The 56,280-nt window shown below is 67.2% G+C and carries 50 protein-coding genes and 2 riboswitches (2 of these 52 running past the window's edge); of the genes, 28 read left to right on the top strand and 22 right to left on the bottom strand.

The window, feature by feature from the left end:
* On the top strand, positions 1-2,116 hold the 3' portion of the coding sequence (locus ACWV8V_RS13730) for a primosomal protein N' (protein ID WP_455899991.1). Its footprint begins 65 nt before the window's first position; 2,116 of the gene's 2,181 nt are visible here — the last part of the coding sequence; its start codon lies beyond the left edge, outside the window; the stop codon is at positions 2,114-2,116.
* Between the two features lie 35 nt (positions 2,117-2,151).
* Here ACWV8V_RS13730 and ACWV8V_RS13725 read toward each other — a convergent pair whose 3' ends face one another.
* On the bottom strand, positions 2,152-2,772 hold the full coding sequence (locus ACWV8V_RS13725; RefSeq protein WP_259258943.1) for a glutathione S-transferase family protein: 621 nt from the start codon (positions 2,770-2,772) through the stop codon (positions 2,152-2,154).
* Positions 2,773-2,873: 101 nt separating this feature from the next.
* Here ACWV8V_RS13725 and ACWV8V_RS13720 point away from each other — a divergent pair, with 101 nt between their 5' ends.
* Positions 2,874-3,077 (top strand): hypothetical protein, encoded by a 204-nt coding sequence (locus ACWV8V_RS13720; protein ID WP_259258942.1) that lies wholly within the window; start codon positions 2,874-2,876, stop codon positions 3,075-3,077.
* Between the two features lie 9 nt (positions 3,078-3,086).
* Here the strand turns inward: ACWV8V_RS13720 and ACWV8V_RS13715 are convergent, their stop codons facing one another.
* Positions 3,087-3,848, bottom strand: coding sequence for an NYN domain-containing protein (locus ACWV8V_RS13715; protein ID WP_455899990.1), 762 nt, complete (start codon positions 3,846-3,848; stop codon positions 3,087-3,089).
* Positions 3,849-4,010: 162 nt separating this feature from the next.
* Between ACWV8V_RS13715 and ACWV8V_RS13710 the strand changes: the two genes are divergently transcribed.
* On the top strand, positions 4,011-5,303 hold the full coding sequence (locus tag ACWV8V_RS13710; protein ID WP_259258941.1) for an NAD(P)/FAD-dependent oxidoreductase: 1,293 nt from the start codon (positions 4,011-4,013) through the stop codon (positions 5,301-5,303).
* Here ACWV8V_RS13710 and ACWV8V_RS13705 read toward each other — a convergent pair whose 3' ends face one another.
* Together ACWV8V_RS13705 and ACWV8V_RS13700 are read right to left on the bottom strand one after the other, a co-directional pair.
* Positions 5,304-5,648 carry a ribonuclease E inhibitor RraB gene (locus tag ACWV8V_RS13705; RefSeq protein WP_152151013.1) on the bottom strand — a complete coding sequence of 115 codons (345 nt, stop codon included), beginning with the start codon at positions 5,646-5,648 and terminating at the stop codon, positions 5,304-5,306.
* Positions 5,649-5,734: 86 nt separating this feature from the next.
* Positions 5,735-6,004, bottom strand: coding sequence for a GIY-YIG nuclease family protein (locus ACWV8V_RS13700; RefSeq protein WP_121040315.1), 270 nt, complete (start codon positions 6,002-6,004; stop codon positions 5,735-5,737).
* Between the two features lie 44 nt (positions 6,005-6,048).
* Positions 6,049-6,142: riboswitch (glycine riboswitch) on the top strand.
* A gap of 8 nt (positions 6,143-6,150) precedes the next feature.
* A riboswitch (glycine riboswitch) is annotated at positions 6,151-6,242 on the top strand.
* Between the two features lie 92 nt (positions 6,243-6,334).
* On the opposite strand from ACWV8V_RS13700, the gene ACWV8V_RS13695 reads away from it, so the two are divergent.
* From ACWV8V_RS13695 to ACWV8V_RS13680, 4 genes are all read left to right on the top strand, one after another.
* Positions 6,335-6,952, top strand: a complete 618-nt coding sequence (locus ACWV8V_RS13695) for a trimeric intracellular cation channel family protein (RefSeq protein ID WP_019183564.1) — start codon at positions 6,335-6,337, stop codon at positions 6,950-6,952.
* 254 nt (positions 6,953-7,206) lie between these two features.
* Positions 7,207-8,322: an MdtA/MuxA family multidrug efflux RND transporter periplasmic adaptor subunit gene (locus tag ACWV8V_RS13690; RefSeq protein ID WP_455899989.1), complete on the top strand. Its 1,116-nt coding sequence runs from the start codon at positions 7,207-7,209 to the stop codon at positions 8,320-8,322.
* The gene (locus ACWV8V_RS13685; protein ID WP_455899988.1) at positions 8,319-11,426 is read left to right on the top strand and encodes an MdtB/MuxB family multidrug efflux RND transporter permease subunit; all 3,108 of its coding nucleotides are present in this window, start codon (positions 8,319-8,321) and stop codon (positions 11,424-11,426) included. Before ACWV8V_RS13690 ends, ACWV8V_RS13685 begins: the two co-directional genes overlap by 4 nt.
* Positions 11,423-14,488, top strand: a complete 3,066-nt coding sequence (locus tag ACWV8V_RS13680; protein ID WP_455899987.1) for an efflux RND transporter permease subunit — start codon at positions 11,423-11,425, stop codon at positions 14,486-14,488. Before ACWV8V_RS13685 ends, ACWV8V_RS13680 begins: the two co-directional genes overlap by 4 nt.
* 139 nt (positions 14,489-14,627) lie before the next feature.
* Here the strand turns inward: ACWV8V_RS13680 and aroG are convergent, their stop codons facing one another.
* From aroG to ACWV8V_RS13660, 4 genes are all read right to left on the bottom strand, one after another.
* A complete protein-coding gene (gene aroG / locus ACWV8V_RS13675) occupies positions 14,628-15,701 on the bottom strand; it encodes a 3-deoxy-7-phosphoheptulonate synthase AroG (RefSeq protein ID WP_259258934.1) in 1,074 nt (357 codons plus the stop codon).
* Between the two features lie 271 nt (positions 15,702-15,972).
* Positions 15,973-16,320, bottom strand: coding sequence for a DUF6616 family protein (locus tag ACWV8V_RS13670; protein ID WP_455899986.1), 348 nt, complete (start codon positions 16,318-16,320; stop codon positions 15,973-15,975).
* 14 nt (positions 16,321-16,334) lie between these two features.
* On the bottom strand, positions 16,335-17,075 hold the full coding sequence (locus ACWV8V_RS13665) for a DNA alkylation repair protein (RefSeq protein ID WP_455899985.1): 741 nt from the start codon (positions 17,073-17,075) through the stop codon (positions 16,335-16,337).
* Positions 17,072-17,566, bottom strand: a complete 495-nt coding sequence (locus tag ACWV8V_RS13660; protein WP_455899984.1) for a MarR family winged helix-turn-helix transcriptional regulator — start codon at positions 17,564-17,566, stop codon at positions 17,072-17,074. The genes ACWV8V_RS13665 and ACWV8V_RS13660 overlap by 4 nt, the downstream gene beginning before the upstream one ends.
* Positions 17,567-17,696: 130 nt before the next feature.
* On the opposite strand from ACWV8V_RS13660, the gene ACWV8V_RS13655 reads away from it, so the two are divergent.
* Positions 17,697-17,981 (top strand): hypothetical protein, encoded by a 285-nt coding sequence (locus tag ACWV8V_RS13655; RefSeq protein ID WP_455899983.1) that lies wholly within the window; start codon positions 17,697-17,699, stop codon positions 17,979-17,981.
* A 41-nt stretch (positions 17,982-18,022) separates the two neighbouring features.
* Here the strand turns inward: ACWV8V_RS13655 and ACWV8V_RS13650 are convergent, their stop codons facing one another.
* Entirely contained in the window at positions 18,023-19,072 is a 1,050-nt protein-coding gene (locus ACWV8V_RS13650) for an LLM class oxidoreductase (protein ID WP_455899982.1), read from the bottom strand.
* Between the two features lie 16 nt (positions 19,073-19,088).
* The gene (locus ACWV8V_RS13645; RefSeq protein WP_455899981.1) at positions 19,089-19,724 is read right to left on the bottom strand and encodes a glutathione S-transferase family protein; all 636 of its coding nucleotides are present in this window, start codon (positions 19,722-19,724) and stop codon (positions 19,089-19,091) included.
* A 213-nt stretch (positions 19,725-19,937) separates the two neighbouring features.
* Between ACWV8V_RS13645 and ACWV8V_RS13640 the strand changes: the two genes are divergently transcribed.
* Positions 19,938-20,837, top strand: coding sequence for a LysR substrate-binding domain-containing protein (locus ACWV8V_RS13640; RefSeq protein WP_455899980.1), 900 nt, complete (start codon positions 19,938-19,940; stop codon positions 20,835-20,837).
* Between the two features lie 105 nt (positions 20,838-20,942).
* On the opposite strand, the gene groL is transcribed toward ACWV8V_RS13640, so the two are convergent.
* Both groL and ACWV8V_RS13630 read right to left on the bottom strand, forming a co-directional pair.
* Positions 20,943-22,592, bottom strand: coding sequence for a chaperonin GroEL (gene groL / locus ACWV8V_RS13635; protein ID WP_019183552.1), 1,650 nt, complete (start codon positions 22,590-22,592; stop codon positions 20,943-20,945).
* A 91-nt stretch (positions 22,593-22,683) separates the two neighbouring features.
* On the bottom strand, positions 22,684-22,971 hold the full coding sequence (locus ACWV8V_RS13630) for a co-chaperone GroES (protein WP_019183551.1): 288 nt from the start codon (positions 22,969-22,971) through the stop codon (positions 22,684-22,686).
* A gap of 293 nt (positions 22,972-23,264) precedes the next feature.
* On the opposite strand from ACWV8V_RS13630, the gene ACWV8V_RS13625 reads away from it, so the two are divergent.
* From ACWV8V_RS13625 to ACWV8V_RS13605, 5 genes are all read left to right on the top strand, one after another.
* Positions 23,265-25,052: an endonuclease gene (locus ACWV8V_RS13625; RefSeq protein WP_455899979.1), complete on the top strand. Its 1,788-nt coding sequence runs from the start codon at positions 23,265-23,267 to the stop codon at positions 25,050-25,052.
* A gap of 72 nt (positions 25,053-25,124) precedes the next feature.
* A complete protein-coding gene (cutA, locus tag ACWV8V_RS13620) occupies positions 25,125-25,463 on the top strand; it encodes a divalent-cation tolerance protein CutA (RefSeq protein ID WP_019183549.1) in 339 nt (112 codons plus the stop codon).
* Positions 25,463-27,835, top strand: a complete 2,373-nt coding sequence (locus tag ACWV8V_RS13615; RefSeq protein ID WP_455899978.1) for a protein-disulfide reductase DsbD domain-containing protein — start codon at positions 25,463-25,465, stop codon at positions 27,833-27,835. The genes cutA and ACWV8V_RS13615 overlap by 1 nt, the downstream gene beginning before the upstream one ends.
* Positions 27,832-28,392 (top strand): TlpA family protein disulfide reductase, encoded by a 561-nt coding sequence (locus ACWV8V_RS13610; protein ID WP_455899977.1) that lies wholly within the window; start codon positions 27,832-27,834, stop codon positions 28,390-28,392. Before ACWV8V_RS13615 ends, ACWV8V_RS13610 begins: the two co-directional genes overlap by 4 nt.
* Positions 28,393-28,571: 179 nt before the next feature.
* Entirely contained in the window at positions 28,572-31,091 is a 2,520-nt protein-coding gene (locus ACWV8V_RS13605) for a PepSY domain-containing protein (protein WP_455899976.1), read from the top strand.
* Positions 31,092-31,105: 14 nt separating this feature from the next.
* On the opposite strand, the gene ACWV8V_RS13600 is transcribed toward ACWV8V_RS13605, so the two are convergent.
* Positions 31,106-33,730, bottom strand: a complete 2,625-nt coding sequence (locus ACWV8V_RS13600) for an excinuclease ABC subunit A (RefSeq protein WP_455899975.1) — start codon at positions 33,728-33,730, stop codon at positions 31,106-31,108.
* A 198-nt stretch (positions 33,731-33,928) separates the two neighbouring features.
* Between ACWV8V_RS13600 and ACWV8V_RS13595 the strand changes: the two genes are divergently transcribed.
* Both ACWV8V_RS13595 and ACWV8V_RS13590 read left to right on the top strand, forming a co-directional pair.
* Positions 33,929-34,069: a hypothetical protein gene (locus ACWV8V_RS13595; RefSeq protein ID WP_184997194.1), complete on the top strand. Its 141-nt coding sequence runs from the start codon at positions 33,929-33,931 to the stop codon at positions 34,067-34,069.
* A 25-nt stretch (positions 34,070-34,094) separates the two neighbouring features.
* Complete coding sequence (locus ACWV8V_RS13590; protein WP_184997192.1) at positions 34,095-34,268, top strand: hypothetical protein; 174 nt, start codon at positions 34,095-34,097, stop codon at positions 34,266-34,268.
* 213 nt (positions 34,269-34,481) lie between these two features.
* Here the strand turns inward: ACWV8V_RS13590 and ACWV8V_RS13585 are convergent, their stop codons facing one another.
* On the bottom strand, positions 34,482-35,675 hold the full coding sequence (locus ACWV8V_RS13585; protein ID WP_455899974.1) for an MFS transporter: 1,194 nt from the start codon (positions 35,673-35,675) through the stop codon (positions 34,482-34,484).
* A gap of 40 nt (positions 35,676-35,715) precedes the next feature.
* On the bottom strand, positions 35,716-36,927 hold the full coding sequence (locus ACWV8V_RS13580) for an MFS transporter (RefSeq protein ID WP_455899973.1): 1,212 nt from the start codon (positions 36,925-36,927) through the stop codon (positions 35,716-35,718).
* A gap of 111 nt (positions 36,928-37,038) precedes the next feature.
* On the opposite strand from ACWV8V_RS13580, the gene ACWV8V_RS13575 reads away from it, so the two are divergent.
* Together ACWV8V_RS13575 and ACWV8V_RS13570 are read left to right on the top strand one after the other, a co-directional pair.
* Positions 37,039-37,632, top strand: coding sequence for a TetR/AcrR family transcriptional regulator (locus tag ACWV8V_RS13575; RefSeq protein ID WP_455899972.1), 594 nt, complete (start codon positions 37,039-37,041; stop codon positions 37,630-37,632).
* A 115-nt stretch (positions 37,633-37,747) separates the two neighbouring features.
* On the top strand, positions 37,748-39,151 hold the full coding sequence (locus ACWV8V_RS13570; RefSeq protein ID WP_455899971.1) for a serine hydrolase domain-containing protein: 1,404 nt from the start codon (positions 37,748-37,750) through the stop codon (positions 39,149-39,151).
* Here the strand turns inward: ACWV8V_RS13570 and ACWV8V_RS13565 are convergent.
* Genes ACWV8V_RS13565 through ACWV8V_RS13555 form a run of 3 tightly spaced genes read right to left on the bottom strand, consistent with a single transcriptional unit; the run spans position 39,129 to position 41,299 of the window.
* Complete coding sequence (locus ACWV8V_RS13565; protein WP_455899970.1) at positions 39,129-39,833, bottom strand: LytR/AlgR family response regulator transcription factor; 705 nt, start codon at positions 39,831-39,833, stop codon at positions 39,129-39,131. The two genes, ACWV8V_RS13570 and ACWV8V_RS13565, sit on opposite strands and share 23 nt — an antisense overlap.
* Positions 39,830-40,861 carry a sensor histidine kinase gene (locus ACWV8V_RS13560; protein WP_455899969.1) on the bottom strand — a complete coding sequence of 344 codons (1,032 nt, stop codon included), beginning with the start codon at positions 40,859-40,861 and terminating at the stop codon, positions 39,830-39,832. The genes ACWV8V_RS13565 and ACWV8V_RS13560 overlap by 4 nt, the downstream gene beginning before the upstream one ends.
* A gap of 57 nt (positions 40,862-40,918) precedes the next feature.
* Positions 40,919-41,299 carry a winged helix-turn-helix transcriptional regulator gene (locus ACWV8V_RS13555; protein ID WP_259258910.1) on the bottom strand — a complete coding sequence of 127 codons (381 nt, stop codon included), beginning with the start codon at positions 41,297-41,299 and terminating at the stop codon, positions 40,919-40,921.
* Between the two features lie 83 nt (positions 41,300-41,382).
* Here ACWV8V_RS13555 and ACWV8V_RS13550 point away from each other — a divergent pair, with 83 nt between their 5' ends.
* The 4 genes from ACWV8V_RS13550 to ACWV8V_RS13535 all read left to right on the top strand — a co-directional run bounded on the left by ACWV8V_RS13550 (position 41,383) and on the right by ACWV8V_RS13535 (position 47,348).
* A complete protein-coding gene (locus ACWV8V_RS13550; protein ID WP_221180351.1) occupies positions 41,383-42,450 on the top strand; it encodes an SDR family oxidoreductase in 1,068 nt (355 codons plus the stop codon).
* A gap of 87 nt (positions 42,451-42,537) precedes the next feature.
* A complete protein-coding gene (locus tag ACWV8V_RS13545) occupies positions 42,538-43,875 on the top strand; it encodes an acetamidase/formamidase family protein (RefSeq protein ID WP_455899968.1) in 1,338 nt (445 codons plus the stop codon).
* A 122-nt stretch (positions 43,876-43,997) separates the two neighbouring features.
* Positions 43,998-46,793, top strand: a complete 2,796-nt coding sequence (locus tag ACWV8V_RS13540; RefSeq protein WP_259258908.1) for a PAS domain-containing hybrid sensor histidine kinase/response regulator — start codon at positions 43,998-44,000, stop codon at positions 46,791-46,793.
* 105 nt (positions 46,794-46,898) lie between these two features.
* Positions 46,899-47,348: a nuclear transport factor 2 family protein gene (locus tag ACWV8V_RS13535; protein ID WP_455899967.1), complete on the top strand. Its 450-nt coding sequence runs from the start codon at positions 46,899-46,901 to the stop codon at positions 47,346-47,348.
* On the opposite strand, the gene ACWV8V_RS13530 is transcribed toward ACWV8V_RS13535, so the two are convergent.
* Positions 47,343-48,086, bottom strand: coding sequence for a hypothetical protein (locus tag ACWV8V_RS13530; RefSeq protein WP_455899966.1), 744 nt, complete (start codon positions 48,084-48,086; stop codon positions 47,343-47,345). The genes ACWV8V_RS13535 and ACWV8V_RS13530 overlap by 6 nt on opposite strands.
* 68 nt (positions 48,087-48,154) lie before the next feature.
* Between ACWV8V_RS13530 and ACWV8V_RS13525 the strand changes: the two genes are divergently transcribed.
* The 3 genes from ACWV8V_RS13525 (at position 48,155) to ACWV8V_RS13515 (ending at position 50,579) form a co-directional block, all read left to right on the top strand.
* On the top strand, positions 48,155-49,171 hold the full coding sequence (locus ACWV8V_RS13525) for an AraC family transcriptional regulator (protein WP_259258905.1): 1,017 nt from the start codon (positions 48,155-48,157) through the stop codon (positions 49,169-49,171).
* Between the two features lie 90 nt (positions 49,172-49,261).
* Positions 49,262-50,107: a type 1 glutamine amidotransferase domain-containing protein gene (locus ACWV8V_RS13520; RefSeq protein WP_455899965.1), complete on the top strand. Its 846-nt coding sequence runs from the start codon at positions 49,262-49,264 to the stop codon at positions 50,105-50,107.
* Between the two features lie 25 nt (positions 50,108-50,132).
* A complete protein-coding gene (locus ACWV8V_RS13515; RefSeq protein ID WP_346467731.1) occupies positions 50,133-50,579 on the top strand; it encodes a nuclear transport factor 2 family protein in 447 nt (148 codons plus the stop codon).
* Positions 50,580-50,655: 76 nt separating this feature from the next.
* Here the strand turns inward: ACWV8V_RS13515 and ACWV8V_RS13510 are convergent, their stop codons facing one another.
* Positions 50,656-51,690 carry an alpha/beta hydrolase gene (locus ACWV8V_RS13510; RefSeq protein WP_455899964.1) on the bottom strand — a complete coding sequence of 345 codons (1,035 nt, stop codon included), beginning with the start codon at positions 51,688-51,690 and terminating at the stop codon, positions 50,656-50,658.
* 165 nt (positions 51,691-51,855) lie between these two features.
* Here ACWV8V_RS13510 and ACWV8V_RS13505 point away from each other — a divergent pair, with 165 nt between their 5' ends.
* Positions 51,856-52,752: a LysR family transcriptional regulator gene (locus ACWV8V_RS13505; RefSeq protein WP_455899963.1), complete on the top strand. Its 897-nt coding sequence runs from the start codon at positions 51,856-51,858 to the stop codon at positions 52,750-52,752.
* Here the strand turns inward: ACWV8V_RS13505 and ACWV8V_RS13500 are convergent.
* The gene (locus tag ACWV8V_RS13500) at positions 52,747-54,081 is read right to left on the bottom strand and encodes an MFS transporter (RefSeq protein WP_455899962.1); all 1,335 of its coding nucleotides are present in this window, start codon (positions 54,079-54,081) and stop codon (positions 52,747-52,749) included. The genes ACWV8V_RS13505 and ACWV8V_RS13500 overlap by 6 nt on opposite strands.
* A 47-nt stretch (positions 54,082-54,128) precedes the next feature.
* Positions 54,129-55,049, bottom strand: a complete 921-nt coding sequence (locus ACWV8V_RS13495; RefSeq protein ID WP_259259624.1) for a LysR family transcriptional regulator — start codon at positions 55,047-55,049, stop codon at positions 54,129-54,131.
* Between the two features lie 76 nt (positions 55,050-55,125).
* On the opposite strand from ACWV8V_RS13495, the gene ACWV8V_RS13490 reads away from it, so the two are divergent.
* Both ACWV8V_RS13490 and ACWV8V_RS13485 read left to right on the top strand, forming a co-directional pair.
* On the top strand, positions 55,126-55,980 hold the full coding sequence (locus ACWV8V_RS13490) for a carboxymuconolactone decarboxylase family protein (protein ID WP_455899961.1): 855 nt from the start codon (positions 55,126-55,128) through the stop codon (positions 55,978-55,980).
* Positions 55,981-56,000: 20 nt separating this feature from the next.
* On the top strand, positions 56,001-56,280 hold the 5' portion of the coding sequence (locus tag ACWV8V_RS13485) for a putative quinol monooxygenase (RefSeq protein ID WP_455899960.1). It continues 452 nt past the right edge of the window; the window shows 280 of its 732 coding nt (coding positions 1-280); it begins with the start codon at positions 56,001-56,003; its stop codon lies beyond the right edge, outside the window.

Here is a 56,280-nt window from a genome sequence, read left to right as displayed (position 1 = left end):
CGCCCCGCCGCCCGGGCCGGCCCCGGACCCGGGGATGACCGGGCAACGGGTCCGGGTGCCGTTCGGCTCCCGGGAGCTGGTCGGCGTGGTGGCCGGGATCGGCCAGGTCGAAGACCCCGGCAGCCTGCGCGCCGCGATCGAGTGGATCGACACCACGCCCCTGGTGACCGGTGAGCTGTGGCGCTCGCTGCAGTGGCTGGCGCGCTACACCCATGCCCCGCTGGGCGAAGTGATCAGTACGGCCCTGCCCGGTCCGCTGCGGCGGGGTGAGGCCGTGCCGGACACCCATCAGTGGGGCTGGCAGCTGACGGCGGCCGGCCACGACCCGCAGCCCAAGCTGCGCAGCGGTACCCGTCCGCAACGCCTGGCAGCGTGCCTGGCCGAGGGCGTGGTGAACGAAGACCGCCTGGATACCTTGATGGACGACTGGCGCAGCGCTGCCCGGTCGCTGGCCAAGCGGGAGCTGGTCGAACGGATCGCGCTGGCGCACAGCCCGGCCGTCGCGTCGCCGGCCAGCGGCCCCGCGCCCAATGCCGAACAGGCCGAGGCGATCGCCGCGATCACGTCCGCCGACGGCTTTGCCGCCTATCTGCTCGATGGCGTGACCGGCAGTGGCAAGACCGAGGTCTACCTGCAGGCGATCGTGGCGTGCCTTGCGCGCGGCAAGCAGGCGCTGGTGCTGGTGCCGGAGATCGGGCTGACCCCGCAGACGCTGTCGCGCTTCCGCAACCGCCTGGGCATTCCGGTGCATGTGCTGCACTCCGGCTTGAACGACAACGAGCGCGCCCGCGTGTGGGCCGCCGCCGCGCGAGGCGAAGCACAGGTCATCGTCGGCACGCGCTCGGCGGTGTTCACGCCGCTGCCGAATGCGGGCCTGATCGTGATCGACGAAGAGCACGACGGCAGTTACAAACAGCAGGACGGCATCCGCTATCACGCACGCGATTTCGCGCTGGTACGCGCCAAGGCACTGGACGTGGCGGTGGTGCTCGGCAGCGCCACGCCGTCGCTGGAATCGTTGCACAACGCGCATGCCGGCCGTTACACCCACCTGCGCCTGAAGCAGCGCGCGGGCGCCGCGCGTCCGCCGGTGGTGCGCGTGCTTGATGTGCGTAAACGCCCGCTGCGCGATGGGCTCTCGCCGGAAGTACTGGCCGGCATCACCCAGCATCTGCAGGCCGGGCACCAGGTGCTGGTGTTCAAGAACCGCCGCGGCTATGCGCCCGTGCTGCTCTGCCATGACTGCGGCTGGACCGCGCCGTGCCAGCGCTGCGATGCGCCGATGACCGTGCATGCCGGCGGCCGGCGCCTGCAGTGCCACCACTGTGGCGCACGCCAGTCCGCGCCGCTGGCGTGCCCGGACTGCGGCAGCCTGGCGCTGCAGCCGCAGGGCATCGGCACCGAGCGGCTGGAAGAACACCTGGTCGAGGCCTTCCCGGAGTTCCCGGTGATCCGCATCGACCGCGGCACCACCGGCAAGCGGGATGCGTTGGAAACCCAGCTGGCCTCGCTCGGCGATCGCGCGGGGATCCTGGTCGGCACGCAGATCCTCGCCAAAGGTCACGACCTGCCGAAGCTGACCCTGGTGGTGGTGGTCGGCATCGATGAAGGCCTGTTCTCGGCCGACTTCCGCGCCAGTGAAAAACTCGCGCAGCAGCTGATCCAGGTCGCCGGCCGCGCCGGGCGTGCGGTGGATGCCGGCGAGGTCTGGCTGCAGACCCACCACCCGGGGCATCCGCTGCTGGAGACGCTGGTCAACGGTGGGTATCACGCCTTTGCCGAGGCGGAACTGCAGCAGCGCGAAGCGGCCGGTTTCCCGCCGTTCGCGCACCTGGCGCTGCTGCGTGCCGAAGCGCAGCAGGTGGAGCATGCCAACGCGATGCTCAGTGCGGTGCGCGCGTTGATTCCCGACGATGCCGCGGTGGAACGCTACGGCCCGATGCCGGCACCGATGCCCCGCCGCGCCGGCTACCAGCGCACCCAGCTGCTGCTGTCCTCACCCGCGCGACGCCCACTGCATGGCGTGCTGGATCAGGTGACGCCGCAGATCTCCGCGCTGCCGCAGGCACGCAGGGTGCGCTGGTCGCTGGATGTGGATCCGATGGATCTGTACTAGGCCGGCAGGTGCCGACCGTGGGTCGGCACGGCCGCTCAGGTCAGCGCGGTCATGACCCCACGCTGATACGCCGGCCGCTGCTTCAGCCGTTCGTACCACGCGGCCAGATGCGGCAGGTCCGGCCGCTGGATCGGCATCTCGAACCAGGCATAGATGAAGGCACCCAACGGGATATCGCCCATCGCGAACTGCTCACCGGACAGATACGGCTGCCGCGACAAGGCCTCATCGGCCATCGCCAGCAACTCGCCCGAGCGCACCAGTGCGGCAGCGATGCGCGCCTCATCCCGATCAGCGGGCGCGGTCCGCAACGTGCCCCAGAACAGATCGCGGAACACGCCGGCGAAGGTCGAGGTGGTCCAGTCCATCCACTTCTCCGACTGCGCGCGCGCCACCACGTCTTCCGGGTACAGCGTGCCCAGCGCGTAGCGCGCGCAGAGATAGCGCACGATCGTGTTGGATTCCCACAGCGGCAGGCCCTGGTCCTCGATCACCGGCACCAGCCCGTTCGGATTCATCGCCCGGTATTCCGGCGACTGCGTGCCACCGAATGCACCGCCGACCTCGATCGACTCGTACGGCGCGCCGATCTCCTCGGCACACCACAGCACTTTGCGCACGTTGCTGGAATTGCGACGGCCCCAGATGTTCAGCATGATCGGATTCCCGTATCGTTCGATGCGCGGCAGCGGGGTCGCGCGGTGCCGCTACGATACGCCCAACGGCGGGCCCACCGTCATGTCATGGATGAAAAACAATGATCCTCTACGCACTCGAAATCGTGTTGCTCGTTGCCGGCATCGGTGCCCTGGTGGTCGGTTATCGCCGCCACCATCGCAATCTGCTGCTCAGCGCCGCGCTGTTGCTGCTGGCCAGCGGCATGCTGCCTGACGCCGTGCGAGGCTTCTCCGATGGCTTCAACGGCAGCACGGCCCGCCCGCTGGCCGCGCTGCTGCGTTGAGGCCAGCGCTTACTTCGTCGCCTTGGCCGCACTCTTCTTGGGCAGCGCGCGCACATAGGTCGATTTGCCGTCCTTCTTCATCTCGAACAAGCCGGTCGCAGCCAGTAGATCGCTGAGTTTGCCGTACCCGTAATTGCGCGAATCGAACGAGGCCTGGTTGCCGATCTGACTGCCGACCGGGCCCAGGTGTGACCAGCCATCCTCGGCTTCGGCCGAGGTCACCGCGCGGCGCAGCATCTGCGCCAGGCGGGTGTCATTACGCAGCTCCGGGCCGCTCTTGCGCGGGCGGGTTTCCTCGTTGTCCTGCTCCACCTCCTGATCGGCCGCATGCGGCTGCCCCAAGGCTTCGATGTAGGTGAACTTCGAGCACGCGTTGACGAACGGCTCGGGCGTTTTCTTCTCGCCGAAGCCGTACACCTTGACCCCGTCGGTCAGCAGGCGCATCACCAGCGGGGTGAAGTCGGCATCACTGGAGACGATCGCAAAGCCATCCAGATTGCGGGCGTACAGCATGTCCATCGCGTCGATCACCATCGCCATGTCCGAGGCGTTCTTGCCGCGGCTGTAGGCAAACTGCTGGATGGGGCGGATCGCGTACTCGTGCAGCACGGACTCCCACCCTTTCAACCGCGGGCTCTTCCAGTTGCCGTAGGCACGGCGGACATTGGCCACGCCGTAGCGGGCCACTTCGGCCAGCACCGCATCAATCTTGGATGAGGGCGCGTTGTCGGCATCGATCAACAGGGCGATGCGCTTTTCCGGTTCGGACATCTCGGTCTCCTGGGCAGGATCGGATCGGCCATCGGGCAAGCGCGATGGCCCCTGAACCCAGTATCGGCCATCGACGTGAACATCGCGCTTCACGTGCGACCATGGGCCGCATCACGAGACGACCTGCGCCGCCCCCCGCCGGCGCCCGCCAAGGAGTGAAGCATGACCCGCGATCCCACGCCCCACCTGCTCATCATCGGTGGCGGTTTTGCCGGCCTCTGGGCCACCCGTGCCCTCGCCTCGGCGCACGTGCGCATCACCCTGGTGGACCGTCGCAACCATCATCTGTTCCAGCCGCTGCTCTACCAGGTGGCCACCGCAGGCCTGTCCGCGCCGGATATCGCCGCACCGCTGCGCCATATCCTCGGTCACCAGCGCAATGTCGAAGTGCGCCTGGGTGAAGTGACCGACATCGACAAGGCCGCGCGGACCGCGACGCTGGCCGATGGCACGCAGATTACGTACGACACCCTGATGCTGTGCACCGGCGCCACCCACGCGTATTTCGGCCACGACGAATGGGCCGCCGATGCGCCGGGCCTGAAGACGCTGGACGATGCCATCGCGCTGCGCCGCAAGCTGCTGCTCGCCTTCGAGCGTGCCGAGGCCGAACCCGATCCCGCGCGCAAAGCGGCGTGGCTGAGTTTCGCCGTGGTCGGTGGCGGCCCCACCGGCGTGGAACTGGCCGGCACCCTGGCCGAGATCGCGCGGCACACGCTGCGCAATGAGTTCCGCCATATCGATCCCGCCTCGGCCAAGGTCCGCCTGGTCGAAGCCGGCCCGCGCGTGCTGTCCACCTTCCCCGAGGTGCTCTCGCTCAAGGCGCGCCGTCAGCTGGAAAAGCTGGGCGTGGAAGTGCTCACCGGCACGCCGGTCAGCGACATCACTGCCGAAGGCTTCCAGCTCGGCGAGCGCTTCGTCGAGGCCCGCACCGTGGTCTGGGCCGCCGGTGTCGCCGCCTCACCGCTGGCACGTACGTTGGACGTGCCACTGGACCGCGCCGGCCGCGTGCCGGTGCAGCCTGACCTCACCCTGGAGGGCCACCCGGAGATCTTCGTTGCCGGTGACCTGGCGGCACTGACCCAGGCCGACGGCAAGCCGGTGCCCGGCGTCGCGCCGGCGGCCAAGCAGATGGGCAAGCACGTGGCCACCACCGTCCAGGCACGCCTGGCCGGCAAGCCCGCGCCGGGTGCGTTCAAATACCAGGACTTCGGCAACCTGGCGACCATCGGCCGCATGGCGGCGATCGTCCACCTCGGCCGGCTGCAGCTCTCCGGGGTGCTGGCCTGGTGGTTCTGGCTGGCCGCGCACGTGTTCTTCCTGATCGGCTTCCGCAACCGCGTGGTGGTGCTGTTGAACTGGGCGGTGGCGTACTGGAGCTACCAGCGCAGCGCGCGGATCATCTTCGGTGATGCACAGGACGATCGCCGGCCGAAACGACCGCCCACGCCCTGATCAACCCTGCGACAGACATCCCCAGCCATCCACCTGGCCGCTGTAGGAGACCGCCTCGCTGGCCAGCAGACCTTCGAAGCCGGCGATGTTCTGGTGGGTCGGCAGCATCAGCGGATGCACCACCACCTGCCAGGGGTAGTCGTCGTTGCCCTCGTAGGCGGCGAAGGACACCTTCTGGTCGTTCTTGAGCAGGTGCACGGCGAAGGCGATCGCCACATCCTGGGTCGGGAAGATCAGCGCGAAATCCACCTCGCGCGGAATCGTCAGATCATCGCCGTCCTGCAGCATGTTCCAGAGCACATCGCCATTCTCATCTTCCGGGTACAACGACAGATCGCGGGACATGGCACTCCAGGGCTTGGGCAAGCGGATCAACGAACGAGGGTCGATGGTATGCCGCCAACGAAGGCCCGAACAACCCGCACGCGCGGCTACGTGGGATCGGGCAGCGCCAGCCACGCCAGCTTGCGCTCGCGCGGTTGCCGCTTGAGCTGCCACTCGGCCTTCGACGCGGCCGCGCGGTCCGGGTAGGCGCGCATCGCCAGCACCTTCACCGGTGGGTTGGCCCGCGTGTATTTCGCCCCTTTGCCGGCGAGATGGGCCTGGAAGCGTGCGTCCACGTCGTTGCTGATGCCGGCGTAATAGCTGCCGTTGCGGCATTCAAGCAGGTACAGGTACCAGAGGGCGGGTTCAGCGGGCATACCGGGATTATCCCCCGGCACGGGCCCGGCGGCTGCTAGAATCCGCCCCGGATGCAGGAGAGAGGCGCCGCGCTGGCGCCCGCCGAAGGCGCAGGCTCCCATAATCGCTCAGGCCGGTGGCTGCACAGCCACCAACCATGCATCCGACACGCCGATCTGGAGAGAGGTCTTCAATGACCCGCCGAAGGGGCACGTGGCCTTGGCCACCGAACTCTCAGGCAAAAGGACAGCGGGAGCGGCAACGGAATCCCACCCCACGACAGTGCAGCGGCGCTGGCGTGATGCGTGCGCGTTTCCGTCCCCGCCTGACGTGTTTCCCGGAGCCCCCCCATGCTGCTCTCCCTGATCTACCTCATCGCCATCTCGGCCGAAGCCATGACCGGCGCGCTGTCGGCCGGCCGCCGCCGCATGGACCTGTTCGGCGTGGTCATCATCGCCTGCGTCACCGCGCTCGGCGGCGGCTCGCTGCGCGACATCGTGCTCGGCCACTACCCGCTGGGCTGGGTGAAGCACCCGGAGTACCTGGGCTTCACCATCTGCGCAGCACTGATCGCGACCTGGGTGGCGCGCTGGATGCATCACTTCCGGCGCACCTTCCTGGTGCTCGATGGCCTGGGCCTGATCGCGTTCACTCTGATCGGGTGCGCGGTCGCGCGCGAAGGCGGGCACACCGTGCCGATCATCCTGATCGCCGGCATGCTGACCGGTGCGTTCGGCGGCGTGCTGCGCGATGTGTTGTGCAACGAGGTGCCGCTGATCTTCCAGAAAGAACTGTATGCCGTGATCACCCTGCTCACCGGTGCGGCCTACCTGACCCTGCTGGAACTCGGCGTGTCACTCAACGCCGCCACGCTGTGGTGCCTGGGCGGCGGCTTCCTGTTCCGCCTGCTGGCCATCCACTTCAAGTGGGAAATGCCGAAGTTCGTGTACCGCGACGAGGTGCATTGACGCACCCGCGGGCATGACCAAGGTCACGGGAGCTTGAGCGGCCCGGCCCTGTATCATGGCGCTCCCGTTCCATTCGAACGGCATCCAGCCACGCGGCGGTGTACCACCCGCTGCCCCGCCAGACACCCTCTCCCCCGTTGACCTGCCGCCGTCGGCCGGTCCCCATGGACGCACTGCTCCGGTGGAGGGTGCGCAGGATGCGTATGTCCGCTTCAACGCCCCCGTCGTCTCGCCGTCGTTTGGTCACACCGCTGTTGATCGCTGCCGCTGTCGGCCTGGCCGCCATCGCTGCATGGAAACTGCTCGCGCCCGGCCCGGCCGCCGGCCCGTCCGGGGGGCCGCAGCCGACCCCGGTGCGTGTGGCCACTGCGACGCAGGAAGATCTGGTGGTGCGCCTGAAAGCGCTGGGCACGGTGACCCCGCTGCATACGGTGAGCATCCGCAGCCGCGTGGATGGCGAACTGCTTCGGTTGGCATTCTCCGAGGGCCAGCACGTCACCGCCGGCGAGCTGCTGGCCGAGATCGATCCGCGCCCGTTCCAGGTGCAGCTCTCGCGTGCGCTGGGCACCCAGCAGCAGAACCTGGCCGAGCTGGACAATGCCGAAAGCCAGCTCAAGCGCTTCGCCGAACTGCAGAGCAAGCACTTCGTCTCCGCGCAGGACCTCAGTGATCAGCAGAGCAAGGTGCGCCAGCTGCAGGGCCGTCGCCAGACCGACCAGGCGGCGGTGGATGAAGCACGCCTGCAGCTGCAGTACACCCGCATCACCGCACCGGTGGCCGGGCGTATGGGCCTGCGCAACGTCGATGTCGGCAACCTGGTGCGCAGTGGCGATACCGAGCCGCTGGCCACCATCACCCAGACCACCCCGATCAGCGTGCTGTTCACCGTGCCCGAGCCGGACCTGCCGGCGGTGGTGGCTGCCGCACGCGCCAATCCGCAGCTGACCGTGGAAGCCTGGGACCGCGAGGAGCGCACCGCGCTGGGCGATGGCGTGCTCTCCAGCCTGGACAACCGCATCGATACCGCCACCGGCACGCTCAAACTGCGCGCGCAGTTCGCCAACGCGGATGAATCGTTGTTCCCCAACCAGTTCGTCAACGTGCGCCTGCAGGTCAGCAGCAGTGATGCGGTGGTGATTCCCAATGCCGCCGTGCAGTTCGGCAGCAAGGGCAGCTACGTCTACGTGATCGCGGCCGATGACACCTCGTCGCTGCGCACCGTGGTGCTCGGCCCGGCCGATGGCGAACGCGTCTCGGTGCGCGAAGGCCTCAAGGCGGGCGAGCGCGTGGTGGTGGAAGGCATCGACGGCCTGCGCGAAGGCGCCAAGGTCGAGGTGGTGGAGCAGGACCCGCCGCGGACCGGCGCATGAACCTCTCGCGCCCCTTCATCGAGCGCCCGGTCGCGACCACGCTGCTGATGGTGGCGCTGCTGCTGTCCGGCGTGATGGCCTATCGCCTGCTGCCGGTCGCGGCACTGCCGCAGGTCGATTACCCGATCATCCAGATCACCACGCTGTATCCCGGCGCCAGCCCGGACGTCACCACCAGCGCGGTCACCGCGCCGCTGGAACGGCAACTCGGGCAGATTCCCGGCCTGAAGCAGATGTCCTCGACCAGCTCCGGCGGCGCGTCGGTGATCACCCTGCAGTTCTCGCTGGAGGTCGCGCTCGGCGTGGCCGAGCAGGAAGTGCAGGCCGCGATCAACGCCGCCGACAGCTTCCTGCCCGACGATCTGCCGGTGCCGCCGGTGTACCGCAAGGTCAACCCGGCTGACACCCCGATCCTGACCCTGGCAGTGACCTCGCAGGGCCTCTCGCTGCCGCAGGTGCACGATCTGGTCGATACCCGCATGGCGCAGCGGCTCTCGCAGCTGCCTGGGGTCGGGCTGGTCAGCCTCGCTGGTGGGCAGCGCCCGGCGGTCCGCATCCAGGTCAATCCGTCCGCGCTGGCCGCCAACGGGCTGAGCATGGCCAGCATCCGCACCGCGATCGGCACGGCCAACGTCAACATGCCCAAGGGCAGCTTCGACGGGCCGACCCGCGCGATCATGCTCGATGCCAACGATCAGATGCGCTCGGTGGCCGAGTACCGCGCCCTGATCCTGGCCTGGAAGGATGGCGCACCGCTGCGTCTGGGCGATGTCGCCACCATCGAAGATGGCGCCGAGAACCGCCAGCTGGCCGCGTGGTCGGGCACCACCCCGGCGGTGCTGATCAACATCCAGCGCCAGCCCGGCGCGAACGTGATCGCCGTGGTCGACCAGGTGCGTGCGCTGCTGCCGCAGCTGCAATCCTCGCTGCCGGCCGGTGTGGATGTGGCCATCCTCAGCGATCGCACCGAATCGATCCGCGCCTCGATCCGTGGCGTGCAGCACGAGCTGCTGATCGCGATCGCACTGGTGGTGATGGTCACCTTCCTGTTCCTGCGCAACATCCCGGCCACGATCATTCCCAGCATCGCGGTCCCGCTGTCGCTGGTCGGCACGTTCGGGGTGATGCTGCTGGCCGGCTTCTCGCTCAACAACCTCACGCTGATGGCGCTGACCATCGCCACCGGTTTCGTGGTGGACGATGCGATCGTGATGCTGGAGAACATCGCCCGTCATCTGGAGCGCGGTGCCACGCCGATGCAGGCAGCGCTGAAGGGTGCCAGGCAGATCGGCTTCACGCTGATCTCGCTGACCCTGTCGCTGATCGCCGTGTTGATCCCGCTGCTGTTCATGGCCGACGTGGTCGGCAAGCTGTTCCACGAATTCGCGATCACCTTGGCGGTGGCGATCGGCATCTCGCTGCTGGTCTCGCTGACGCTGACGCCGATGATGTGCGCGCGCCTGCTCAAGGCCGGCCATGCGACCCGTCGCGATGCCGATGGGCAGGAATCGGCGCAGCAGGGCGACCCGTTCGACCGCGTCGTGGCGGTCTATGATCGCCAGCTGCATTGGGTGCTGCAGCGCCAGCCGTTGATGCTGGCCGCCACTGTCGCCACGCTGGTGCTGACGGCGCTGCTGTACGTGTGGGTGCCCAAGGGCTTCTTCCCGGTGCAGGATGCCGGGCTGATCCAGGGCATCAGCGAGGCGCCGCAGTCGATCTCCTTCCAGGCGATGGCGCAGCGCCAGCAGGCCTTGTCGGCGGCGCTGCTGGAAGATGAGGACGTGGCCAGCCTGTCCTCGTTCATCGGCGTGGACGGCAACAACGCCACGCTCAACAGTGGGCGTCTTCTGATCGAATTGAAACCGCACGCACAGCGCGCTGCCGATGCACAGGCCATCATCGCGCGGCTGCAGCAGCGCGTGGCGCATGTCCCAGGCATCAAACTGTATCTGCAACCGGTCCAGGAACTGGGCATCGAGGACCGGATCAGCCGCACCCAGTATCAGTTCACTCTGACCAGCCCGGATATCGCGCAGCTGGAGACGTGGACGCCGCGCCTGCTCGAGCATCTGCAGCAGGCACCGGCACAGGCCGACGTCGCCAGCGATCTGCAGAACCAAGGGCTGCAGGCACATGTGGTGATCGACCGGGTCGCCGCGGCGCGCCTGGGCATCAGCGTGGAGACCATCGCCGATGCGCTGTACGACGCGTTCGGGCAGCGCCAGATCTCGACCATCTTCACCCAGGCCAACCAGTACCGCGTGGTGCTGGAAGCGCGCCCGGACGTGGCCTTCGGCCCGGATGCGATCGCACGCCTGCACGTCACCGGCCCGGATGGTCGGCAGGTGCCGCTGGGCGGCATCGCGCGGATCGAACAGCGCCCCGCGCAGCTGCTGATCAACCATGTCGGCCAGTTCCCGGCGGTGACGTTCTCGTTCAACCTCGCCCCGGAGGCATCGCTGGGCGAAGCGGTGGATGCCATCGAAGGCGCCCGCGCCGCGATCGGCCTGCCGGCCAGCGTAGAGCTTCGCCTGCAGGGCGCGGCCGATGCGTTCCGCGCCTCGCTGTCGAGCACCTTGTGGCTGGTGCTGGCCGCGGTGGTGGTGATGTACCTGGTGCTGGGCGTGCTCTACGAGAGCTTCATCCACCCGATCACCATCCTCTCCACCCTGCCCTCGGCCACGGTGGGCGCGTTGCTTGCCCTGCTGGTGAGCGGGCGCAGCCTGGACCTGATCGCGGTGATCGGCATCGTGCTGCTGATCGGGCTGGTCAAGAAGAACGCGATCATGATGATCGACTTCGCGCTGGAGGCCGAGCGCGAGCACGGCATGGCGCCGCGCCAGGCCATCCATCAGGCCGCATTGCTGCGCTTCCGCCCGATCCTGATGACCACGCTGGCCGCGTTGTTCGGCGCGATCCCGCTGATGTTCGCCAGTGGCTCGGGCGCCGAGCTGCGCCAGCCGTTGGGCCTGGTGATGGTCGGTGGGCTGATCGTCAGCCAGGTGCTGACCCTGTTCACCACGCCGGTGATCTACCTGTTCTTCGACCGCTTCCGCCAGCGCCCCGCGCCGGTGACCGACAAGGCTGACGAGGCGCTGGCGTGAGCCCGCTGTCGCGGGCGATCGGCTGGTTCGTGCAGCATCCCGTCGCCACCGTGCTGCTGGCAGTGGCGGTGGTACTGGCCGGCCTGCTCGGGTTGCGCCTGCTGCCGGTCGCGCCGCTGCCGCAGGTCGACTACCCGGCGATCAACGTCAGCGCCAGCCTGCCGGGCGCGAGCCCCGAGTCGATGGCGGCCAACGTCGCCACGCCATTGGAACGTGCGCTGGGCACCATCCCGGGGCTGACCGGGATCGACTCGGCCAGCACCCAGGGCTCGACCCAGGTCGAGCTGACATTCGCGCTCGGCCGCAACGTGGATGATGCCGCGCGCGACGTGCAGGCGGCGATCAATGCCGCGCGCGCGCAGCTGCCCAGCGGCATGCCGGGGATGCCGCAGTACCGCAAGGTGAATCCCTCGCAGGCGCCGATCATGGCGCTGGCGCTGAGTTCGGACAGCCTCGCGCCGGGGCAGATATACGACGTGGCTTCCACCGTGATCGCGCAGAAGCTGGCGCAGATTCCCGGCGTCGGCGAGGTGCAGGTGGGCGGCAGCTCACTGCCCGCGGTGCGCGTTTCGCTCGACCCGAATGCCCTGAACCATCACCGCATCGCGCTGGACGACATCGCCGCGGCGATCCGTAACGCCAACGCGCTCAAGCCGCTGGGCACGGTGGCCAGCCAAGCCCAGCAGTGGCAGCTGGAAGCCACGCTGCAGCTGCGCACCGCCGCCGAGTACCGCCGCCTGATCGTGGCGATGCGCGACGGCCGCCCGGTGTACCTGGAGGATGTGGCCGGGATCCGCGAAGGCGTGGAGGATCGCTACGCCAGCGGCTTCCACAACGAGCGCCCGGCGGTGCTGCTGATCGTCAGCCGCCAGCCGGACGCCAACATCATCGAGACCGTCGACGCCATCCAGGCGCAGATGGACACGCTGCAGGCACTGCTGCCGGCCACCATCGACATGCAGGTGGTGATGGACCGCTCACCGGTGATCCGCGCCACCCTGCGCGAGGCCGAGCTGACGCTGTTGCTGGCGATCGCCCTGGTGGTGCTGGTGGTGCTGGCCTTCCTGGGTCACTGGCGCGCGGCGCTGGTGCCGACCGTGGCGATCCCGGTCTCGCTGCTGGGCGCGCTGGCGATCATCGCCCTGCTCGGGTTCTCATTGAACACACTCTCGCTGATGGCGCTGATCGTGGCGGCGGTGCTGGTGGTCGACGATGCGATCGTGGTGCTGGAGAACATCGCCCGTCATCGCGAAGAAGGCGCCTCGCCGATGACCGCCGCGCTGCGGGGCGCGGGTGAAGTCGGTGCCACGCTGCTGTCGATGAACATCGCGCTGGCCGTTGTGTTCATCTCGATCCTGTTCCTGGATGACTTCGTCGAGAAGCTGTTCCGCGAGTTCTCGCTGACCCTGGTGGCGGCGATGGGCGTCTCACTGCTGGTCTCGCTCAGCCTGACCCCGATGCTGTGCGCGCGCCTGCTCGGGCAGCCGCGCCCCGGTCCCGGCAATGGGCTGCAGCGCGCCGGCACCGCGCTGTTCGAACGCCTGCGCGGTGCCTATGTGGGCAGCCTGCAGACGATGCTGCGCTGGCTCGCGCTGCCGCTGCTGCTGTTCGCCGGCGTGATCGCGCTGAATGTGTGGCTGTTCCAGCAGGTGCCCAAGGGCATCGTGCCCAAACAGGACACCGCGCAGCTGCGTGGCTTCGCGCGCGGCGACGACGGCCTCTCGTTCCAGGTCATGCAGCCCAAGATCGAGGCCTACCGCAAACTGCTGCTGGCGGACCCTGCGATCAGCGACATCATCGGGTACATCGGCGGCCGCAGCGGGGTCAACAACGCCTTCATCATGATCAAGATGAAGCCGCTGGCCGAGCGCAAGGTCTCCAGTCAGCAGGTGATCGACCGCCTGCGCGCCAACATGCCGAAGATTCCCGGTGGCGGCATGTTCCTGTGGGTGGACCAGGACATCAAGCTGGAAGGCAGTGGCGACAGCGGCCAGTACGAATTCCAGCTGCTCTCCGGCGAACTGGAACCGCTGCGGCAATGGACGCCCAAGGTGGCCGATGCACTGCGCGCCCTGCCCGAGCTGGTCGATGTGGAATCCAAGGGCGATGAGGGCATGCGCCAGGTGGTGCTCGACATCGACCGCGATGCCGCCGCCCGCCTGGGCGTGGACATGCGCATGATCGCCTCGGTGCTCAACAACGCCTTCAGCCAACGCCAGGTCGCCACGCTGTACGACACCCTCAACCAGTACCGCGTGGTGATGGAGCTGGACCCGCGCTACACCCAGGATCCCTCCACGCTGGAACAGATCCATGTGATCGGCAAGGACGGCCAGCGCCTGCCGCTGTCGTCGATCGCGCGGTGGGACTACGGCATGGCGCCGGACCGGATCTATCACAGCCAGCAGTTCGCCTCCGTGTGGATCGAGTTCGCGCTGGCACCCGGCGTCACCCTGGACCAGGCGGTGAAGGCGGTGGACCAGGCCATGGCCAGGATCATGCTGCCCACCCATGTGCAGGCGCGGCTCAGTGGCGAGGCCGGTGGCTTCGAAAAGTTGCGCGAGCGCCAGCTGTGGCTGATCCTCGGCGCGATGCTGGCGGTGTATCTGGTGCTGGGCGTGCTGTACGAGAGCTTCGTGCAGCCGCTGGCGATCCTCTCCACGCTGCCCTCGGCGGGCGTTGGCGCATTGCTGGCGCTGATGGCCTTCGGTAATGAGTTGAACCTGATCTCGCTGCTCGGCCTGTTCCTGCTGGTGGGCGTGGTGATGAAGAACACCATCTTGATCATCGACTTCGCGCTGTCGGCCGAACGCGAGCGCGGGCTGTCGTCGTACGACGCGATCTGCGAAGCCGCACGGCTGCGGTTCCGGCCGATCCTGATGACCAGCGTGGCCGCGTTGCTGGGTACGTTGCCGTTGATGCTGGCCACCGGCGAAGGCTGGGAGATGCGCCAGCCGCTGGGCATTGCGATTGTCGGTGGCCTGCTGGTCAGCCAGTGGCTGACCCTGTACACCACCCCGGCGATCTATCTGGCATTGGCGAGGCTGCGGCGCGCCTCATGATCAGCGGGTGCGCGGCGCACTGCGGGTAGAGCCACGCCATGCGTGGCTGCTTCTGCATGATCTGCATGATCTGCATGAGGCGCCGCGGCGCTGCGCGCAGCCACCCATGGGGTGGCTCTACCCCCGGATCAAAGCAGATTCATGCCGCTTCGCTGATCCGCACCGCCCGCCGCGCACGCACCGCCTCGGCCAGGCTTTCCAGTACCGCCAGCGAGCTGTCCCAGCCGATGCAGCCATCGGTGATGCTCTGCCCGTACGTCAACGGCTGGCCCTCCACCAGTTCCTGCCGACCGGCCACCAGATGGCTTTCTACCATGACGCCGACGATGCGCTCTTCGCCATTGGCCAACTGGGCGTTGATGTCGGCGATGACCTTGGGCTGGTTTTCCGGATTCTTGCTGCTGTTGGCGTGGCTGGCGTCGATCATGATGCGCGCGGCCAGGTGCGACTTGGCCAGCGTCTGGCTGGTCGCTTCCACGTGAGTAGCGTCGTAGTTGGGCGTCTTGCCGCCGCGCAGGATGACGTGGCAATCCGGGTTGCCGGCGGTGGCCACGATGGCGGTGCCGCCTTCCTTGGTCACCGACAGGAAGTGATGCGGATTGGAGGCAGCACCAATCGCGTCGGCAGCGATCTTGATGTTGCCGTCGGTACCGTTCTTGAACCCGACCGGGCACGACAACCCCGAGGCCAGTTCGCGGTGCACCTGGCTTTCGGTGGTACGCGCGCCGATCGCGCCCCAGGCGACCAGATCGGCGATGTACTGCGGCGAGATCACGTCGAGGAATTCAACGCCGGCCGGCAGGCCGAGCTTGTTGATGTCGCGCAGCAGACCGCGCGCCACGCGCAGGCCCTTGTTGATGTTGAAGCTGCCATCCAGGTCCGGATCGTTGATCAGGCCTTTCCAGCCCACCGTGGTACGGGGCTTTTCGAAGTACACGCGCATGACGATTTCCAGCTCGTCGGCGTAAGCGTCACGCAGCGGCTTGAGGCGCTGGGCGTATTCGATGGCGGCCACCGGATCATGGATCGAGCACGGGCCGATCACTACCGCCAGGCGGTCATCGCGGCCGTGCAGGATCTCGTGCAGGGCCGCGCGGGAGGCGCTGACCGTATCGGAGGCTTCATCATCGCAGGGCAGCATCGCCAGCAGCTGCGCCGGCGGGGTCAACGGTTCAATCTTGCGGATGCGCAGGTCGTCGGTATGGGGGGGCATGGGGTAACTCCTTGGCAGTGGGGGTCCCCAGCGCGGCGGCAACAAAAAAGCCGCCAGGTGCGCTGGCGGCTTTCGGGAATGCGTCTGAAAATTTCTTCAGGGTGAGCGCATGCCTTCCTCCGCCGGTGGCTTCGGAAAGTAATACCAAAAGTAGGAATTGGCGGGGCGTGCGTTCATTGGGGAGTATTGATAACACAGGGGTTTGGAGGTGCCAACTGTTTCATTCGCAACTGCGATGACCATTCAGCCGCTGCCGACCCGGCCTGCACCATCACTCCCGCGGCAACGCCGCCAGCTCAGCCAGATGCTGCTGCAGGGTGCCCGCTGCACCTACCGCGTGGGTGGTGGTGAAGTACTCATGCCAGCCTGTGGCGCCGATTGCGGCCAGCAAGGCATCGGCATCCAGCCGTTCGGCGCACTGCCACACCGCATAGAACTGCTCGGCCGTGGTGTGCGGTACGTCCTGCTCGATACGGCCCATCGCCACCGGTGTGACGCGCGCGGGGTCCACGTTTTGCATACCCGCGCCGATGCGGGCGAAGAGCGCCCCGCGCGATACCGGGTCCAGCGCAGTCCAGGCAGGGGTGGCGGTGTACAGTTCGATCAACATGTGCGACATGGCATTCCTTGAGGTCAGAGCGAGCGCAGTGCGCGCTTGCGGATATAGGTGTTGGCCGGATCATCGGCGTGGTGCTCCTGCCATTCGCTGCACAGCGCGCGGACCCAATCGGGCTGGCTTTTGCCGGCGTCGTTGAGCCAGTTGCCTACTGAATCCTGCACGTAGCGCGAGGCGTCACAACACAGCGCCTGCAGCAGCGGCAGGGCGTGGTGGGGTTCCTGCTTGAACAGCGTGATGTGCGCGGCCCACACACCCCGCGGACGCAGCGCTTCGCAGGCGAAGCGGCGCACGTTGGGTGAGGCGTCGGTGCTCCAGCCGTGCAGGTGCGTCAGCACGCGCAGCGGTTCGGAGACGATATGCGGACGCACGGCCAGCCACGCCCACTCGCGCACGCCAAAGTGTGCGTCATCGGCCAGCGCGCGCAGCGCATCCAGCTTGTGCTCCAGTGACAACCCAGGGTCACTGCCGATCAGATAGCAGGCCCAACCACGTACCGTGTCGCTGGCATGGCGCGACCACTGCGCAGGATCGCCGTGACCATGCACGCGCAGCAGCGTGGCGGCGCCCTGCATGCGCAGGGTGATGCCGCGCTTGGCGGCGTTGCGCATCGGGGTGATCGCAGAGGCTGGCAAACCGGGTGCGACATTGGCCATCAGCTTGGCGAAATCGACGGCCAGCACTTCGGCCAAGTGCGTGGCTTCGGCTTCACCGCGATCCAGCTGCCCGCGTCGCTCGCGGGTGACCGGCTGCTTCATGCCGCACGCCCTGCGTCGGTGCGCGACCACACGCGTTGCAACAGCGTGCCGAGCGTGCGCCGTTCCCTGGGGCTGATATCGGCGAACAGCGAGGCGATCCAGTCGGTCTGCTGGTCGAACAGTTGCGCAGCGAGTGCCTGACCCGCCGGGGTCAGCCGCACGTGGATGCGGCGTTTGTCGTCCGGATCACTGTGGCGGCTCACCAGGTGCGCGCGCTCCAGGCCATCCAGCAGGCCGGTCACGGTGGCACGGGTGACGCCGGCGCGCTCGGCCAACTGGTGAGGCGACAAGGCCGTGTCCGCACCACGCAGCAGGAACAGCAGTACGAAACGTCCTTCGCTCAGGCCCAGCGGTGCCAGACGACTCGCGCAGTCCTGGTCGATCGCGCTGGCCAGCGACAGCACCTGGAAACACAGCGCCAACTCACCCGTATCCGGCTGGCCACGACGTTCGAGCTCGGTCAGGAAGGCCTGGTGTTTGATTTCCAGCATGCAGGCGGCTTCGACATAATATGGCGGCTAACTATATAGTCGTTGCGACGTATCTGGAACCCCGCCGCACTTTACGTCGCCCCGGTGACAGGCGAAGATCCGGGACAGGATCACCCACAAGGATGCGTCGATGACCCCTTCCCAAGCTGACGCGATTGCCCAGGCCATCCTGCGGCCGGACAACAAGCGCGTGGCCGTCGAGCAACGTCAGCGCGTGCAGGCACAGCATCTGGCGCGGCAACGTGTTGCCGTTGCCGTCAGCCTGGTCGGCATGGCGCTGGGCGCGGCGGCAGCGATATGGCTGCCCATGACGTACGCGCAGGGACTGGTGGTGGGCGGCGTACTGTCGTTCCTGCTTGCGCATCTCGGCCTCGCTTGGCGCGAGCGTCTGCGCGCGGTGCGTTCTCCGGCCTGACGAGTGCTGCGCCGCCCCTTATGGCGGAGCGGAGGGCATGCCTACCAGCGCGTGCCGGCCGGCAGCGGCCCGTCATGCGAAGGAAACAACGGCAGCACGTATTCGGCCAGTTCCTGCAGCACCTCGGCCGCCGGGCGCTGCGAGAACTGGATGCCCAGCGCAGCATGGTTCACGCCGGCACGCTGCCACTCGCCCAGCAGATCGATCAATCCGTTGCGGCCGGTTCTCAGCGTGTAGCCGCCACTGAGCGGCGTGCGGGGATGGTTCGGGTCCCCGACCAGATCCAGCCATTCGTTGGTGACGTGCGGGCGGAAGCCACCGTCGGGGATGAGACGGCGCCATGCCTGGATCTTGTCGGCCAGGCGCTGCGGTCCGCCCGCGTGATGGGTTGCCTCGGGATAGGTCAGCCAACCATCGGCATGCTGCCCAACCCAGTCCAGTGTCTGGCGCGAGGTGCCGGTCACCAGCAGGGGAATCGCCCCGGCCACCGGCTTGGGCAGCAGCTCCACGCCCTGCAGCGCACCCAGGGGTGAATCGATACGCAAGGAACCGTGCTGCATGAGTTGGCGGACATACGCCACCGATGCGGCGAAGCGCTCGCCACGGTCTGCATGCTCCAGGCCATACGCCGGGAACTCCACCGGTCGGTCGCCGGAGGCGATCCCCAGCACCAGCCGACCACCGGACAGCTGGTCGATGGTGGTGGCCGACTTGGCCAGATCGATCGGATGGCGCAGCGAGAAGATCGCACTGCCCGTGGCCAGCGCCAGCCGCTTCGTGCGTGCCGCCAGGAAAGCCAGATAGGTAAACGGGTCGAACACCTGCCCGGCATCGCCGAACAACGGATCAAACAGGGGTACATCGCGTACCCAGGTCGCGGCAAAACCATCGCGGTCCAGCTGGCTCACCAGATCCGCCTGCCCGGCCAGCACCTGCATGTCGCCCTGGTAGAAGCGCAACGGCAGGAACACGCCCAGCGTGAGCGCGCCTTCGCGGAACATGCGCTGGTAGCCGGCATGGCGGGCGAACGTCGGTGCGGATGCGCCGGTCAGTGGCGCCTGCATCGGGGTGATATCAGTCAACAGGGTCATCGTGGTCGTTCCTGGGTCAGGGGCCGGTGGCCGGTTCGGGGAGCAGCACCCCACGCTGCACGGCGGGCCGCTGCGACATGCGCGCGTGCCACGCACTCAGGTGCGGGAAGGCACTGAAGTCGAACTCGATGAGCGTGGCGATGTGGGTCCAGCCGTAGCCGGCGATATCGGCGATGGAGTACGCCTCGCCTGCCAGCCATGGACGGTCCGCGAGTCGCTGATCCAGCGTGGCGAAGAATTCGGCACTCAGGCGCCGGTAGCGTTCGATCGCAGGCGCATGCCGCTCCTTGGCGAACATCTCAACGTGCACACGCTGCCCCAGGATCGGACCGACGCTGGCGGAGTGGAACATCAACCAGGTGATGGCCTCCCAGCGCGCGCGTGGCGCGTCGGGCAACAGCCGTCCGCTCTGCTCGGCCAGGTACAGCAGGATGGCCGCGGATTCGAACACGGTGATACCGGTCGCGTCGTCGACCAGCACCGGAATGCGACCGTGCGGATGCAGCTGCAGGAAATCGGGATGGCGGTGCTCACCTTCGTCGATGCGCACGTGATGCAGTACGTAAGGGATGCCGATCTCTTCCAGCGCGATGGTGATCTTGAAGCCATTGGGCGAGCTGTCGGTGTACAGGTGCAGCGAAGCGGGGGACACAGCGGTCTCCTTGCAGGCGAGGGATGGCGGAGGGGTTCACGTCACGACGCCACGCTGCGACGGCAACGCATGTCGATTGCGGGTGGGCTATCGGGGCTCAAGCAATGCAGCTGGACTAAACCGTGGTGATTCAACATGATCACGATGCTACGCAGGCCAGCGCGCCCTGTAGAACGATTCTTCCTGCACTGCCAAGAGAGAAAATCTAAGGTCATGGGCGCCGTCCTTCCCCTGCTCGCACTGCGCGCCTTCGTCGAAACCGGTCGTCATGGCAGCCTCAAGGCCGCTGCTGCGGTCATGGGGGTCACCCCGGGCGCGATCAGCCAGCAGCTCAAGCTGTTGCAGGCGCGCACCGGCGTTGTGCTGTTCACCCGCACCCCTCATGGGGTCGCGCTTACCCCGGCCGGCGCACAGGTGCACCCGGCCCTGCTGCGCGCGTTCGATCAGATCCAGGACAGCATGGCGACGCTGGAGGCCATCCATGCCCGGCAGACGCTCACCCTCAGCACCGTGCCCAGCTTCGCCGCGTCCTGGCTGGTGCCGCGGCTGGGGCGGTTCACCGAACGCCACCCGGCGATCGAAGTGCGTGTGGAGGCCTCATCGGCGCTGGCGGATCTGCGTCGCGACCGTATCGACATCGCCATCCGCCACGGTCTCGGTGACTACCCCGGCCTGGTCTCACGCCCACTGGCGGCGCCGGTGCTGTTGCCGGTGGCCTGCCCGGCGCTGCTCGCCGAGGGCCCGCCGATCCACTCGGCCGTGGACTGCCTGCAGTACCCGCTGCTGCAGGATTCGGACCGCAGCGACTGGTCGCTGTGGTTCCGCGCGCTGGGCCTGCCACCCGATCCGCGCGTCGAACGTGGCCCGGCATTCGATGACGACGTGTTGCTGATCCGTGCCGCAGAAGCGGGTCAGGGCATCGCGCTGGTGCGTGACCTGTATGTGGAAGCCGAAGTGGCCAGCGGGCGGCTGGCCGTCGTGCTGGATCATCCCTGGCCGACGCGGTTTGCGTACTACGCCGTCACCCTGCCCGGCGCCGAGGAGAACCCGGCCATCGCGGCATTCCTGCGCTGGCTGCAGGATGAGGTCGAGGCGCCGACCAGCGCGCTGTGAGCCCGTGATACGCGCACAAAAAAACCCCGCCTTCCGGCGGGGTTTTTCGTACTGCGTTGGCGCATTACTGCTCCGATGCGTGCCGACCGAAGGCCGGCCTCTACATCAGAAGTCCATGCCGCCCATGCCACCCATACCGCCCATGCCGCCGCCAGCTGCGCCAGCGCCGTCATCCTTCTTCGGGGCTTCGGCAACCATCGCTTCGGTGGTGATCATCAGGCCAGCGATCGAGGCAGCGTTCTGCAGCGCCGAACGGGTCACCTTGGTCGGGTCCAGGATGCCGAATTCCAGCATGTCGCCGAATTCGCCGGTGGCGGCGTTGTAGCCGAAGCTGCCGGTGCCTTCCTTGACCTTGTTGACGATCACGGACGGCTCTTCGCCAGCATTGGCCACGATTTCGCGCAGCGGGGCTTCCATCGCGCGCAGGGCGATCTGGATGCCATGGTTCTGGTCTTCGTTGGCACCCTTCAGGCCGCTCAGCGCGGTGACCGCACGAACCAGGGCAACGCCGCCGCCCGGGACCACGCCTTCTTCAACGGCTGCACGGGTCGCGTGCAGGGCGTCGTCGACGCGATCCTTCTTTTCCTTCATTTCGATTTCGGTCGAGGCACCGACCTTGATCACGGCAACGCCGCCGGCCAGCTTGGCCACGCGTTCCTGCAGCTTCTCGCGGTCGTAATCCGAGGAGGTGTCTTCGATCTGGGTCTTGATCTGGGTGACACGCGCTTCGATGTTGGCCTTCTCGCCGGCGCCATCGATGATCGTGGTGTTTTCCTTGGAGACCTGCACCTTCTTGGCGCGGCCCAGGTCCTTGATCGTCGCCTTTTCCAGCGACAGACCGATTTCCTCGGAGATCACGGTGCCGCCGGTCAGCACGGCCATGTCTTCCAGCATCGCCTTGCGACGATCGCCGAAGCCCGGTGCCTTGACGGCCACGACCTTGACGATGCCACGGATGGTGTTGACCACCAGGGTGGCCAGCGCTTCGCCTTCGATGTCTTCGGCGATGATCAGCAGCGGCTTGCCGGCCTTGGCGACGCCTTCCAGCACGGGCAGCAGATCGCGCACGTTGGAGATCTTCTTGTCGTGCAGCAGCACGTACGGATCGTCCAGGTCAGCGGTCTGCGACTGCTGGTTGTTGATGAAGTACGGGGACAGGTAGCCACGGTCGAACTGCATGCCTTCCACGACGTCCAGCTCGTTGTCCAGGCCCGAGCCTTCTTCAACGGTGATGACGCCTTCCTTGGTCACGCGGCGCATCGCTTCGGCGATGATGTTGCCGATCGACTCGTCCGAGTTGGCCGAGATCGTGCCGACCTGGGCGATCGCCTTGTCGTCAGCGGTCGGCTTGGAGATGTTCTTCAGCTCGGCGACGGCGGCGATCACGGCCTTGTCGATACCGCGCTTGAGGTCCATCGGGTTCATGCCGGCAGCGACGGCCTTGGCGCCTTCGCGGATCAGGGCCTGGGCCAGCACGGTGGCGGTGGTGGTGCCGTCGCCGGCGTCATCGTTGGTGCGCGACGCGACTTCCTTCACCATCTGCGCGCCCATGTTCTCGAACTTGTCAGCCAGTTCGATTTCCTTGGCGACAGACACGCCGTCCTTGGTGATGGTCGGCGCGCCGAAGCTCTTTTCGAGCACGACGTTGCGGCCCTTCGGGCCCAGGGTAGCCTTGACGGCATTGGCGAGAACGTTGACGCCGCGAACCATGCGGGCGCGGGCGTCTTCACCGAAACGAATATCTTTGGCAGCCATTGCGATTACCTTTTTATGTAGAGCCGGGCGATGCCCGGCTGCTTGAACGGGAGGAAGTGCGGAAGCGCCGGCACGGGGCCGGCCGCATCACTCAGCCGACGATGGCGAGGATGTCGTCTTCGCGCAGAACCTTGAACTCGACGCCTTCGGACTTGTAGCTGCTGCCGGCGTACTGGCCGTAGATGACCTTGTCACCGACCTTCAGCGACGGCGCGCGCACGCTGCCGTTGTCCAGGGGCTTGCCCGGGCCGACGGCCACGACTTCACCCTTGGTCGACTTTTCCTTGGCGGAATCCGGAATCACGATGCCGCCGGACGAGATTTCGTCGGCTTCGATCGGCTTGACTACGACGCGGTCATGAAGCGGCTTGATGCTCATGTGAGACCCTTTTAAGTTGTTGATTGGTCTAGGAAAGTCTGGCGATGTTAGCACTCGCACAGGGCGACTGCCAGCCACGCTCACGAAAAAACCCGACGGTGCGGGACAGAGCAGAGATGGTGCTGGCCCCACCCCTTTCAAGGGCAGGCGGCTGGTTTTTTTTGCCGATCCGGGCCCGCGCGTGAATGTTTGACGCAGTTCTCAATGCGAAAGGTCGAATCCGACAGACCAATCGATGTGTCATCTGGATTGCGTAGATTCGAGCGGCATTGACCAATCACAAGGAGTCGTAGATGAGGTTGCTGACGCCGCTGTCCCTGGCCTGCCTGCTGGTGCTGGCCACCAGCCCGGCCCGGGCCGATGTATTCATCAATGAACTGCATTACGACGACAGCACCCCGGCCGGGGACGTCGGCGAGGCGATCGAAGTCGTCGCCACCGCCGGTGAGGACCTGTCCGGCTACCGGCTCTATCTGTACAACGGCAGCAACCCCTCGGCGGCCACGGTCTACGCCAACAACGCGGTCCCGGCCGGCACCGCCAGTTGCGGCGGCGCCCGGCTGGCCACGGTCAGCTACCCGACCAACGGGATCCAGAACGGTCCCAACGACGGCATCGCCCTGGTCGATGCCAGCGGCAAGATGGTCCAGTTCCTCAGCTATGAGGGCACCATCACGGCCGCCGGCGGCCCCGCGGCAGGCCTGACCAGCCAGAACATCCCGGTCAGCGAGACCAACAGCACCGCCCCGGGCACCTCCCTGCAGCTGACCGGCAGCGGCAGCCAGTACGCCCATTTCACCTGGGCCGAATCGGCCACGCAGACCTTTGGCGCGTGCAACCACGGCCAGACCTTCAGCGGCGGCGGCGGCCCGACCGGCCCGAACACCGCGCCCTCGGTCACCGCCACCACCCCCGAGCAGGGCGCCAGCACCTTCCCGGCTGCCGCCGACCTGAGCGTCACCTTCAGTGAGCCGGTCACCCTCTCCAGCGGCGCCTTCGCGCTGAGCTGCGGCCAGTCCGGCACGGTCCCGCTGAGCCACCCGACCACCGGCACCCGCTTCACCCTGGCCACCAACACCGCGCTGGTGGCGGGGGAAGCCTGCCGCTTCGACATCCGCGCCACCCGCGTGAAGGATGCCCAGGGCGCCCGCCCGGCCGCCGATACACGCATCGCCTTCACCGTGGCCACCGCCACCACGCCCGATCCGGGCAACCCCGGCACGCCCGGGGAGTATTACGCCCGGGTCAACACCTCCACCCCCAGCCAGTTGCGCTGCTCGCTGCACGAGACCATCAAGGGTCACACCGCCTATCCCTACAGCGGCTCGGGCACCAGCACCTGGACCATCCTGGAAATCGCCGACGAAGATCCCAACAACAGCGGCAAGATCCTCGATGCCTACCGCAACCGCAGCTACACCAAGGTCAGCGGGCGCGCAGGCACCGGCAGCGGGCTGACCTACAACCGCGAACACACCTGGCCCAACTCGCTGGGCTTTGCCAGCACCACCGGCGACAAGGGCCTGCCCTACGCGCCCTACACCGACACCCACATGCTGTATCTGACCGATGCACAGTGGAATGCGGACCGCGGCAACAAGCCCTTTGCCAAATGCGACAGCAACTGCGGTGAACGCGCGACCGAGGCCAACAACGGATTCGGCGGCGGCAGTGGTGGCTACCCGGGCACCTCCAACTGGGTGCGCACGCCGGATGGCAATGGCGGCTCGTTCGAAGTGTGGGGCCACCGCAAGGGCGATATGGCGCGTGCGGTGATGTACATGGCGATCCGTTATGAAGGCGGTAAAGATGCCAAAACCGGGCAGTCCGAGCCGGACCTGGAGCTGACCGACGACCGCAGCAAGATCGTCAAAACGTCGGCCTCGCCAGCTTACATGGGCCTGCTCTCGACCCTGATCGACTGGCACCTGTCCGACCCGCCGGACGCGGCAGAACGCGCTCGCAACGAGGTGATCTTCAGTTTCCAGGGCAACCGCAATCCGTTCATCGACCACCCCGAATGGGCCACCCCGGCCCTGTTCACCTCGGCCAAGCCGGCCACCTGCCAGCTGGCCAACTGAGCCCGGCCGACCGGCGCCCCCTCGCGGCGCCGGTCGGACCATTGGCCTCTTGCGGTCCTATACTCGGCGGTCATGTCGATTGCCGATCCCGTCTTCCTGCTGTTCACCACCTGCCCCGACGTGGCCTGCGCCACGCGGCTGGCACACGCGCTGGTGGACGAACGCCTGGCGGCCTGCGTGACGCGCCTGGACGGGGCGCACTCGACTTACCGCTGGCAGGGCGAGGTCACCGAGGACCATGAGGTCCAACTGTTGATCAAGACCACCGGCAGCCGCCTGGACGCGGCGATCGCGCGCGTGCAGGCCCTGCACCCGTATGAACTCCCCGAGTGCATCGCGGTCGAAACCCGCGCCGGCCTGCCGGCGTACCTGGATTGGATTCGGGCGCAGACCCGTGAGGAAAGTGATTGATGACGCTGTTTCGTCGTATTGCCGCGCTGTGCGCGTTGCTCGTGGTCTCCCTGCCGGCCTGGGCGATCAGCGAAAAGGATCTGCTCCCGGTCGATGAGGCCTTCGGGCTTACCGCGCAGGCGCGCGACCGCGATCGCGTGGAGATCAGCTGGAAGATCGCCCCGGGCTATTACCTGTATCGCCACCGCACCACGGTCAAGGCCGATGCCGGGTTCGACGCCGAGGCGCTGCAGCTGCCGGCCGGCAAAAAGCACCATGATGATTTCTTCGGCGAGGTGGAGACCTACCGCGAACGCCTGACCGGCGTACTGCCGGGCAAGGCCGCCGATGGCACCGACACGGTCACGCTGGAAGTGCGCTACCAGGGCTGCGCCGATGCGGGCGTGTGCTACCCGCCGCAGAAGCGCACGCTGCAGGTGAAGCTGCCGGCCGGTGGCAGCGGAACGGCCAGTGCCGCACCGGCCGCCGCCAGCGCTGCCGCCTCGCCGTTCAACACCCCACTCGCCAACACCACCGGCAGCGGGCTGCGCCTGCCCGGCACCAGCAACGCCCAGGCGTTGCCGCTGCCGTCCGAGCGCGCCTTCGGCTTCGATGCCATCGTCGGCGATGGCAACACCGTGCTGCTGCGTTTCACGCCGGCGCCGGGCTACTACCTGTATCGCGACCGCACCTCGCTGGCGCTGGAAGGCGCGCCGGGCATCCGCGCGGACAAGCCGACATGGCCGGCCGCCAAATCGCACCGCGATGAGCATTTCGGCGATGTGGCGGTGTACTTCGACCAGATCGACGTCCCGTTGCCGCTGCGCCGCAGTACGGCCAGTGCAACCGATGCCACGCTGGTGATCACCTTCCAGGGCTGCCAGACCGATGGCATCTGCTACCCGCCGATGACGCGCCGGGTGAAGCTGGCGCTGCCGGCCGGCACGATCAACGCCAAGGCGAATGACGTCGCGCAGAAGACCGAGGTCATCGCGCCCCTGCCCAATCGCGACAAGCGAGCCCTCGCCCGTGAGCGCGGTGAAGCCGGCACCGGCAGCCAGCCGATGCTGATCCGTCCGAACGAGCCGGCCCTGGCCGCACCGGGCGACACCGCCGCCACCCCGGATGCCAGCGCCGACAACGCACAGCGCACCCCGCCGCCGGCCTCACCGGCGGCCGCACCGGGCAACCTGCTGGTGCTGCTGCTGTTCGCCGTGGCCGGTGGCCTGATCCTCAACCTGATGCCGTGCGTCTTGCCGATCCTGTCGCTGAAGGTGCTGGGTGTGGCGCAGAGTGGCGAGAGCCGCCAGCGCGCACGCAGCCATGCACTCTGGTACACCGCCGGCGTGCTGGTCGCCTTCGCTGCGATCGGTGCGCTGGTGATCGCGCTGCGTGCAGCGGGCCAGGCCGCGGGCTGGGGCTTCCAGCTGCAGCACCCGTGGTTCATCGCCGCGCTGGTGTATCTGATGTTCGCCGTCGGCCTGAGCCTGTCGGGCGTGTTCACCCTGGGCGGCAGCATGGGCGGGGTCGGCCAGTCGCTGGCCTCGCGCAGCGGCCCGGTCGGCGATTTCTTCACCGGCGTGCTCGCCTGTGTGGTCGCCAGCCCGTGCGTGGCCCCGTTCATGGGCCCGGCACTGGCCTATGCCTTTGCTGCCCCCGGCCTGCAGGCGATGCTGGTGTTCCTGGCACTCGGCCTGGGCCTGGCCCTGCCGTTCCTGCTGATCGGCTTCGTGCCGTCGCTGGCCCGTCGCCTGCCGCGCCCCGGCGCGTGGATGGAAACCCTCAAGCTGGTGCTGGCCTTCCCGATGTACGGCACCGCGATCTGGCTGCTGTGGGTGCTGGGCAAGCAGCGCGGCGTGGATGCGATGGCGCTGGTGCTGGGCGGCCTGGTGATCCTGTCGCTGGCGCTGTGGTGGTTCGAGCGCAGCCGCTGGCGCAGCCAGCGCGTGGGCGGCCTGCTGGCCCTGCTGCTGGTGCTGGCCGCGCTGTATCCGGTCTGGGGCGTGACCCGCCTGGATCCGCCGGCCAAGGCCGCACAGCCGGCCAGCGACAACGTGGTGGAGTACTCACCGCAGATGCTGGACCGCCTGCGCCAGGACAACCGCGTGGTGTTCGTCAACATGACCGCCGACTGGTGCGTGACCTGCAAGGCCAACGAGCGCGCGGTGCTGGGCACCGATGCCTTCCGCGACACCCTGCGCCGGACCAACGCGGTCTACATGCGCGGCGACTACACCAATGTCGACCCGCAGATCACCGCCTTCCTGGATGAGCACAAGGCCGTCGGCGTGCCCCTGTATGTGGTCTACGGCCCGGGCGCACCGCCGACGGTGCTGCCGACCGTGCTGACCCAGGCGCTGGTGGAAGAAGCGCTGCTGCGGACCGCACGATGAGCCTGCGGCCACCACGGCAGATGGTCGTGGTGGTCGTGATCGCGGCCGTGCTGGGCATCGGCACGGGGGTGTGGTTCGCCGGGCATGACACCCGCCCGGCGATCGCCCCACCACCGCAGCGCCCGGCGGTGGCCGCAGCCCAACCCGGCGATCCGATGCCGGCGATCACCCTGCCCGACCTCCACGGACACCCCGTGGATCTGGCCCGCTTCCGTGGCCGCCCCCTGCTGATCAATGTCTGGGCCAGCTGGTGCGGCCCCTGCGTGGAGGAAGTGCCCGCGCTGACCGCGTTTGCCGACGCCCAGGGCGCCAGCGGTGTGCAGGTGCTCGGGCTGGCGCTGGATACCCCCGAGGGCGTGCGCGATTTCCTGGCCCGCATTCCTGTGGCCTACCCGATCGTGCTCGACACGCCCGGCCCTGCCGATGCCAGCGTGCGCCTGGGCAATGCACAGGGCCTGCTGCCCTATTCGGTGCTGGTCGATGCCGAAGGGCGCATCGTGAAACAGAAGCTGGGGCCGCTCTCCGCAGGCGAGATCGAGGCGTGGGCGCGGCACTGAGGCCGTCTGCCATCGTCGACAGCGTGACCGTTGATGGTGATGCCGCGCTACGCCGCCGAAGGCCTTGACCGCCGTTGCGCCACGCCCAACAATGACGAGATTCATTCTCATTCGCTGCCGGGTAGTGTCACGCCGCCTGCGTGGCTGGCCGCGCTGCCTTCTGCCGCCGGAACCGCCCCATGTTGAAGACCGTTCTTTTCCAGCTGCATTGGCTGCTGGGCATCACCGCCGGCACCGTGCTGGCGGTGATGGGGCTGAGCGGCGCCACGCTGTCCTTTGAAGATGAGCTGATGCGCGCGGCCAATCCGGCGCTTGCGCAGGTGGTGGAACGCCATGCAGCCGGTGATCAGCCGCTGGCGCTCACCGAGCTGCTACCGCGATTGCAGCAGGGCATGCCGCACGCGCTGCAGCGGCTGCGCGTGGATGCCACCGGGCAGCGCCTGTCGGTCGCGCGTTTCGAAGGCGGCCAGGCCAACTGGCGCTACTTCGATCCGTATACCGGCACCGTACTCACCGGGTTGCGGGGGCTGGCGTTCTTCGCCTTCGTCGAAGACCTGCACCGCCACCTGGTCAGCGGCGAACGTGGCCGCCTGATCACCGGCAGCTGCGCGATCACCTTGGTGTTTTTCTGCCTGTCCGGGCTGTATCTGCGCTGGCCGCGACGCTGGTGGCACTGGCGCACCTGGCTGGCGGTGGAATGGTCGCGCAGGGGGCGCAGTTTCCTGTGGAGCCTGCACTCGGTGGTCGGCACCTGGGTACTGCTGGTGTACCTGCTGGTCGCACTGACCGGGCTGTGGTGGTCGTTCGACTGGTACCGCAAGAGCGTGACCACCTTGCTCGGCGGCTCGAGCGCCGAGCAGAGCCAACCGCGCACCCGCGGCGGCCCACTGGATCTGCACAAGGTGCAGGCCACCCTGTACGCGCTGGACGGCGTTCGCCACGGTTACATCGATCTGCGCTTCCCGGCCAAGCCCGGCCGCGCGCTCACCAGCCGCGTGCAGGGCGCTGATGCCGCGCATGACCGCGCGCAGGACATCGTGCAACTGGATCCGGCGACTGGCGCACTGCTCTCGCTGGAGCCCTACGCCGCCAAAAACCCCGGCGGCAAGATCATCGTCAGCATGTTCGCGCTGCATTCGGGCAGCTTCTTCGGCCTGCCCGGGCGGATCATCGTGATGCTGTCCAGCCTGGGCATGCTGGTGTTCTTCATCACCGGCTGGATGTTGTACCTGGACCGCCGCCGCAGGAAACGCGAGGTGCGTGCCTCACGCCTGCCTCTCGCCGCGACCATGGGCAATGGACAGCCGTGGCTGGTCGCGTTCGCCAGCCAGAGTGGGTTTGCCGAGCAGCTGGCCTGGCGCGCTGCCGCCCAGTTGCAGGCGGCCGGCCTGCCGGTGCAGGTGCGTCCGCTCGCGCAGGTGGACGCGGCACTGCTGGCCACCACGGACAAGGCGTTGTTCGTCATCAGCACCTTCGGCGATGGTGAAGCACCCGATGCCGCGCGTGCGTTCGAGCGACGGGTACTGACGCCATCCAGGTCACTGCAGCGGCTGGCATACGCCGTGCTGGGGCTGGGCGACCGCGAGTACGCGCGTTTCTGTGGCTTCTCGCGCCAGGTGGATAGCTGGCTGGCCGCGCAGGGTGCACAGCGCCTGTTCGCCAGCATCGAGGTGGACCGCACCGACGCCGTCGCACTGGGGCAGTGGCAGCAGCAGTTGGCCACGGTGACCGGGGTGGAGGACCACACCCCGCTGCCCGCGCCGGTCGAGCTGCAACCGTGGGCGCTGGACGCGCGCGCGCAGCTCAACCCCGGCAGCGCCGCCGGGGCCATCTGGCAGGTGTCACTGCGGCCGCCGGCACACACCCACTGGCAGGCCGGCGACATTCTGGAGATCGCCCCCCGCCATGCGCGTGCACACGTGCTCGCGGTGCTGACCCGCAATGGTCTGGATCCGCAGGCACTGGTGACGGTGGATGGACGCATCACGACGCTGGCCGAGGCCGCCGCCGCGCGGGTGCTGCCGGAGCAGACCGCGGAGGCGTTTGATACCACTGCAACGACCGATGCCGCACGCTGGCTGGCGCCTCTGCCGGCACTGCCGCATCGCGAATACTCCATGGCCTCGATCCCGGGCGATGACGTCGTGCAGTTGGTGATCCGGCTGACCGAGCTGCCCGATGGCCGCCACGGCCTTGGCTCGGGCTGGCTGTGCGTACATGCCGCTGATGGGGACAGCATCCGCGCCCGGGTGCGCCCGAACAGCGGTTTCCATCGCCATCCCGAACATGCCCCGATGCTGCTGATCGGCAACGGCACCGGGATCGCCGGCCTGCGCAGCCTGCTGCGTGAGGCAGACGCGCGTGGCGACCGCGGGCATTGGCTGGTGTTCGGCGAGCGCACGCGTGCGCACGACTTCCTGTATCGCGGGGAGATCGAAGCGTGGCAGGCGCAGGGGCATCTGCGCCGGGTGGACCTGGCGTTCTCGCGCGATCCGGACGGCGGCGGCTATGTGCAGGACCGCCTGCGTGCCGCGCCGGAGGCACTGCGCGCGTGGGTGGACCTGGGCGGCAGCCTCTACGTGTGCGGCTCGCTGCACGGCATGGCCGAAGGGGTCGATGCGGTGCTGCGCGAGGTGCTGGGCAACGACGCGGTCGATGCCCTGCTCAACGACGGGCGCTACCGCCGCGACGTGTATTGAGGGGCCTGCGCCGCTCAGGGAAACCAGCGGCGCAGATAGCGTGCGGTAGCCCCCTGCCTGGCGCGACTGACCTGGGCCGGCGTGCCTTCGGCCACGATCCGGCCGCCCTCCTCGCCCGCGCCCGGCCCCACATCGATCACCCAGTCCGCATCGGCCACCACGCGCAGGTCGTGCTCGACCACCACCACCGTGTTGCCGGCATCGACCAGGCCGTGCAGCTGCGTCATCAGCTTGTCCACATCGGCCGGATGCAGGCCGGTGGTTGGCTCGTCCAATACATACAGGCTGTTGCCGTGCTGTCTGCGCTGCAGCTCGGTGGCGAGCTTGATCCGCTGCGCCTCACCGCCGGACAGCTCCGTGGCCGGCTGGCCCAGACGCAGATAGCCCAGGCCGATATCCCGCAGCAGTTGCAGCGGCCGCTGCACGGGCGGCTCTTCGGCGAAGAAGGCCAAGGCTTCCTCCACCGTCATCGCCAGCACCTGCGCGATGTTGCGGCCGTTCCACTGCACCTCCAGCGTCTTGGCGTTGTAGCGCTGCCCATGGCAGGTCGGGCATGGCGCGTAGACGCTGGGCATGAACAACAGCTCGACGTGGACGAAGCCCTCGCCTTCGCAGGTTTCGCAGCGGCCTGCCGCGACGTTGAAGGAGAAGCGGCCCACGCTGTAGCGGCGTGCCTTGGCCGAGCGGGTGCCGGCAAACAGACGGCGCACATGATCGAACAGGCCGGTGTAGGTGGCCAGGTTGGAGCGCGGCGTCCGCCCGATCGGCTTCTGGTCGACGTTGACCAGACGCTTGATCGCCTTGGCCCCGTTCAACCGGCCACGGGTCCGTTCGATACGGCTGGGCTGCGGCAGGTCGCTGTCGGTTTCTTCGATGACCGGCTCCTGCCCCAGATGCTCGCCGACCAGCTCGACCAGCGCCTGGCTGACCAGACTCGACTTGCCCGAGCCGGAGACTCCGGTCACCGCCGTGAACGCCCCAAGCGGAAAGCGTGCATCCACGCCATGCAGGTTGTTGCGGTGAACGCCCTGCAGGCCCAGCCAGCCGGACGGCGCACGCGGCGTGCGGCGCGGACCGGCGGCGTCCTGGAACAGATACGGCGCCGTGGCCGAGGCCTTGATCGTGCGCAGGCCGTCGGGCGGACCGCTGTAGAGCACCTGGCCGCCGTGCTGACCCGCACCCGGGCCGACATCCACCAACCAGTCCGCGCGGCGCAGCATCTCCAGATCGTGCTCCACCACGAACAGCGTGTTGCCGCCCGCCTTGAGCTGGGCCAGTGCGTCGTACAGGGCCTCGCCATCGGCTGGATGCAGGCCGGCGGTGGGCTCATCGAGCACGTACACGACGCCGAACAGGCTGGAGCGGATCTGCGTGGCCAGGCGCAAGCGCTGCAGTTCGCCCGGCGACAGCGTCGGGGTCGCGCGGTCCATCGACAGATAGCCCAGACCGAGCGATTGCAGCGTGCCGATCCGTTCGACCAGATCGTGCGCAATGCGCTGGGCCGCGATGCGTTTCTCTTCGGACAGATCCGGCGTCCTACGTACGTCGCTGCCGCCGGCGTGCGCGTTGCCACCGGCGGCGACGCGCTTGGCGGTGGCTTGGCGGCCGGCGCTGCGGCTGCGGGCGGCAGTGCCAGCCGGCGCCTCGAAGTGGCCCTCCGCCGCCGGTCGCAGCGCCTGGGCCATGGCACTGAGCGGCAGCTGCGAGAGTGTGCCGATATCCATGCCCGCGAACGTGACCGAGAGCGCTTCGCGCTTCAATCGGCGGCCATCGCAGACCGGACATTCGGTGCCGATCATGTAACGTGCCACGCGCTTTTTCATCATCGCGCTCTGCGTGGTTGCAAAGGTATGCAGCACGTAACGGCGTGCACCGCTGAAGGTGCCCATGTAGCTGGGCTCTTCCTTGCGACGCAGGGCGGCGCGGGTTTCGGCAGGGGTAAAGCCGGCATACACCGGCACCACCGGCTGTTCCTCGGTGAACAGGATCCAGTCGCGCTGCTTCTTCGGGAGATCGCGCCAGGGAACGTCGACGTCGTAGCCCAGCGTGACCAGGATGTCGCGCTGGTTCTGCCCGTGCCACGCCGGCGGCCATGCGGCGATGGCGCGTTCGCGGATGCTCAGCGAGGGATCGGGCACCATCGATTGCTCGGTCACTTCATACACGTAGCCCAGGCCGTGGCAGTTCGGGCAAGCGCCCTGCGGCGTGTTGGGCGAGAAGTCCTCGGCGTACAGCATGGGTTGCCTGGCCGGATAGGTGCCGGCGCGCGAGTACAGCATCCGCAGCAGGCTCGACAGCGTGGTCACGCTGCCGACGCTGGAGCGCACGCTGGCCGTGCCGCGCTGCTGCTGCAAGGCCACGGCCGGCGGCAGCCCCTCGATCGCATCCACGTCCGGCACGCCCACCTGATCGATCAGGCGACGTGCGTACGGCGACAGCGATTCCAGGTAGCGCCGCTGCGCCTCGGCGTAGAGCGTGCCGAACGCCAGCGAGGACTTGCCTGAACCGGAGATGCCGGAGAACACCACCAGCGCATCGCGCGGGATGTCGACATCCACGTTCTTGAGGTTGTGTTCGCGTGCGCCGCGGACGCGGACGACGGCGGTGCTGGGCGGGGTACGACGCGCTGGCTTGTTCATGGGAGCAGGATAGCGAACCGCACTGGCTCACCGCCGGTGAGGGTCCGTGAAGGGCGCGTTGATCCGGCACCGGCCACGCCGGTCCGAACGTGCGAGAGTGAAGAAGGGAACAGCACCTTCACAGCGATTGCGCTGAACTACCGCTGGGAGTGCGGTGGATTGCCGCCAACACGCCACGCCGTACGGAGAGAGACCGCCATGACCGCCTTGAAAATCTTCCTGCTCGCCGGTGCACTGCTTTACGGCCTGCCGGGGCTGGTGTGGTGGGTGAATCATCGGCGGGCCAAACGCGCCCGGCTGGCCCAGCGCGTGATCAGCGTGGATGCCCCCGCGCCATGAGCGACGCTGCCGGGAGGACCTCCGAATGCCATTGACCGACGAACAGCGCCGCATCCTCGATGACATCAATGCCACGCGGCCGGTCAGTGACGAGGACGCCAACTGGGCGGTGAAGGCCGGCTATGCAGCCCAGGCCGAAGATGGCGACATCGACCTGACCCAGGCCGGTCGCCAGCTTGTGGATTCCAGCACGCTCTAGACGTGCCGGGATCGATCAGACCGGTGCGAAACCGCGGGTGGTCTTCTTTTCGTTCTTCTCGGCCTTCTTTTCCTTCGCCGTCTTGGCAGGCTTCTTTTTCGTTTCTTTCTGCTTGTTCAGGCCCTTGGCCATGGCAGCGTTCCCGGTTGGATGTTCCGCAGCATGGCACATCCGGGGCGTGTCAACGCATCGGTGCGGCATGCACGCCCCGGCTCAGATCACCCGGGCGGGTCGTTGCAGCCCGCGCCCCACAACGCACACCAGCACCGCGGTCGCCGCGAAGCCACCGGCCAGCCAGAGATTGGCACTCAGCCCCTGCCGGTCGAGCGCCTGACCGCCCAGCCATGCGCCCGATGCGATACCGATGTTGAAGACGCCGACGTAGAGCGCGGAAGCCACCTCCACCGCGCGGGGCGCAGCCTTCATCATCCACGTCATCAACCCGACCGATACGCCGCCGTAGGCCAGCCCCCACGCGATCAGCGCGATGGCACCGCCGGCACGCGCGTCGCCGATGGACAGAAACAGCAGCGGCGCCAGCACCAGGCCCGCTGCGATGAGCAACACCGTCGGTGCCGTATATCGCGCCGCCACGATGCCCGCGAGGAAATTCCCGGCCATCCCGGCAGCGCCGTAGCCGAACAACAACAGCCCCACCCAGCGCGCGTCGAATCCGGAGACTGTCATGAGCAGTGGCCGCACGAAGGTGAAGGCAATGAAGTGTCCGGCGACCAGTAGCAAGGTCAGCAGCAACCCGAGCTGCAGCCCCCGGTTGCCCAACTGCTCACCGAACTGGCGCACGGTGGTGGTATGGGTCGACGGCAGCCTGGGCACGACGGCCAGATGCAGTGCGAGTACCACCGCGCTGAGCAGGGCCATGCTGGCGAATGCCCAGCGCCATCCCAACAGCTCACCGATCAAGGCGCCGAGGGGAACGCCCAGCACCGAGGCCGCCGCCACACCGCCGAAGATGAGCGACGTGGCCAGCCCGATCGATCGCGTCGGCACGAGCCGCATGGCCAGCCCGCCGGCAATCGCCCAGATGCCGCCCATGCACAACCCGACCAACACGCGCGCCGCCAGCATCCAGCCCAGCGTGGGTGCGAAGGCCGCGCCCAGATTGGCGATCACCAGCAGGCCCAGCAGCCCGCACAGCAGCGCGCGTCGGTCCAGCCGGCCGGAGGCGATGACCACGAGCGGGGCGAACAACGCCGCCAGCAACGCCGGCAGCGAGACCATCAGGCCTGCGGTGCCGGTGCTGGCCTGCAGGGCGTCGGCGATCGGGGTCAGCAGGCCGACCGGCAGCATCTCGGTGGTCACGACCGAGAACGTGGCCAGACTCACCGCGGTGACCGCCCACCAGGGGTGGCGTGCATCGGGCTGTCGTCCGGAAAGGGGGGGCGTCATGCTGCAGCTCCGTGTGGTGTGAGTGTTCCAGGTGCTTGCATCAGGCATCCCCCGAGGCGTGTGCCGGGGGCAGACGCAACCTGCGATGCGCGGACATCGCGGCCAGCAGCACCGCGCCGCCGGCACACACCGCGATGAGGAATCCCGCGCGCACCCCATGGGCATCCACCCACTGGCCGGACGCGGCGGCACCCAATGCGACACCGACGTTCAATGCCGCCAGCAGCCAGGTCATGCCTTCGGTCAACTGACGCGCCGGCACCTGCTGCTCGATCAGCGACATCGCCACGATCATGGTCGGTGCGAAGAACACGCCGGCCACGAACACCGCCGCGCCCAAGCCGAACAGGCTGCCTGCCCACCACAGCGGCAGTGTCGTCAGTGCGGTCGCGAGACCACCCAGCAGCAACCAGCGGCGCAACGGCGCCTGCAGCTTCAAGGCGCCGAACATTACCCCGGACAGGCAGGAGCCGGCGGCATAGGCGGACAACACCAGGCTCGCGGCCGCCGGCTGGCCAACGTGCGCGGCGAAGGCGACGCTGACGACATCCACCGTGCCCACGATCACGCCCATGGCGACCATCAACAGCGCGAGCCAGCGCACGCTGAGCAGGCGCATGACAGACCCATCGCGCCTCGCGGCCGGCGCTGCTGCGTCGATGATGGGCGGCTCCGTCCGGCGCTGCGCGATCAAGGCAAGCACACCGATCGGCAACAACACCGCAGCGGCGAGTACCCCCGCCTGGGGAAGCGCCACGACCGCCAGGCCGATCGACAGCGGCGGCCCGGCGATGAAGGTGACCTCATCGAAGACGGTTTCCAGCGCGTACGCGGTCTGCAGCTGCCGCTGGCCGCGATAGATCGCGGTCCAGCGCGCGCGCACCATCGCGGACATGCTGGGCATCGCGCCGGCCAGCAGTGCGCCGACGAAGAGCAGCGCGGTCGGCGCCTCCCACCACGAGGCGCCGAGCAGGAGCAGCAGCCCGGCCACGCTGACGCCGGTGGCCAGCGGCAGTACCCGGCGCTGTCCATGCCGGTCGACGAGACGGGAGACCTGCGGTGAGAGCAGCGCGTAGGTCAGCACGAAGGTGGCCGCCACCGCGCCGGCCAGGGCATAGCTGCCCCGCACCTGGGCGAGCAGCGTAATGATGCCGATGCCGGTCATGGGCAAGGGAAGCCGCGCCAGCAGGCCGGCCAACGCGAAGCCGAGGCTGCCCGGGGCTGCGAACAGCTGTCGATAGGGGTTGGTCACGGTTCTCTGCACTGCCTTTGCGCCACTTACATACACATCGTATGTTTAAAATCCTATATACATACGCACCGGATGTAAACAATCATCCGTCCCGTATGTAAGGAGATGATGATGGTTCGCCGCACCCGCGCCGACATGGAGCAGACCCGTGCCACGCTGCTGGCCACCGCCCGCGCGGTCTTCAGCGCGCGTGGCTACGCCGAGACCTCCATGGACGATCTCACCGCGCAGGCCGGACTCACCCGTGGCGCGCTGTATCACCACTTCGGTGACAAGCAGGGCCTGCTCGCGGCCGTCGTCGATCAGATCGACGCCGAGATGGACGACCGCCTCAAGGCCATCTCCGACGCCGCCGAGGACCCGTGGGTGGGCTTTCGTCTGCGCTGCATGGGGTACCTGGAGATGGCACTGGAGCCGACCATCCAGCGCATTGTCCTGCGCGACGCGCGCGCGGTACTGGGCGGTGCCTCGCCGGAATCGCAGCGCCACTGCATCGATTCCATGCAGCGCCTGCTCGCCTGCCTGATCGATCAGGGCGTGGTCGCCGAGGCCAACCCGCAGGCCCTCGCCTCGCTGGTGTACGGCAGCCTGGCCGAGGCCGCGTTCTGGATCGCCGATGGCGATGATGGCGATGCACGGCTGGCACAGAGCGTGGCGGCGCTCGACCTGCTGCTGCGTGGGCTGCGGGTCACCACACCGCACTGACCGCTCATCCTGTCTGGCCGCCCTTGGATCCGGTCCCTGACCGCAGGTCATATATCGCTCCATGAGATCGCAACGCCGCCCCTACGCTTCTCCCATCTACTGAAGGAGAGGACGCATGAAGATTCTGGGTATTGTGCTGATGGCATCGGCGCTGGTGATGAGCGGCCCGACCGCGGCAAAGAACGCTGCCCCGGCCACGGACCGGACAGCGGCGCTGGTCCGCGAGGCTGATGCGTTCTTCAAGGACCAGCAGCCGGGCGGCGTGGTCCTGGTAACCCGAGGCGACCAGGTCCTGCTGCGCCGGGCCTACGGCATGGCCGACATCGAAAATGACGTGGCGATGCGACCGGAGGCCACGCTGCGGCTGGCCTCGGTGACCAAGCAGTTCACCGCGGTGGCCGTGATGCAGCTGGTGCAGGCCGGCAAGCTGCGGCTGGAAACCCCGCTGGACGCGCTGGACCCGGCACTGACCGGCCCCATGGGCAAGGTGACGGTGCAACAGCTGCTCACCCATACCTCCGGCATCAAGAACATCAGCAGCATTCCGGCATCGCGGGCCGCGCGTCGCGAGGAGGCCGATGCGCTCAGCCTGATCGGCTACTTCAAGGATCTGCCACTGGAGTTCGCCTCCGGCACGCGGTTCCGCTACAGCAACTCCAACTACATCGTGCTGACCCACCTGATCCAGCGCCTGTCCGGCCAGTCCTATGCCGAGTACATGCAGCAGGCGATCTTCCAGCCGCTGGGCATGCAGCACACCCGCTATGACACCCACCTGGCCATCATCCCGGGCCGTGCGCATGGCTATCGGAAAGCGCAGGGCGTGCTGCAGAACGCGGACTTCATCAGCATGACCCAGCCCCAGGGCGCGGGTGGCCTGATCAGCACGGTGGACGATCTCGCACGTTGGCACCAGGCACTGCGCGACGGCACGCTCGTACCCGCCGCGTTGCTGGCGCAGGCCATGAGCAAGACCGCGCTGGCCGACGGCAAGGCATCGCCGTACGGCTTCGGCTGGATCATCGGCCAGGTACAGGGCGTGGCCGATGTGGAGCATGGCGGCTTCATCAACGGCTTCAACAGCTACGTGGTGCAGCTCAAGGCACCGGATGTGTTTGCGACCGTGCTGACCAATGCGGAGTTTCTCGATCCGACCACGCTGACCGTACGGTTGGCCGCGATTGCCGCCGATGTCCCGTATGCGGCCACCGTGGCGCCCGGTGCGAAGGATGCCGCCTGGCTCGGCCGCTACGTGCTGGCCGAGGACGACGTGCGGGTGCTGTCGCTGGTCGATGGCCACCTGCAGCTGCTTCGCCAGGGCGAAGGGGAGGAGCCGGTCGCGGTCAGCCCCGGCACCGATGGCCGTTACTACTTCGATGGCGGTCTGGATGCACTGAGCTTCGCCACTGCCGACGACGGCCGCGCAGTCATGACCGTGCACGACCGCCTGATGGGCGATGCCGTCGGCTACCGTGCGCCGGCTGTGACCGCCCCGGCTACAGGCTCAGCACATCCCTGAAGCGCGCGCTCTGGCGGCGGGAGACCTCCACCTCCAACCCGCCGCGCAGGGTGAGCATCAGCCCGCCATTGCTCCAGGGCGCCACCTGCTCCACGTAGTCCAGATTGACGATGTACTGGCGGTTGGCCCGGAAGAATTTTTCCGGTGCCAGCTGCGTTTCAATCGCGCCCAGCGGGCGATACAGCAGCGGAGCGTGCTGCTGGAAGTAGACCCGGCTGTAGTTGCCGACCGCCTCGATCACCCGCACGTCGCGCGGCTTGACCAGGTAGCACTGCTCGCCATCCTTGATGAAGATCGGGCTGTCCATCGAACGCCGTACCGGCGTGACGGCCACTGCCTCGGTCAGCTTGTGGATCGCCTGCGCCAGCCGCTGCGGCTCGATCGGCTTGAGCAGGTAATCCACGGTGTTGTAGCCGAAGGCCTTGAGCGCATGTGCATCGAAGGCAGTGGTGAACACGATGCGCGGCACCTGGGTCAGCCGGGCGAGCACATCGAAGGCATTACCGCCGGGCAGATCGATATCCAGGAACACCACGTCCGGTGTGGTGGACTCGATCAAGGCGATGGCGGCATCCACATCGCCGGCATGGCCGACCACGCTCAGTTGTGGGTACGCCTTGAGCTGGTGCTCCAGCTCGAAACGCGCCAGTTCCGAGTCTTCCACGATGACGGCGTCGATCATGCTGCGCTCCCGATCCAGACACGGGCGACGACGCTGTCGCCCTGTTCTTCCAGGCTCAGGCCTGCATCGCTGCCGAAGGACAACTGCAGCCGCTGCCTGAGATTATCCAGGCCGGTACCGGTGCCATCAGGCGCCCGCAGCTGGCCACTGTTGCGCACCTCGATCCGCAACCCGCCGGCCGGCGCGGCAATGGCGACGTGCAGATCCCCGCCGGCGCTGCTGAGGCCCAGCCCATGCTTGACGGCATTCTCCACCAGCAACTGCACGCAGAAACGCGGCACCTGCCGGTGCAGCGCCACCGCGTCCACCCGCTCGCTGTAGCGCAACCGTGCACCCAACTGCAGACCGACCAGACTCAGGTGATCGCGCACTACCGCCATCTCTTCTTCCACGGTCACCAGCGCGTCCTCGCTGCCGGTGAACTGGTAACGCAACGTGCTGGCAAACCGCGTGATCTGCTCACGTGCCAGGTCCGGATCCTTGAGGATCAGCGCGCGGATGTTGTTGAGGGTGTTGAAGGTGAAGTGCGGGCTGATATGCCCGAGCAGGCGCTGCAGATGCGCTTCCTTGAGCGCCAGCTGCAGATCCTTCTGGTGACGGGCCGCTTCGGCCAACCGGGTCTGCCGGCTGATGGCCAGATACAGCAGGCTCCAGGCGATGAAGGCCGGCGCCAGCAGTGGCGCACGCGAGATCATCGGCTGTGCATCGTGCAGAGCCGCCAGCCCCGGCGAGAGGCCTGCCAGCAAAGAGAGCAGCAGATACACCACCACGTCCACACCAACCGCGGCGAGCACACTGGCGACCAGCAGCATGCCCAGCCAGCGCAGCTCCCCATAGCCGTCGGCCTGCACCTTGCGGTACAACCAGCGCAGCCCCAAGCTGGCCAGGAGGCCACCGATGCTGACCGCAGCCACCGCCAGGAACTGAAGCGCGTCCGGCACGGACGCTTCACTCGGTCGCGCAATGAAGGCGATCAGCGCGAACAGCGACCAACCCAGCACGTGCAGGAGCCAGAAGCGTGGGGTCACTGCATCGATCCGCTGGAGGGGAGCCGTACTCTACCCGATCCGGCTGGCCGCCCCCGCTCAGCGCCGGCGCGACGTCATCCGCGGCTGCAGCGCGTCCAGGGCGCTGGCGTTGCGGCGCGCCCAGTCGTAGATCAGTTCGATCGGTTCCACCAGTTGCCGCCCCAGCGGGGTCAGCGAGTACTCCACCGAGGGCGGCACGGTGGGGTACTCGGTGCGCAGCACGATCCCGGCATGCTCCATGTCGCGCAGGGTCTGGATCAGCATTTTCTTCGAAATGGCCGGCAGGCTGCGGTGCAGGGTGTTGCTGCGGGCCGTGCCGTCGTGGCGCACGGCCAGGGTGTGCAGCACCATCGAGGTCCACTTGGTGCTGAACAGCTCCAGCACCCGCCGGGGCGCGCAATCCTCCTGCCAATGTTCTTCGGGACTGCCGGTTTTCATGTGTGGTTACCGTTTGGTGCCTTCTTTCGAGGCGTACCTCGATATCCTAAGGTGTGCGCCTGTAAAGCAATGAAAGAGGCGACATCGTGAGGCAGAAAGCGTTGGTGGTTGGTGCCACCGGGATCGTCGGCAGTGCGCTGATCCAGCAGTTGCTGCAGGAAGGCTGGGAGGTGCATGGCCTGGCGCGTCGGCCCGATGCGCTGCCGGCGGGTGCGCACGGCGTTTCGGCCGATCTGCGTGATGCCCAGGCCACACGTGAAGCGCTTTCCGGACTGGCGCCCACGCATGTGTTCATCACCACGTGGTCGCGGCAGGCCAACGAGGCCGAGAACATCCGCGTCAATGCGGCCATGGTGCGCCATCTGCTCGATGCAGTGCAGCCGGCCGGCACGGTGCAGCACGTGGCGCTGGTGACCGGCCTGAAGCACTACCTGGGCCCCTTCGAAGCCTATGCGCAGGGAAACCTGCCGCAGACCCCGTTCCGTGAAGAACAACCGCGCCTGCCGGTGGACAATTTCTACTACGCACAGGAAGACGAGGTGTTCGCCGCCGCCGCGCGCGATGGCTTCCACTGGAGCGTGCACCGCCCGCACACGGTGATCGGTGCGGCGGTCGGCAATGCCATGAACATGGGCACCACGCTGGCCGTGCATGCCACCCTGTGCCGCCACACCGGGCGCCCGTTCCAGTTCCCGGGCTCGCGCGCGCAGTGGGAAGGGGTGACCGACATGACCGATGCCGGCGTGCTGGCACGGCACCTGCTGTGGGCCACCCGGACCCCGGCGGCGGCCAATCAGGCCTTCAACGTGGTCAACGGCGATGTATTCCGCTGGCGCTGGATGTGGGGCCGGATCGCCGCGTGGTTCGATATCGAGGCCGTGCCGTTCAGCGGTGAGGTGCAGCCGCTGGCGGTGCAGATGGCCAACGATGCTGCGCCATGGTCCGCACTGGCCGCCACGCACGGTCTGGCAGAGCCGGATATCCACCGGCTGATCTCTCCCTGGCACACCGATGCCGATCTCGGGCGCCCGCTGGAGGTGATCACGGACATGTCCAAGAGCCGCCGGATGGGGTTCCTGGATTACCAGCCCAGCGATGATGCCTTCTTTGCGCTGTTCGCCAGGCTGCGGGCGGCCAGGTTGATTCCCTGAAGCGGGGTTACCTTAGACACTGTGGTCCCTGCGGTGCGAGCCGCTAGGCTGCGGCACACGCCCGCCGGGCCTTCTCGGATCTCACCCATGTCCCTGTCCTGGCCATCGTCGCTGGTGTTGCTGGCGGCGCTTCCGCTGAGTGCACCCGCTGCCGAGCAGTGGGTCGTCACCACCGATCTCTGGGGCAACCCGTATTACCAGACGCTGCACTTGGACGTGCAGGACGCGCGCGTTGGCGGAACGCTCGGCGGCGACCCCATCGCAGGCACGCTGCGTGACGGGTCTCTGCGGTTCACGGTGAAGGAGAGCGATGGCCAGCTCCAGCACTTCACCGGCACCGTCAACGACGCGCACATGCAGGGTGAAAGTGATCAGCCGGATACCAACAATCGCGCGGCACGGGCCACGCATGCGTTCCGCGCATGGCGGGTGCCCACGCGGGCGGGCAACGCACCACAACACCATGTGTTCACGCCGACGGACTACTCCAATACCTTCAGCGCGGACCGGGCACCGGTCCTGGTGATCCATCCCGGCGATTCGCTACAGACCCGGACGCTCGACTCCGGTGGCGTCGACGAGCATGGCGTCACCCGGGCGCTGTTCGGCAATCCACAGGTGGGACCGTTCTTCATCGTCGGCGCAGAGCCGGGCGATACGCTGGCGATCACGCTCACCTCGCTGAAGCTCAACCGCGATTACGCGGACAGCCTGGATGGCCTGGTGGGCCGACTGAAAACGCCGCGCGTCGCAGCCGAGGCCACCGCGTTGGGCAAACCGGTGCGCTGGGCGCTGGATCGCGCCAAGGGCCTGGCCCGCCCGGAAGGGGCCGCCGGTGCGCTGAAGAACGTCCAGATTCCAGTCAAGCCGATGCTGGGTGGCCTGGCCCTCGCGCCGGGCTTCGGGTATCCGCCGCTCTCCACCGGCGATACCCAGGACAGCGGCGGCAACATGGATTTCAACGCCGTCGTCGAAGGCAACACCGTCTATCTTCCCGTGCAGCAACCCGGCGCCCTGTTGTACCTGGGGGATGGCCACGCGTTGCAGGGCGATGGTGAAACCACGCAGTGGGCATTGGAAACGTCGCTGGACGTAGTGGTGCGGGTCGAGCTGGTGAAGCGGGCATCGATCTCCACCCCGCGTGTCGAATCACCGACGCAGATCATGACCCTGGGCCAAGGCGGCTCCAGCGACGACGCGCTGCGGATCGCCACCTCGGGCATGCTGCAGTGGCTGGCGCAGGCCTACGGCCTGTCCCTGTCCGAAGCGGCGCAGGTGCTGGGCGTGGCGGTGCAGTATCACGTCGCCAATCTGGCTGGCCGCAGCGTCGGCGTGGCCGCGAAGATCGACAAGGCCGTGTTGCAGCAGTTGCCCACGCCAGCACCGGGCGCCACCGCAGCAGGCGAGGCACGCAGCGCGCGTTGATGAAGGCCGAGTGATGACGCGGATCAACGCGGAGAAGGTGTTCCACAGGCGTACCGCACTTCGCTAATCTAGGTTGGCTGATCGCACTGCCTTGATGCCGCCCTCCCCACCGCGAGTCCCCTTTGAGCTCCTCACCCTCCACCGGTACCCACGGCGAACGTGATGCCGAGCGCGTCAAGCTGGCGCTGGCCGCTGGCGCGATCATCGGCACCTGGTTCTGGGATGTTGCCCAGGACAGCCTCACCGTCGACGATGCACTCGCCCAGGCACATGGCCTGGACCCGGCGATGGCCCGCAGCGAACTGCGCCTGGAGCAGGTGGTCTCCGTGGTTCACCCGGACGATCGCCAGGGGCTGACGCAGGCGATCGACGAAGCCGTCCGCCGCGGCGGGCGCTATGCCCACCAGTACCGGACCCGCGGTCCGGACGGTGCTTACCGCTGGATCGAGGCCATCGGCCGTGTCGACCTGGACACCCAGGGCAACGCGGTCGGGTTTCCGGGCGTCCTGATCGATATCGATGAACGCCGCCGCGTGGAGGCCGAACGCGATCAGGCACAGACCCTGTTGCGTTCCTTCGTCGAAGCGGCGCCCGGCGTGGTCTACGCCAAGGACCGGCAGGGCCGGATCCTGATCGGCAACCGCGGCACCACCGATCTGATCGGCCTGCCGCCCGACGCCTACGTGGGCCGTACCGATGCCGAGCTGCTTGCCGATCCTGTGCAGGCCGCCACCGTCATGGCTACCGACGAACGGGTCATGGCCAGTGGGCAGACCGAACAGTTGGAAGAAGAAGTGAGTTTCCGCGATGGCCGGCGCGCCCACTGGTTGTCGACCAAGTCGCCGCTTCGCGACCCCGACGGCACGGTGATCGGACTGGTCGGCACGTCACTGGACATTACCGACCGCAAGGCCGCCGAAGCCCGTCATCTGGAGGCGGAAGAGCGCTACCGGCTGGCGGCCCACGCCACCAACGATGCGATCTGGGACTGGCGTATCTCCGATGGCCACGTGATCTGGAACGAGGCGCTGACCACCCTGTTCGGCCATGCGCTCAGTGAAACCAGTGCGCAGTGGTGGCTGGACCATATCCACCCCGATGACCGTGCGCGCGTCGATGCGGATATCCATGCCGTGATCGAAGGCGAGGGTACCGCCTGGAACAACGAGTACCGGTTCCGACGCGCCGATGGCAGCTTCGCCTCCGTGCTCGACCGCGGGACCGTCCTGCGGGGCAGAGGCGGCGAACCGCTGCGGATGATCGGCGCGATGCTGGACCTGACCGTGCGTGAGGCGGCCGAGGCCGCCCTTGCCAAAAGCGAGGAGCGCCTGCGTTTTGCCACCGAAGCCGGTGACATGGGCTTCTGGGATGTCGACCTGGTCCGCGATGCGTTGATCTGGCCGCCCCGGACCAAGGCGATGTTCGGCATCTCTCCCGATGTCCCGGTGTCACTGCGTGACTTCAACGACGGCATCCACCCCGACGACCGCGAAGCGACCCTGGCCGCCTTCGCCGCCGCAGCCGACCCGGTGCAGCGTGCCCTCTACGACGTGGAGTACCGCACGATCGGCAAAGAGGACGGCGTCGTTCGCTGGGTCGCAGCCAAAGGCCGCGGTCACTTCGAGGGCGACCGCTGCGTGCGCGTGGTGGGGGTGGTGATCGAGATCACCGCGCGCAAGATCGCCGATGCGCGCCTGAAAGAATTGAACGAGCACCTGGAAAGCCGCGTGCTCGAAGAGGTCGCCGAGCGCACCCGCGTGGAAGATGCGCTTCGGCAGAGTCAGAAGATGGAGGCCGTCGGCCAGCTCACCGGCGGTATCGCCCACGACTTCAACAACATGCTGGCGACCGTGATCGGCCCGCTGGATCTGCTGGCGATGCGGCTCGGCGACAACGACCCGCGCGCCAAGCGCTACATCGACATGGCCATCGATGGCGCCACCCGGGCGGCACAGCTCACCCAGCGATTGCTCGCGTTCTCGCGCCAGCAGCCATTGCAGCCGGTGCCACTGGATGTGAACCAGCTGGTGGCAGGCATGTCGGACCTGCTGGTGCATTCCCTGGGCAGCAGCATCCGCTTGCAGACCGTGCTGGCCGCCGACCCGTGGCGGACGTTCGCCGATGCCAATCAGCTGGAGAACGTGATTCTCAACCTGGCCGTCAATGCGCGCGATGCGCTGCCTGGCGGTGGGCGCCTCACGGTGGAAACCGCCAACGGCGAGATCACGGCGGGCGCTGCCTCCGCGCCCGCGGATGTTCCCGACGGCCAGTACGTTCTGATCACCGTCACCGACAACGGCAGCGGCATGCCGCCGGAGGTCATCGCCAAGGCATTCGATCCGTTCTTCACCACGAAGAAGGTGGGACAAGGCACGGGGCTTGGCCTGTCGCAGGTGTATGGCTTCGTCAAACAGTCGGCCGGTCACGTGAAGATCCGCTCTGCCGTCGGGCAGGGAACAACGGTGACCCTGTATCTGCCGCGCCTCATGGCCGACATCGCCGCCGCGCCTTCGCCGACAACCAGCGGTACCGCTCCGCTGAGCGGGGGCCGCGAACGTGTGTTGATCGTGGAAGACGAGCCCGGCGTCCGCCAGTTCTCCATCGATGCGTTGAGCGAGCTGGGCTACCCGGTGCTCGCCGCCGAGGGTGCCGCCGCGGCGCTGGCGCTGCTCGACAGCCATCCGGACATCGCGCTGTTGTTCACCGATGTGGTGATGCCCGAGGTCAACGGGCGGCAGCTGGCCGATGAGGCACTCAAGCGACGGCCGGATCTGAAAGTGCTGTTCACCACCGGCTACAGTCGCAATGCGCTGGAGCACGACGGCGTACTGGACCCCAGCGTCCACCTGATCGGCAAGCCGTTCACGCTGGAGGAGCTGGCCCTGCGGGTGCGCGCGGTGCTTGCCGAGGTACGCTGACGGATCGACTCCGGGAATCGAATCCCGGAGTCCTGGAACGTAGTGTGCGCCCTTGATCCGACACGGATCAGGCAGCCTGCTGGCTCCTGCCTACCTGGGTCCACCATGAAACGTTCACTGCTCTGCGCCCTCTTCTCCGCCGCGCTGCTGTTCTCGCCCACCACCGTTCTGGCACAGACCAGCGACCATGACGCCGTAGACCAGCTCATGCAGAAGATGCTGCGTGGCTTCGAGGCAGGCGACCCGGCGCTGATATTCGAGGTACTCAGGAAAGATGGCGTGGTGGTGGGCTACTCACCCGCCGCCGGCCGCATGGTCACCCAGACCACGGAAGAATGGGCCAAAGGCTTCACTGGCGAGCCGGCCACGGATGAGGCGCAGCGCAAACGCAGTTACCGGATCCTGGACGTCACCCCACACGCTGCGCAGGTGAAGCTGACGCTGGACTACCCTGGTTGGGATGGCGAAGACTACCTTGCCCTGCTGAAAATCGATGGCAAGTGGATGATTGTGAGCAAATCATGGAGCGGCCAACGCAAGTTGCCGGCGTCATGAGTCTTCATCGTCCACGCTCACGTACAGCGTCGGCACGGCCTTCATGAAATCCCCCAGTCGTCCCATCTGGATCTGCAGATCATCGGGGATGACGTCGGCCGCAGCGTCGAGCAGTGCCTGGCAGTGCTGCTCGAACGGTGCGACCACGCGACGGCGTGGCTCGAGCATGATGGAGTAACAGGCCTGGCTCGACCACGGCGGGGGCGCCAGCGCGTAGTGCGAGCTGCCCAGGGCAAACAGCGGCGCGTGGCTCTCGCCTGGCAGCGACAGCGTGATGTCGTTGGCGTTCACCTCGGCCCGGGTGTGGGTGCGCTGGATCGCCCACGCATCGAGTGTGTTGCGGCCCGGCACCGGGCCTACGGTGCCATCCACGGCGCCCGCCAGCAGGGACAGCGCGGCGTCCACGCTCACACCGTAGTGGTCCAGCATGTGAGGCTCCAGCGCCATCCACAGCTGTATCGCGCCGGCCACCGGACCATACGCGTGCAGGATGTCTGCAGGTGCCAACGCCGGCAGCAGCGTGGACTGCACCAGCTGCGCGAGTTCCTCCACGCTGCGTGTGTCGCTGGTGACGGTCAGGAACAGATACGGCGCCATCCCCGCCCGCTCGGACTCAAGCGTCGGCACGGCCGCCGCCCCCTCCACGGCATTGCCGCGCGCGCACGAGGGCAACAATGCGGTGCCCGCAAGCGCGGCCAACAGCAGGCGCCGCCGCGCCAGAAAATGAGTGTCATCCATGCGCAGAGAATACACGGGGGTAAAAGCGACCCGCTTGACGGGCCGCGTATTTTCTCAATACTGCGCCAATGCTCAGCCAACACTTTCTCTTCTTCTTCGCCATGCTGGGCGCCTTCAATGGCATCGTCGCGGCGTCGGTATTGTGGTGGCGCGCCAAGGGTGAGCCCACGCAGCGCTGGCTCTCACTGCTGATCCTGATGGTGGGTGTGCGAACGGGAAAATCCGTGGCCTTCCACTTCTGGCCGGATATTCCGCTGGTCGTTCTCCAGCTCGGGCTGACCGCCTGTTTCCTGATCGGCCCCTGCCTCTACTTTCTGGTGCGCTCCAGCCAACGGGAAACTGGGGGGACGGACACGAACGGCCGGTGGCACCTCGCCGCGCTGCTGGTGCTTGCCGTGGCGGTGAATGTCCTGCTGCCCTACACCCGCAACATCGAACTGTGGCGGTACGTCATCACGCCGGGCATCAACTATGCCTGGCTGGGCTATCTGCTGCTCACCACCGTGCAGGTGTATCGCCACCGCGCCCGGCTGCGGTCCTCGCCGTCCGCCACGCTGCTGCTCGGCGCGCTGGCGGGCATCTGGATCATCTGGATCGCGTACTACACGGCGGGATACACGTCCTATATCGTCGGCGCGCTGTCCTTCACGTTCGTTCTCGCGGTAAGCGTTCTGGTCGGGCTCCGCCTGCGCGCGGGCCGGGCAACGATCGAGCCCTATCAGGACCGTCGGATCCCCGAGTCCGACGCCGCCGTTCAACTGCAGGCCCTGGCCGAGCTGATGGCGCGCGAGCGGTTGCATCTGGACCCTGCCCTGACCCTGCCCCGCCTCGCCCGCCGGCTTGGCATGCCCCAGACCCGGCTGTCGCAGCTGCTCAACGACAACAACCAGACCTCGTTCAAGCAGTACCTCACCCAGCTGCGGGTGATCGAAGCCAAGGCGATCCTGCAACAGCAGCCTCCCAAGCCGCTGGATATCGTGGCGCAGGAAGCGGGCTTCCAGTCCATGTCGACCTTCTACAGCGCATTCAAGAAGTGCGAGGGCGTCACCCCGGCGGCCTACCGCACGGCCGCCACACACTCCTAGAATCGATTTCCGCACTCCGGGAAGACGCTGCAATACATTGATTTGAAAGCGATTGGATAGGGTGCTGGCTCCTTCCTGCGAGTCAGCGCCATGCAGACGTTACGTACCCTCGCCACCTTCGTATTGCTCCTGCTCAGCGTCTGGCTGGGCGGTACCTGCACCACCGACGCTGCGCCGCGGACCCCGGTTCCCGCGGCCATGGGGCAGCCCGCCAGCGGCCAGCAGGACCGCATCCTGTTCATCATCGCCAGCGCCAAGGTGCATGGGACCTCCACGCTCCCGGCCAGCGTCAGCTTTGGCGAGGTGGTGCATGCCTGGGATGTCTTCCATGCCGCCGGCTACGCGGTGGACTTCGTATCGCCCGACGGCGGCGCCGTACCGATTCTCGATGACTACGTCAGCGACGACGTGGCGCACCGTCTGGACGATGCCCGGATCATGCGCGGGCTGCGCGGCACCGTCACCCCGGCACAGATCGATCCCACGCAGTACCGGGCGGTGTACTACGTGGGCGGCAGCAATGCCATGTACGGGGTCGCCGAGAACGTGGCGCTGCAGCGCATTGCCATGCAGGTCTACGAGGGCAACGGCGGGGTGATCTCCGCTGTCTGCCACGGGACGGCCGGCATCGTGAATCTCCAGCTTGCCGGTGGCCAGTACCTGGTCTCGGGCAAGCGCATCAGCGGCTACCCCGAAGAGCACGAGCGCCAGGATGCGCCGTACTTCAACCAGTTCCCGTTCCTGATCCGCCAGACCGTCGTGTCCCGCGGCGGTGCCTTCCGGACGGTGGAAAGCGATGACCCGCATGTCGAAGTCGATGGCCGGCTGGTGACCGGGCAGAACTACGCCTCTGCCACGCCGGTGGCGCAGGCCGTGGTCGAGGCGCTTCGCATCCACACCGTGCAGGCGTCCAACCAGGCAGCCACTCAACCCTGATCTCCCACACCCCTGAGGAAACACCATGAAAGTATCGATTCGATCCGTCGGCCTTGCCGCCAGCCTGTTCCTGCTGCTCCCCACCTCGGCCATGGCGCAGAGCACCGATCGTGAGGCGGTGGACAAGGTCATGCAGACCTTCATGCGCGCCTACATCACTGCCGACAACACGTTGGCCAAGGACGTCTTCCGGGCAGACGGCGTGATGATCGGCTACTCCGAAGCCCGTGGCAGCGCGCTGCAGATGCGGACCGGGGAACAGTTCGCCGAGGGCTTCAACGGCAAGCCGGCGGCCAACGAGGCCCAGCGCAAGCGCCGCTATGAAATCGTGGACATCGCCACCAATCTGGCGGCCGTCCGCGTGATGCTGGATTACCCCGGCTGGGACGGCGTGGACTACGTGGTTCTGCTCAAGACCGATGGCCAGTGGAAGATCATGAGCAAGTCCTGGACCGGCCAGATCAAACCCTGAGCCGGATCTGGCAGACGGGACGCCATCGCTTCCGGGAGCTACCCGGAAGCGATGCGCGCCTGCATCCTGCCTGGGCTCAGTCGGCGCTCAGGTTGGCTGCGAAGAACCGGGTGAGTCTGTCGAACGGAATCCGATCAACACGGTCATAAAGATCCACATGTCCTGCACCCGGGACGAGATACAGCTCTTTGGGCTGCCCGGCCAGCGCGTAGGCCTTCTGGCTGAACTCCAGCGAGTGGGCCTCGCTGCCGGCGATGAACAGCATCGGGCGTGGCGAGATCGTCTCGATGTCATTGAATGGGTAGAAGTTCACGAAGCGGACTTCGCTGGTCAGCATGCGGTTCTGCGTGGTCTCCAGCGTGCGCCCCTTGGGAATGGCGATACCACGCGGGGTACGGTAGAACGCCCAGAACTCGCGGGTCACGGGATCGGCATCGGCGGGCAGCTGGGTGGGAAGATAGTCGAGGAAGATTCCCTTGCCGGTGCTGAACTCGGTGTAGCGCTGCTCGGCCGCCTTGGCCAACATCGCCTTGCGCTGTTCCAGCGACACCGACTGGCCCAGACCGTTGCGCGTCACGTCGCCCATGTCATACATGCTGACCGTGGCAATGGCGCGCAGCCTGGGATCCATCTTGGCCGCACTGATGGCGAAACTGCCGCTGCCACAGATCCCGAGCACGCCGATCCGCGTGCGGTCGATGAAGTCGCGGGTCCCCAGGTAATCCACTGCGGCACTGAAGGCTTCGCTGTACATCTCCGGGGCGACCAGATTGCGCGGCTCGCCGTCGCTCTCTCCCCAGAAGGGCAGATCGATCGCCAGGGTCACAAAGCCCTGCTCGGCCAGCTTCTGCGCATACAGCATGGAGCTCTGCTCTTTGACCGCCCCCATCGGGTGGCCGACGATCACCGCCGCCGACGCGGTGGCGTTCGATGCCGCCTTGGGCCGGACGAGATTCCCCACCACCTCCATGTGGTACTGGTTCTTGAAGGTCACCCGTTCAACGGTGACCGTGTCACTTTTGTAGAAATTGTCTGCACCGGTTGGCATGGGGGCTCCCAGGGTCGTGAAGGAACTGGCGGCCAGCGCCAGCAGCAGGGCAAGTCGTTTCATGAGAGGTACTCAGCGAGAAATGCGGGGCGTTGGTAGGCCGGACCCACGGTAGCCCTCCGCAACCACCGTGATTAGCCGGGGGAATGCGGAAGGCGTACTGAGCTCTGCTCACAAATCGCGGTGTTACTGTGGGCATCGCGCCCGACTCCTGATGCGGAATCAGCAATGGCTGTCCTGAAAACCAACGATCTGCAGGCGTTTCTGGCCGTCGCCAGGGAGCAGAGCTTTACCAAGGCCGCGGCACGGCTCGGGGTCTCTGCATCGGCGCTGAGCCACACCCTGAAACAGCTCGAAGCGCGCCTGGGCGTCCGGCTGCTGGCCCGGACCACGCGCAATGTCGCGCCCACCGAAGCGGGCGAGCGGCTGATGCGCTCGATCGGCCCGCATTTCGACGCCATCGGCGAGAGTGTGGATGCGCTTGGCGAGCTCCGTGACCGCCCTGCCGGCACTCTTCGCATCACCTGCAGCGACGATGCCATCGAGATGGTGATCCGGCCAAGGCTGGCGACGTTCCTGGCCGCGTACCCGGACATCACGCTGGAGTTCTATGTGGACTACGGATTCACCAACGTGGTCGAGGAACGCTTCGACGCGGGCATCCGGCTGGGCGAGGCACTGAGCAACGACATGATCGCCGTCCGCATTGGTCCGGACTGGCGGCTGGTGGTGGTGGGCTCGCCTGCGTACTTCCAGCGCCATCCCAAACCCCGTACGCCGTACGAGATCACAGGGTTGCCCTGCGTCAACATCCGTCACCGGCCCGCAGGCAGCATCTATGCATGGGAGTTCGAAAAGGACGGCAAGGAATTCAGCGTCAAGGGAGAGGGGCAGCTGGTGTTCAACAGCATGTTCCATGTCATCAATGCCGCCGTGGATGGCATTGGACTGGCGTATGTGACCGAGGATCTTGCCGCGCCCTACCTCGCCAGCGGCCAGCTGGTGCAGGTGCTGGACGAGTGGTGCCCGCTGTTTTCCGGCTACCACCTCTACTACCCCAACCGCCGGCAGGGATCGCCTGCGTTTGCCGCCCTCATCAACGCGCTGCGCCATCCAGCACTATGACGTGCGGGTGCGCGCGGCAAGTGCAGCCAACAGCGAACCGACAAGCAGCACCGCCGCGCTGACGATGAAGGTCGCGCGGTAGCCACTGCCGTCGAAAAGCAGCCCGCCCACCGTGGAACCCAGCGCGATGGAGAGCTGCACGACCGCCACCATCAGCCCGCCACCGGCCTCGGCATCATCGGGCATGGACCGGGCCAGCCATGCCCACCAGGCGACCGGTGCCGCGGTGGCCACCAGGCCCCAGGCAGCGAGAAGCACGAAGGCCATGCGGCTGGAGTGACCGAAGACGGTGAGCCCCACCGCGATGGCCGCCATGACCAATGGGATGATCATCAGCGGCAGGTACACGCTCTTCCTGATGCAGCTCCCTATGAGCACGGTGCCGATGAAGCCGGCCACCCCCAGCGCGAGCAGCAGCATCGACAGCGTGCCCACGCTGACCTGGGTCACCGTTTCAAGGAACGGGCGCAGGTAGGTGAACAGCATGAACTGACCGCTGAAGAACACCCCGACGGCGGCCATCCCACGCAGCACGAGCGGGCGCCGGAGAACAGCGAAGATGCTGCCGGTCGCCTGGCGACGCGCCGGTTTCAGTGCAGGAAGACTGATCCATTGCCACACCAGTGCGATCACGGCGATCGGCAACAGGCACAGAAAGGCGCCGCGCCAGCCGATGATGCCGCCGAGGTAGCTGCCCAACGGGGCTGCCACGACCGTCGCCAGCGCATTGCCGCCATTGAAGACGGCGAGTGCCTTGGGCACGCTCGCGGCCGGCACCACCCGTATCGCGATCGCGGCCGACATCGACCAGAAGCCGCCGATGACCACACCGATCAGCGCGCGCCCGATCATGTAGACCGGATAGCTGGGGGCGAGGCTGACGATGACACCGGAGATGCCCATCAGCACGGTGAGCAGCAGAAGCAGTGTCTTGCGGTCGAGGTCACCTGCGATGCGGGCGATGCACAGGCTGGTGATGACGGCGAAGGCACCGGAGATGGCGATCCCATAGCCGGCCCATCCTTCGGTAACGCCGAGCGAGGTGGCGATGGGCGTCAACAGACTGACCGGCATGAATTCCGAGGCGACCAGGCAGAACACGCACAGGGTCATGGCGAAGATGCCGGCCCAGTGCGCCGGCGCGGCGGCAGCGCGAGGCGCGTCGCTCTGCGCGGGGAGGGAGGTGGCGACAGGGGGCATGGGGAGCACTCTCTGGAACAGGAATGGCGTTGCCGCCCTGCACAGTGCGCAGGGACGAGACAGGGACGTGGCGTTGGGCAGCGCGGACGACGCGCGACAGAACCCGGACGTGCTTTCAGTGGGCGCCATGGTGGCCCACGCAGCGGGGACTGATAAGCCGCCCCCGGGTTCATGGACTACTGAGGTTTTCTCAGCAGTGCGTCATCACCGCGCCATCGAAGCGCTTCGACCAGCAGCGCGAACGCCGGCGAGTTCTGGCGCCGGCTTGGGTAGTAGAGATGGAAACCGGGAAAGGGCGGGCACCAATCCTGCATCGCCCGCATCAGCCGCTTGTCCGCCAATGCATCGGCCACGATCAGGTCCGGCACGCAGGCCAGGCCGCGGCCCTCCAGTGCCGCCTGGACGATCAGGCGCACACTGCTCAACGTCAGCCGCCCCTCCACCTGCACGTTCACGCTGCGGCCGTCCTTTTCGAACTCCCACGCATACAGCCCACCCTGGGTCAGCAGTCGCATGTTGATGCAGTCATGTACGGTCAGGTCCTGGGGCGTACGCGGCACCCCGCACCGCTTGAAGTAGTCCGGCGCACCGACAACGGCCATCCTGAGCGGCGGCGTGACCGGTACCGCGATCATGCCCTTGGCCACCTGCTCGCCCAGGCGTATGCCCGCATCGAACCCCTCCGCGACGATGTCGGCCAGATTGGACTGGTCGGTGATCTCCACCCGGATGTCCGCGTAGGTATCCAGCAGAGGCTGCAGCTTGGGCCAGACCACCTGTTCGCTGGCAGGATCGCTGCTGTTGATGCGCAAGGTGCCGCTGGGCCGATCGCGCAGTTCACTCAGGTCGTCGATAGCGCTGTCGATGCTGGCGAAGTGCGGCCCGATCTGCGCCAGCAGCCGTTCACCGGCTTCGGTCGGTGTCACGCTGCGCGTAGTGCGGGTCAGCAAGCGGATCCCCAGCCGCTGCTCCAGCACCCGCACGGTATAGCTCAGCGCAGCCTGCGACACCCCCATCCGCGCGGCCGCGCGGGTGAAGCTGCGCTCCTGGGCCACCGCCATCAGGGCGCGCAGGTCGTTGTAGTGGTCGCGCCGCATCGTCGCCCATTGATAAGCCGTTTTTATAACTCTATTCGCGACCTGCAGGTTTATCCACCTAAAACGGTGCGGCACCATGGGTGCGCCCCACGTTGGGCCATCGCAGCAGGAGCGCACGATGACCACCCCGACTTTGCCCACCTTCGCTGTCGCTGCCCGATCGCATCATCGGATGCACGGCCGACTCATCCACCGCGCCACCCTGCGGGCTGCCGCTGCGGCACTTCTGTTTGGCATGGCCCTGCCCCTGCTGGCGCAGCACCCGGCCCCCGCCCACACCACGGATATCCACATGAACACCCAGTCGGCTCTCTCCGCACGCCAACAGGCCATCCTGCCAATCGCCGCTTTCACGGCGGCCGGTGATCTTCACCGCCTCGAACCGGCCCTGCGCGCCGCGCTGGACGCCGGGCTGACGATCAATGAGATCAAGGAAATCCTGGGTCAGCTCTACGCCTATGCAGGCTTTCCGCGCGCATTGAATGCGCTGGGCACCTTCATGACGGTGGTGGAAGACCGCAAGGCACAGGGCGTCCACGATGCGCAGGGGAAGGCACCGACCGCGCTGCCCGCGCCGGACCAGACGCTGGCCGTCGGCACCGCCAACCAGACCCGGTTGTCGGGTCAGCCGGTCGCAGGCCCGTTGTTCGCGTTCTCCCCGCAAATCGACCGCTACCTCAAGGAACATCTGTTCGGCGCGATCTTTGCGCGCGACAACCTCGACTGGGGTGATCGCGAGCTCGCCACCGTGGCCGCGCTGTCGGCCATGACAGGGACCGAGTCGCAGGTGCAGGCGCACATGCGCATCAGCCGGAACGTGGCGCTCAGCGAGGCGCAGCTGGAGCACGTCGTGGCGGTGCTGCGCGACGTGGTCAGTGCCGAGACCGCCGATCGCGCGGACCAGGCGCGGCGCCACACGCTCGCAAATTGAACCTTGCACAGGAGATGGCCATGACCGGCTGGAAGGCACTGATGCTGACGTCACTAATACTGGGGAGCACCGAGGTCGGCGCGCAGCCCATCGTGCGTTTGTTCGAGCTGCATGCCGACCCTGGCCGACAGGAGGCGTTCGATGCTGCCGGCCGGCGCAACTTGGACGCCTCCCTGCAGACGGAGCCGGGTGTTCTGGCGATGCACGCCGTCACTGATCGCCAGCGGCCGGGCGTGGCGTACGTCTTCGAAATCTACGCGGATGCGGACGCGATGAAGACGCATCTTGCGACCGCGCATT

The organism is Stenotrophomonas sp. Ker107b (genome assembly GCF_053847245.1).
This window is presented reverse-complemented; position numbering and strand designations above follow the sequence as displayed.

Excerpts from the sequence above, each read along its gene's own strand:
- ACWV8V_RS13725 (WP_259258943.1), bottom strand. The coding sequence starts at position 2,772 with ATGCTGAACATCTGGGGCCGTCGCAATTCCAGCAACGTGCGCAAAGTG.
- ACWV8V_RS13720 (WP_259258942.1), top strand. The coding sequence starts at position 2,874 with ATGATCCTCTACGCACTCGAAATCGTGTTGCTCGTTGCCGGCATCGGT.
- ACWV8V_RS13715 (WP_455899990.1), bottom strand. The coding sequence starts at position 3,848 with ATGTCCGAACCGGAAAAGCGCATCGCCCTGTTGATCGATGCCGACAAC.
- ACWV8V_RS13710 (WP_259258941.1), top strand. The coding sequence starts at position 4,011 with ATGACCCGCGATCCCACGCCCCACCTGCTCATCATCGGTGGCGGTTTT.
- ACWV8V_RS13705 (WP_152151013.1), bottom strand. The coding sequence starts at position 5,648 with ATGTCCCGCGATCTGTCGTTGTACCCGGAAGATGAGAATGGCGATGTG.
- ACWV8V_RS13700 (WP_121040315.1), bottom strand. The coding sequence starts at position 6,004 with ATGCCCGCTGAACCCGCCCTCTGGTACCTGTACCTGCTTGAATGCCGC.
- ACWV8V_RS13695 (WP_019183564.1), top strand. The coding sequence starts at position 6,335 with ATGCTGCTCTCCCTGATCTACCTCATCGCCATCTCGGCCGAAGCCATG.
- ACWV8V_RS13685 (WP_455899988.1), top strand. The coding sequence starts at position 8,319 with ATGAACCTCTCGCGCCCCTTCATCGAGCGCCCGGTCGCGACCACGCTG.
- aroG (WP_259258934.1), bottom strand. The coding sequence starts at position 15,701 with ATGCCCCCCCATACCGACGACCTGCGCATCCGCAAGATTGAACCGTTG.
- ACWV8V_RS13670 (WP_455899986.1), bottom strand. The coding sequence starts at position 16,320 with ATGTCGCACATGTTGATCGAACTGTACACCGCCACCCCTGCCTGGACT.
- ACWV8V_RS13665 (WP_455899985.1), bottom strand. The coding sequence starts at position 17,075 with ATGAAGCAGCCGGTCACCCGCGAGCGACGCGGGCAGCTGGATCGCGGT.
- ACWV8V_RS13660 (WP_455899984.1), bottom strand. The coding sequence starts at position 17,566 with ATGCTGGAAATCAAACACCAGGCCTTCCTGACCGAGCTCGAACGTCGT.
- ACWV8V_RS13655 (WP_455899983.1), top strand. The coding sequence starts at position 17,697 with ATGACCCCTTCCCAAGCTGACGCGATTGCCCAGGCCATCCTGCGGCCG.
- ACWV8V_RS13650 (WP_455899982.1), bottom strand. The coding sequence starts at position 19,072 with ATGACCCTGTTGACTGATATCACCCCGATGCAGGCGCCACTGACCGGC.
- ACWV8V_RS13640 (WP_455899980.1), top strand. The coding sequence starts at position 19,938 with ATGGGCGCCGTCCTTCCCCTGCTCGCACTGCGCGCCTTCGTCGAAACC.
- groL (WP_019183552.1), bottom strand. The coding sequence starts at position 22,592 with ATGGCTGCCAAAGATATTCGTTTCGGTGAAGACGCCCGCGCCCGCATG.
- ACWV8V_RS13630 (WP_019183551.1), bottom strand. The coding sequence starts at position 22,971 with ATGAGCATCAAGCCGCTTCATGACCGCGTCGTAGTCAAGCCGATCGAA.
- ACWV8V_RS13625 (WP_455899979.1), top strand. The coding sequence starts at position 23,265 with ATGAGGTTGCTGACGCCGCTGTCCCTGGCCTGCCTGCTGGTGCTGGCC.
- cutA (WP_019183549.1), top strand. The coding sequence starts at position 25,125 with ATGTCGATTGCCGATCCCGTCTTCCTGCTGTTCACCACCTGCCCCGAC.
- ACWV8V_RS13615 (WP_455899978.1), top strand. The coding sequence starts at position 25,463 with ATGACGCTGTTTCGTCGTATTGCCGCGCTGTGCGCGTTGCTCGTGGTC.
- ACWV8V_RS13610 (WP_455899977.1), top strand. The coding sequence starts at position 27,832 with ATGAGCCTGCGGCCACCACGGCAGATGGTCGTGGTGGTCGTGATCGCG.
- ACWV8V_RS13605 (WP_455899976.1), top strand. The coding sequence starts at position 28,572 with ATGTTGAAGACCGTTCTTTTCCAGCTGCATTGGCTGCTGGGCATCACC.
- ACWV8V_RS13600 (WP_455899975.1), bottom strand. The coding sequence starts at position 33,730 with ATGAACAAGCCAGCGCGTCGTACCCCGCCCAGCACCGCCGTCGTCCGC.
- ACWV8V_RS13595 (WP_184997194.1), top strand. The coding sequence starts at position 33,929 with ATGACCGCCTTGAAAATCTTCCTGCTCGCCGGTGCACTGCTTTACGGC.
- ACWV8V_RS13590 (WP_184997192.1), top strand. The coding sequence starts at position 34,095 with ATGCCATTGACCGACGAACAGCGCCGCATCCTCGATGACATCAATGCC.
- ACWV8V_RS13585 (WP_455899974.1), bottom strand. The coding sequence starts at position 35,675 with ATGACGCCCCCCCTTTCCGGACGACAGCCCGATGCACGCCACCCCTGG.
- ACWV8V_RS13575 (WP_455899972.1), top strand. The coding sequence starts at position 37,039 with ATGGTTCGCCGCACCCGCGCCGACATGGAGCAGACCCGTGCCACGCTG.
- ACWV8V_RS13570 (WP_455899971.1), top strand. The coding sequence starts at position 37,748 with ATGAAGATTCTGGGTATTGTGCTGATGGCATCGGCGCTGGTGATGAGC.
- ACWV8V_RS13565 (WP_455899970.1), bottom strand. The coding sequence starts at position 39,833 with ATGATCGACGCCGTCATCGTGGAAGACTCGGAACTGGCGCGTTTCGAG.
- ACWV8V_RS13555 (WP_259258910.1), bottom strand. The coding sequence starts at position 41,299 with ATGAAAACCGGCAGTCCCGAAGAACATTGGCAGGAGGATTGCGCGCCC.
- ACWV8V_RS13545 (WP_455899968.1), top strand. The coding sequence starts at position 42,538 with ATGTCCCTGTCCTGGCCATCGTCGCTGGTGTTGCTGGCGGCGCTTCCG.
- ACWV8V_RS13535 (WP_455899967.1), top strand. The coding sequence starts at position 46,899 with ATGAAACGTTCACTGCTCTGCGCCCTCTTCTCCGCCGCGCTGCTGTTC.
- ACWV8V_RS13530 (WP_455899966.1), bottom strand. The coding sequence starts at position 48,086 with ATGGATGACACTCATTTTCTGGCGCGGCGGCGCCTGCTGTTGGCCGCG.
- ACWV8V_RS13525 (WP_259258905.1), top strand. The coding sequence starts at position 48,155 with ATGCTCAGCCAACACTTTCTCTTCTTCTTCGCCATGCTGGGCGCCTTC.
- ACWV8V_RS13520 (WP_455899965.1), top strand. The coding sequence starts at position 49,262 with ATGCAGACGTTACGTACCCTCGCCACCTTCGTATTGCTCCTGCTCAGC.
- ACWV8V_RS13515 (WP_346467731.1), top strand. The coding sequence starts at position 50,133 with ATGAAAGTATCGATTCGATCCGTCGGCCTTGCCGCCAGCCTGTTCCTG.
- ACWV8V_RS13510 (WP_455899964.1), bottom strand. The coding sequence starts at position 51,690 with ATGAAACGACTTGCCCTGCTGCTGGCGCTGGCCGCCAGTTCCTTCACG.
- ACWV8V_RS13505 (WP_455899963.1), top strand. The coding sequence starts at position 51,856 with ATGGCTGTCCTGAAAACCAACGATCTGCAGGCGTTTCTGGCCGTCGCC.
- ACWV8V_RS13500 (WP_455899962.1), bottom strand. The coding sequence starts at position 54,081 with ATGGCGCCCACTGAAAGCACGTCCGGGTTCTGTCGCGCGTCGTCCGCG.
- ACWV8V_RS13495 (WP_259259624.1), bottom strand. The coding sequence starts at position 55,049 with ATGCGGCGCGACCACTACAACGACCTGCGCGCCCTGATGGCGGTGGCC.
- ACWV8V_RS13490 (WP_455899961.1), top strand. The coding sequence starts at position 55,126 with ATGGGTGCGCCCCACGTTGGGCCATCGCAGCAGGAGCGCACGATGACC.